At 43.7% G+C, this 57,671-nt stretch carries 53 protein-coding genes, 2 pseudogenes, 1 riboswitch and 2 other annotated features (1 of these 58 running past the window's edge); of the genes and pseudogenes, 13 read left to right on the top strand and 42 right to left on the bottom strand.

The genetic code is table 11. The annotated features are described in order from the left end of the window. From ABU165_RS20505 to ABU165_RS20480, 6 genes and pseudogenes are all read right to left on the bottom strand, one after another. Positions 1 to 384 carry the start of a glycoside hydrolase family 32 protein gene (locus tag ABU165_RS20505; RefSeq protein WP_318060858.1) on the bottom strand. Its footprint begins 1,185 nt before the window's first position, so only the first 384 of its 1,569 coding nucleotides appear in the window; it begins with the start codon at positions 382 to 384; its stop codon lies beyond the left edge, outside the window. A gap of 81 nt (positions 385 to 465) precedes the next feature. After that, positions 466 to 1,932 (bottom strand): glycoside hydrolase family 68 protein, encoded by a 1,467-nt coding sequence (locus ABU165_RS20500; RefSeq protein ID WP_318060859.1) that lies wholly within the window; start codon positions 1,930 to 1,932, stop codon positions 466 to 468. 251 nt (positions 1,933 to 2,183) lie between these two features. Continuing rightward, positions 2,184 to 3,293 (bottom strand): annotated as a pseudogene (locus ABU165_RS20495) (ABC transporter substrate-binding protein). Between the two features lie 160 nt (positions 3,294 to 3,453). After that, complete coding sequence (locus tag ABU165_RS20490) at positions 3,454 to 4,620, bottom strand: response regulator transcription factor (protein WP_318060860.1); 1,167 nt, start codon at positions 4,618 to 4,620, stop codon at positions 3,454 to 3,456. Continuing rightward, positions 4,617 to 6,362 (bottom strand): sensor histidine kinase, encoded by a 1,746-nt coding sequence (locus ABU165_RS20485; RefSeq protein ID WP_318060861.1) that lies wholly within the window; start codon positions 6,360 to 6,362, stop codon positions 4,617 to 4,619. The genes ABU165_RS20490 and ABU165_RS20485 overlap by 4 nt, the downstream gene beginning before the upstream one ends. Before the next feature lie 210 nt (positions 6,363 to 6,572). Next, positions 6,573 to 7,016, bottom strand: coding sequence for an NUDIX hydrolase (locus ABU165_RS20480; protein WP_318060862.1), 444 nt, complete (start codon positions 7,014 to 7,016; stop codon positions 6,573 to 6,575). 208 nt (positions 7,017 to 7,224) lie between these two features. Between ABU165_RS20480 and ABU165_RS20475 the strand changes: the two genes are divergently transcribed. Then, a complete protein-coding gene (locus ABU165_RS20475) occupies positions 7,225 to 7,992 on the top strand; it encodes an SDR family NAD(P)-dependent oxidoreductase (protein WP_318060863.1) in 768 nt (255 codons plus the stop codon). A gap of 511 nt (positions 7,993 to 8,503) precedes the next feature. Then, on the top strand, positions 8,504 to 9,523 hold the full coding sequence (locus ABU165_RS20470; protein WP_318060864.1) for an aminoglycoside phosphotransferase family protein: 1,020 nt from the start codon (positions 8,504 to 8,506) through the stop codon (positions 9,521 to 9,523). Between the two features lie 408 nt (positions 9,524 to 9,931). On the opposite strand, the gene ABU165_RS20465 is transcribed toward ABU165_RS20470, so the two are convergent. The 8 genes and pseudogenes from ABU165_RS20465 to ABU165_RS20430 all read right to left on the bottom strand — a co-directional run bounded on the left by ABU165_RS20465 (position 9,932) and on the right by ABU165_RS20430 (position 15,406). Further along, positions 9,932 to 10,195, bottom strand: coding sequence for a DUF4440 domain-containing protein (locus ABU165_RS20465; RefSeq protein WP_318060865.1), 264 nt, complete (start codon positions 10,193 to 10,195; stop codon positions 9,932 to 9,934). A 332-nt stretch (positions 10,196 to 10,527) separates the two neighbouring features. Continuing rightward, a complete protein-coding gene (locus tag ABU165_RS20460) occupies positions 10,528 to 10,923 on the bottom strand; it encodes a GNAT family N-acetyltransferase (protein ID WP_318060866.1) in 396 nt (131 codons plus the stop codon). Positions 10,924 to 11,139: 216 nt separating this feature from the next. Then, positions 11,140 to 11,664, bottom strand: a complete 525-nt coding sequence (locus ABU165_RS20455) for a hypothetical protein (RefSeq protein ID WP_318060867.1) — start codon at positions 11,662 to 11,664, stop codon at positions 11,140 to 11,142. Positions 11,665 to 11,885: 221 nt separating this feature from the next. Continuing rightward, on the bottom strand, positions 11,886 to 12,692 hold the full coding sequence (locus ABU165_RS20450; protein ID WP_094768754.1) for an aldo/keto reductase: 807 nt from the start codon (positions 12,690 to 12,692) through the stop codon (positions 11,886 to 11,888). Positions 12,693 to 12,857: 165 nt separating this feature from the next. Continuing rightward, positions 12,858 to 13,223, bottom strand: coding sequence for a hypothetical protein (locus ABU165_RS20445; RefSeq protein WP_101551468.1), 366 nt, complete (start codon positions 13,221 to 13,223; stop codon positions 12,858 to 12,860). Between the two features lie 87 nt (positions 13,224 to 13,310). After that, positions 13,311 to 13,796, bottom strand: a pseudogene (locus tag ABU165_RS20440) (GNAT family N-acetyltransferase). Between the two features lie 113 nt (positions 13,797 to 13,909). Next, entirely contained in the window at positions 13,910 to 14,362 is a 453-nt protein-coding gene (locus ABU165_RS20435; protein ID WP_318060868.1) for a DUF6843 domain-containing protein, read from the bottom strand. 621 nt (positions 14,363 to 14,983) lie between these two features. Continuing rightward, positions 14,984 to 15,406: a hypothetical protein gene (locus ABU165_RS20430; RefSeq protein ID WP_253616401.1), complete on the bottom strand. Its 423-nt coding sequence runs from the start codon at positions 15,404 to 15,406 to the stop codon at positions 14,984 to 14,986. Positions 15,407 to 15,703: 297 nt separating this feature from the next. Between ABU165_RS20430 and ABU165_RS20425 the strand changes: the two genes are divergently transcribed. Then, positions 15,704 to 15,853: a hypothetical protein gene (locus ABU165_RS20425; RefSeq protein WP_318060869.1), complete on the top strand. Its 150-nt coding sequence runs from the start codon at positions 15,704 to 15,706 to the stop codon at positions 15,851 to 15,853. A gap of 162 nt (positions 15,854 to 16,015) precedes the next feature. Here the strand turns inward: ABU165_RS20425 and ABU165_RS20420 are convergent, their stop codons facing one another. The 9 genes from ABU165_RS20420 to ABU165_RS20380 form a co-directional block, all read right to left on the bottom strand. Next, positions 16,016 to 16,573 carry a DUF5412 family protein gene (locus tag ABU165_RS20420; RefSeq protein ID WP_101551458.1) on the bottom strand — a complete coding sequence of 186 codons (558 nt, stop codon included), beginning with the start codon at positions 16,571 to 16,573 and terminating at the stop codon, positions 16,016 to 16,018. Between the two features lie 185 nt (positions 16,574 to 16,758). Beyond that, the gene (locus tag ABU165_RS20415; RefSeq protein WP_094768748.1) at positions 16,759 to 17,103 is read right to left on the bottom strand and encodes a DUF3139 domain-containing protein; all 345 of its coding nucleotides are present in this window, start codon (positions 17,101 to 17,103) and stop codon (positions 16,759 to 16,761) included. Positions 17,104 to 17,149: 46 nt separating this feature from the next. Then, the gene (locus tag ABU165_RS20410; protein ID WP_165352667.1) at positions 17,150 to 17,326 is read right to left on the bottom strand and encodes a hypothetical protein; all 177 of its coding nucleotides are present in this window, start codon (positions 17,324 to 17,326) and stop codon (positions 17,150 to 17,152) included. A gap of 81 nt (positions 17,327 to 17,407) precedes the next feature. Beyond that, complete coding sequence (locus ABU165_RS20405; RefSeq protein WP_318060888.1) at positions 17,408 to 17,941, bottom strand: dihydrofolate reductase family protein; 534 nt, start codon at positions 17,939 to 17,941, stop codon at positions 17,408 to 17,410. Between the two features lie 229 nt (positions 17,942 to 18,170). Next, positions 18,171 to 18,860: a hypothetical protein gene (locus ABU165_RS20400; protein ID WP_318060870.1), complete on the bottom strand. Its 690-nt coding sequence runs from the start codon at positions 18,858 to 18,860 to the stop codon at positions 18,171 to 18,173. Positions 18,861 to 18,963: 103 nt separating this feature from the next. Then, positions 18,964 to 19,437 (bottom strand): 8-oxo-dGTP diphosphatase, encoded by a 474-nt coding sequence (locus tag ABU165_RS20395; RefSeq protein ID WP_180827397.1) that lies wholly within the window; start codon positions 19,435 to 19,437, stop codon positions 18,964 to 18,966. A 375-nt stretch (positions 19,438 to 19,812) separates the two neighbouring features. Further along, entirely contained in the window at positions 19,813 to 20,811 is a 999-nt protein-coding gene (locus ABU165_RS20390) for a tryptophan--tRNA ligase (protein ID WP_318060871.1), read from the bottom strand. A gap of 53 nt (positions 20,812 to 20,864) precedes the next feature. Continuing rightward, positions 20,865 to 21,109, bottom strand: a binding site (T-box leader). Positions 21,110 to 21,234: 125 nt separating this feature from the next. After that, positions 21,235 to 21,693, bottom strand: a complete 459-nt coding sequence (locus ABU165_RS20385) for a DinB family protein (RefSeq protein ID WP_318060872.1) — start codon at positions 21,691 to 21,693, stop codon at positions 21,235 to 21,237. A 177-nt stretch (positions 21,694 to 21,870) separates the two neighbouring features. Then, entirely contained in the window at positions 21,871 to 22,641 is a 771-nt protein-coding gene (locus tag ABU165_RS20380) for a TerC family protein (RefSeq protein WP_022543436.1), read from the bottom strand. A gap of 303 nt (positions 22,642 to 22,944) precedes the next feature. Here ABU165_RS20380 and ABU165_RS20375 point away from each other — a divergent pair, with 303 nt between their 5' ends. Continuing rightward, complete coding sequence (locus ABU165_RS20375; RefSeq protein ID WP_224951215.1) at positions 22,945 to 23,721, top strand: metal-binding protein ZinT; 777 nt, start codon at positions 22,945 to 22,947, stop codon at positions 23,719 to 23,721. Between the two features lie 189 nt (positions 23,722 to 23,910). Here ABU165_RS20375 and ABU165_RS20370 read toward each other — a convergent pair whose 3' ends face one another. From ABU165_RS20370 to ABU165_RS20350, 5 genes are all read right to left on the bottom strand, one after another. Beyond that, complete coding sequence (locus ABU165_RS20370) at positions 23,911 to 24,828, bottom strand: peptidase MA family metallohydrolase (protein WP_224951213.1); 918 nt, start codon at positions 24,826 to 24,828, stop codon at positions 23,911 to 23,913. 103 nt (positions 24,829 to 24,931) lie between these two features. Then, positions 24,932 to 25,189 carry a hypothetical protein gene (locus ABU165_RS20365; protein ID WP_318060873.1) on the bottom strand — a complete coding sequence of 86 codons (258 nt, stop codon included), beginning with the start codon at positions 25,187 to 25,189 and terminating at the stop codon, positions 24,932 to 24,934. 26 nt (positions 25,190 to 25,215) lie between these two features. Beyond that, positions 25,216 to 25,416 carry a hypothetical protein gene (locus ABU165_RS20360; protein WP_318060874.1) on the bottom strand — a complete coding sequence of 67 codons (201 nt, stop codon included), beginning with the start codon at positions 25,414 to 25,416 and terminating at the stop codon, positions 25,216 to 25,218. Positions 25,417 to 25,742: 326 nt separating this feature from the next. After that, positions 25,743 to 26,138: a VOC family protein gene (locus ABU165_RS20355; RefSeq protein WP_148950400.1), complete on the bottom strand. Its 396-nt coding sequence runs from the start codon at positions 26,136 to 26,138 to the stop codon at positions 25,743 to 25,745. Positions 26,139 to 26,250: 112 nt separating this feature from the next. Further along, on the bottom strand, positions 26,251 to 27,123 hold the full coding sequence (locus ABU165_RS20350) for a YitT family protein (protein WP_022543433.1): 873 nt from the start codon (positions 27,121 to 27,123) through the stop codon (positions 26,251 to 26,253). 168 nt (positions 27,124 to 27,291) lie between these two features. Here ABU165_RS20350 and ABU165_RS20345 point away from each other — a divergent pair, with 168 nt between their 5' ends. Beyond that, complete coding sequence (locus tag ABU165_RS20345; protein WP_318060875.1) at positions 27,292 to 28,227, top strand: AraC family transcriptional regulator; 936 nt, start codon at positions 27,292 to 27,294, stop codon at positions 28,225 to 28,227. A gap of 12 nt (positions 28,228 to 28,239) precedes the next feature. After that, positions 28,240 to 28,641: a DUF1761 domain-containing protein gene (locus tag ABU165_RS20340; protein ID WP_009791970.1), complete on the top strand. Its 402-nt coding sequence runs from the start codon at positions 28,240 to 28,242 to the stop codon at positions 28,639 to 28,641. Between the two features lie 89 nt (positions 28,642 to 28,730). Here the strand turns inward: ABU165_RS20340 and ABU165_RS20335 are convergent, their stop codons facing one another. The 5 genes from ABU165_RS20335 to asnS form a co-directional block, all read right to left on the bottom strand. After that, entirely contained in the window at positions 28,731 to 29,735 is a 1,005-nt protein-coding gene (locus ABU165_RS20335) for a GGDEF domain-containing protein (RefSeq protein ID WP_009791971.1), read from the bottom strand. A gap of 26 nt (positions 29,736 to 29,761) precedes the next feature. Continuing rightward, positions 29,762 to 30,490: an EAL domain-containing protein gene (locus ABU165_RS20330; RefSeq protein WP_022543432.1), complete on the bottom strand. Its 729-nt coding sequence runs from the start codon at positions 30,488 to 30,490 to the stop codon at positions 29,762 to 29,764. Positions 30,491 to 30,713: 223 nt separating this feature from the next. Next, complete coding sequence (locus tag ABU165_RS20325; RefSeq protein ID WP_009791973.1) at positions 30,714 to 30,989, bottom strand: hypothetical protein; 276 nt, start codon at positions 30,987 to 30,989, stop codon at positions 30,714 to 30,716. Next, positions 30,986 to 31,882, bottom strand: a complete 897-nt coding sequence (locus tag ABU165_RS20320) for a DMT family transporter (protein ID WP_318060876.1) — start codon at positions 31,880 to 31,882, stop codon at positions 30,986 to 30,988. The genes ABU165_RS20325 and ABU165_RS20320 overlap by 4 nt, the downstream gene beginning before the upstream one ends. 166 nt (positions 31,883 to 32,048) lie before the next feature. Then, on the bottom strand, positions 32,049 to 33,440 hold the full coding sequence (gene asnS, locus ABU165_RS20315) for an asparagine--tRNA ligase (protein ID WP_009791976.1): 1,392 nt from the start codon (positions 33,438 to 33,440) through the stop codon (positions 32,049 to 32,051). 52 nt (positions 33,441 to 33,492) lie between these two features. Continuing rightward, positions 33,493 to 33,721, bottom strand: a binding site (T-box leader). 595 nt (positions 33,722 to 34,316) lie between these two features. Here asnS and ABU165_RS20310 point away from each other — a divergent pair. Beyond that, positions 34,317 to 34,748, top strand: coding sequence for a hypothetical protein (locus ABU165_RS20310; protein WP_318060877.1), 432 nt, complete (start codon positions 34,317 to 34,319; stop codon positions 34,746 to 34,748). Positions 34,749 to 34,803: 55 nt separating this feature from the next. Beyond that, on the top strand, positions 34,804 to 36,006 hold the full coding sequence (locus ABU165_RS20305) for a DUF4085 domain-containing protein (protein WP_318060878.1): 1,203 nt from the start codon (positions 34,804 to 34,806) through the stop codon (positions 36,004 to 36,006). Positions 36,007 to 36,042: 36 nt separating this feature from the next. Here the strand turns inward: ABU165_RS20305 and ABU165_RS20300 are convergent, their stop codons facing one another. The 4 genes from ABU165_RS20300 to ABU165_RS20285 form a co-directional block, all read right to left on the bottom strand. Beyond that, positions 36,043 to 37,104 carry a DmpA family aminopeptidase gene (locus ABU165_RS20300; protein ID WP_187445468.1) on the bottom strand — a complete coding sequence of 354 codons (1,062 nt, stop codon included), beginning with the start codon at positions 37,102 to 37,104 and terminating at the stop codon, positions 36,043 to 36,045. A 56-nt stretch (positions 37,105 to 37,160) separates the two neighbouring features. Then, positions 37,161 to 38,120: a sensor domain-containing diguanylate cyclase gene (locus ABU165_RS20295; RefSeq protein ID WP_318060879.1), complete on the bottom strand. Its 960-nt coding sequence runs from the start codon at positions 38,118 to 38,120 to the stop codon at positions 37,161 to 37,163. Between the two features lie 84 nt (positions 38,121 to 38,204). After that, positions 38,205 to 38,289: riboswitch (cyclic di-GMP riboswitch) on the bottom strand. A 118-nt stretch (positions 38,290 to 38,407) separates the two neighbouring features. Next, entirely contained in the window at positions 38,408 to 40,234 is a 1,827-nt protein-coding gene (locus ABU165_RS20290) for a YhgE/Pip domain-containing protein (protein ID WP_353762685.1), read from the bottom strand. 2 nt (positions 40,235 to 40,236) lie between these two features. Beyond that, a complete protein-coding gene (locus tag ABU165_RS20285; protein WP_318060881.1) occupies positions 40,237 to 42,180 on the bottom strand; it encodes an efflux RND transporter permease subunit in 1,944 nt (647 codons plus the stop codon). A 264-nt stretch (positions 42,181 to 42,444) separates the two neighbouring features. On the opposite strand from ABU165_RS20285, the gene ABU165_RS20280 reads away from it, so the two are divergent. Beyond that, positions 42,445 to 43,014 carry a TetR/AcrR family transcriptional regulator gene (locus tag ABU165_RS20280; protein ID WP_262383049.1) on the top strand — a complete coding sequence of 190 codons (570 nt, stop codon included), beginning with the start codon at positions 42,445 to 42,447 and terminating at the stop codon, positions 43,012 to 43,014. A 95-nt stretch (positions 43,015 to 43,109) separates the two neighbouring features. On the opposite strand, the gene ABU165_RS20275 is transcribed toward ABU165_RS20280, so the two are convergent. From ABU165_RS20275 to ABU165_RS20265, 3 genes are all read right to left on the bottom strand, one after another. Further along, entirely contained in the window at positions 43,110 to 43,970 is an 861-nt protein-coding gene (locus ABU165_RS20275; RefSeq protein ID WP_094768819.1) for a carbohydrate ABC transporter permease, read from the bottom strand. Between the two features lie 23 nt (positions 43,971 to 43,993). Beyond that, the gene (locus tag ABU165_RS20270; protein ID WP_094768716.1) at positions 43,994 to 44,881 is read right to left on the bottom strand and encodes a carbohydrate ABC transporter permease; all 888 of its coding nucleotides are present in this window, start codon (positions 44,879 to 44,881) and stop codon (positions 43,994 to 43,996) included. 87 nt (positions 44,882 to 44,968) lie between these two features. Next, positions 44,969 to 46,237 carry a sugar ABC transporter substrate-binding protein gene (locus ABU165_RS20265; protein WP_170939522.1) on the bottom strand — a complete coding sequence of 423 codons (1,269 nt, stop codon included), beginning with the start codon at positions 46,235 to 46,237 and terminating at the stop codon, positions 44,969 to 44,971. A gap of 458 nt (positions 46,238 to 46,695) precedes the next feature. Here ABU165_RS20265 and ABU165_RS20260 point away from each other — a divergent pair, with 458 nt between their 5' ends. The 4 genes from ABU165_RS20260 to ABU165_RS20245 all read left to right on the top strand — a co-directional run bounded on the left by ABU165_RS20260 (position 46,696) and on the right by ABU165_RS20245 (position 54,961). After that, positions 46,696 to 48,867: a glycoside hydrolase family 3 N-terminal domain-containing protein gene (locus ABU165_RS20260; protein WP_318060882.1), complete on the top strand. Its 2,172-nt coding sequence runs from the start codon at positions 46,696 to 46,698 to the stop codon at positions 48,865 to 48,867. Positions 48,868 to 48,934: 67 nt separating this feature from the next. Further along, positions 48,935 to 52,264 (top strand): GH36-type glycosyl hydrolase domain-containing protein, encoded by a 3,330-nt coding sequence (locus tag ABU165_RS20255; RefSeq protein ID WP_318060883.1) that lies wholly within the window; start codon positions 48,935 to 48,937, stop codon positions 52,262 to 52,264. Positions 52,265 to 52,317: 53 nt separating this feature from the next. After that, entirely contained in the window at positions 52,318 to 53,934 is a 1,617-nt protein-coding gene (locus ABU165_RS20250; RefSeq protein ID WP_318060884.1) for a glycoside hydrolase family 13 protein, read from the top strand. A gap of 67 nt (positions 53,935 to 54,001) precedes the next feature. Next, positions 54,002 to 54,961 (top strand): LacI family DNA-binding transcriptional regulator, encoded by a 960-nt coding sequence (locus ABU165_RS20245; protein ID WP_094768713.1) that lies wholly within the window; start codon positions 54,002 to 54,004, stop codon positions 54,959 to 54,961. Positions 54,962 to 55,000: 39 nt separating this feature from the next. Here the strand turns inward: ABU165_RS20245 and ABU165_RS20240 are convergent, their stop codons facing one another. Continuing rightward, positions 55,001 to 55,471 carry an NUDIX domain-containing protein gene (locus ABU165_RS20240; protein ID WP_318060885.1) on the bottom strand — a complete coding sequence of 157 codons (471 nt, stop codon included), beginning with the start codon at positions 55,469 to 55,471 and terminating at the stop codon, positions 55,001 to 55,003. Positions 55,472 to 55,556: 85 nt separating this feature from the next. After that, the gene (locus tag ABU165_RS20235; protein WP_318060886.1) at positions 55,557 to 57,599 is read right to left on the bottom strand and encodes a DUF4179 domain-containing protein; all 2,043 of its coding nucleotides are present in this window, start codon (positions 57,597 to 57,599) and stop codon (positions 55,557 to 55,559) included. Between the last annotated feature and the right edge of the window lie 72 nt (positions 57,600 to 57,671).

Below are 57,671 nucleotides of genomic sequence, written 5' to 3'. Positions count from 1 at the left end.
GATGACAACCGTTCCGGACCAGGGGTCACCGTTTTCATCTGAATACTTGGGAATCGCCACCCCTGCATCCTTCCAGTGAAGTAAATCTTTAGATACACTGTGCCGCCATTCTGTACCATTACCAGAAGGATAGTCTTTGTTGTACAAATAATAGTAATGATACTCGCCCTTATAATAAACAGGCTTTTGAGGATCATTTTTCCAGCCGTCCGGCACTGAGAAATGATAGACTGGACGATAGGTTGGAGACTGGCCTGGGTTCATGCCTCCTCCAGAATCCTTACTGTTTCCGACTTTATTATTTTCCAGCAGCATCATTGCGCCTATCGCGGATAAGATAAGAATCGCGGTAAGTGCGAGCATCACTTTTCCCTTCGGTATCATATGATCTCCTCCATATGGAAAAAAGGAAAACGCCATTTGGGCATCTTCCTTTTTCTCTTGCTATCATAAAAAGCAGTAGTATTAACGGTACGTGATCTGTCCTTGCTCAAGGATTCCATTTTTGACAACAGAAGACTTTTGGTTCTTAATGTCAAGCAGGAAAGATGGTGCAAAGGTTGACTTATGATCTTCAAAGAATCCGCGGTTTGTCATATAGCTTGTGACAACAAAGCTGTCAGTCGTTTTTTGCGGAATCACATAGTGTGCATATGTCCAAGTGATATCATTAGGGTTTAAATCATGATGCAGTACAATGCCTGTTTTATTCATTGGCTTATATGGTCCGGTGAGCTTGTCTGACACATAGCCAAGCATATAGATGTCTTCGCCGTCAATCCCGTCGATTGTCATCTTAGATCCGCGTGTGCTTGTGAACAGATAGAATTTGCCATCCTTCTTAAAGATGTTCGGACGCTCGATTTCATCTGTCACGGTGTTGGAAACAAGAAGCGGCTTCATTTCTTTCTTGATGGTATAATCATCATTGATTTCGATAATGCCCATTGCTCCGTTTGCCAGCTCTGCAATATCCTTTTTCGGGCTGTTCTGCAGCTTTTGGTACTCATCGCGGAAGAATTTCATTCCATTGCCATAATAAGCACGGTTTAATAGAGACTCTTCTCCTGCATAACCGTATTCAGTACCTGTGTTGGCTTCGAATACAAGATACTTCCGGCCTTTATCTTCGATATAATGCGGGTCGCGGAATGTATGGTTGTTCATGAAATTGCGGTTTTCGAAAGCTTTATCAACCGTTTCGTACGTTTTGCTGTCTCCGCCTTCATAAATGGACTTGTGGTCTTCTACACCGTCAATCCCAAGTGTTCCACCGTCTTTTTCAGAAACATTCACCTGTGCGGTTGTGAGGGTCTGTTTCCCGAAAAGCCCTTTGCTTTCATTAAAGTCGCCGCGGTTTGTATAGAATAAACGGATCTCTCCTTCTTCAGTAAATAAAGCCGATCCTGACCATTCTTCCACCTGGCCGGCTAAATGCTTGTCATTTGCCTTGAATTTATCATCGTCCTTGAAAACCCGTCCTGCATTCTTCCAGGAATCAATTGACGTTTCTCCGGCTTTTTTATAAAACATATAAACAAATGTGTCATTGGCATATTCAGGATCTCCGGCAAGCCCGAAAAGGATATGATAGCCGTTATATTCTGCTACTGTACCGTCTGCATTTTGCAGGGGCCATGTATCCCAGACGTCCATGAGTATTTCATTTCCGTTTCCGTCTGTCTTTACAGCTGATTTAACATTTTTAATTTCTGAAGCATTGAAAGAAGGAACCGTATAACGCTGGTCTTTATGCTGTTGAATCATGTCTTTCATATCCTGGCGGGTGATTTGTGAAGTTCCGTATGTTTCTTTGTAGACCTTCCCGCCTTCTGTACTTTTGGCAGATGCTGAAGGCATATTTCCTCCAAGCAGGATCGCTGCGCTTAAAGAAACGATGGATGCCTTTGCAGCAAATTGACGAATGTTCATCTAGTATTCCTCCCAGTGATTGTTGTGTACGGGGTGTTTTCACATCCCTACACATAGAGTATATAAAGCTGAACATATGCTGGATATGGCATGATTTGATTCCCTTTTCGTCTTATATTGATAATTAGACACTTTGCACTAAACCGTATGTAAATTCCCGGCTCTTAGGTAACGTATTTGAACTATAATAGGGAGGCATTTTGGCTGCCTAAAGGCTTCCCTATTCTGGTGAATCCAGCACAAAGGACCCCTCATTGACGAAGGGGCCCTGAGCAGTTTCCCTGTTTCCAGGCCTGGTCAAAAGCCTGCAGGGCTTCTGCCTGTGTTTTCTCTTTAACGATATAGCTTTTCATGATTTCGCCGAGTTCCTGCTTTATGCAGGGAGGATAGGATGGCCAATTCATGGCACCCTCTTCCCTGGTCAACCTCAATACTTCTTGGCCGATCGGCCCCGACTGTGCCGGAATTTGCTTAAAAGCAGGAATGAATTGAAAGGATTCTGTAAGGAACTTCCTGCCGGTTTCCGAGGAAACCATCCAATTTAGAAACTTTTTCGCTTCCTTCTTTTCAGAAGAAGCAGCCTGTTTGTTGATCACCCAGTAATTCGTGACCCCGGCCAGAATTTTGGTTTTTCCTTTGTCATTCAGCGGGACGGGGAAAATCCCTGCTGGTACCCCCTTCTGGTCCAGCAGGGGCTGAATCCAATTCCCCTGCAGGATCATAGCTGCATTTCCGCTTGTAAATAGTTCGACCTCTGTATAGTAGTCTGTCGCAGCAGGCCGGCTATTGCCGTATTGCACCGTCAAATCCAGTAAGGAAAATAAATCATGGAACGCAGGATTTTCTTTAAAATCAGCTTTGTCTTCCTTCAGATCCCCGATAAACTTTTCAGGATCCCCCTACTGCAGGAAAGCAAGGCTGGCCATATGATGGCCAAGCTTCCAATCTTCATAATATCCGTTTGCAAATGGGGTAATGCCTGCACTCTTCAGCTTCACCGCTGCAGCCTTGAGCTCTGTAAATGTATCGGGAACAGTGGTAATCCCGGCCTTTTTAAAAAGATCACGGTTATAAATCACCCCGAATCCTTCTATACTGACCGGCATCCCATACACATTTCCGCCAAGGGTGATAGAATCAAGCGTGTGAGGAAATGCCTCATTGACCCAAGGCTCCCCGGACAAATCTTCTAAATAGCTGATCCACTCTTTAACAGAGCTGCTTCCCACATTGGTGAAAATATCCGGCCCTTCACCAGCAGCAATCTTTGCCCTGATATCTGAAAAATCATCAGAAGCCCCGCCCACTGTCTCCAGGTTTATTTCGACCTTGGGGTTTTCATTCTCATAAACAGAGATCATCCTCTCAAATTCGCCGGCTATTTCCACCTTGGGATTACGGATGGTCAGGCTCAGTCTGCCTGTGTCAGGATTCTTCACCTTTTCATCTTCTGAAGAACAGCCGGAAACCGCCATCAAGCAGCAGGCAAAGCTTGTGAGGACAAGCAGCTTTTTTCTCCATTTATTCACGTGCTTCCGCTTCCTTTCTGCTGGTTCTGTACTCAAACGGGGTCAAACCGGTCTCCTTTTTGAACAGCTTTGAAAAGTATTTCTCGTCCTGATAGCCAAGCATCGTTGCAATCGAAAAGATTGATTCCTCCGACTCGATAAGCCATGATTTTGCCTGCCGTATCCGAAGATCCGCTACAAACCTGGACAGCGTCACCCCAGTCTCTTTCTTGAACTTTCTGGATATATGCTCTCTTGTTAAAAAAAACAATTTGGACAGCTTCTCCAGACTGATATCTTCCATATAATACTGCTCTACATAACTGATTATCTCCTGAATCCGGTTTTCAGCCGCCAATTCATCCAGACGCCGGATATTTCTGTACTCTTTTTTATCCAGCTGGCTGTACAGCCTTTGAAACGTTTCCGCGAGGGAATCGACTCCGTCCAGGGTTTCCTGAACAAGCCTGATGGGAAGAGGAATATGTTCACTGATCCATCCTTCCGCCTCCTGCCAATGCCCTTTTACGGTAACCGCTATACACAGATTCTCTTCACCTAGGAAAGTAAAGGCGCTGCCAATCTTCCTTGACTCCAGCTCTTTGGCCAGAGCTGGAATATAGGAGGCAGGGGCATGCATCTGGTAGAAAGATAACAGTGTCAGATCTGCCTCCTCAGCAGGCAAAAAAGGCAGAAGAAGTTCAGCGTTTTGTTCTCTGCCTGTACAGATCTCTGTTATCCATTGATCTGCGCGGAGACGCCTGGCTTCTTCCAGGAATTCATCACTTTCCGCTTCTTTTACCCTTTCCTTTTTCAGGGCGTCAGCTGCCCTTTGCATAACAGACTCCAGTGCATCTGCATCTACCGGCTTGAGAAGATAGTCAAAGCTGTTCAATTGAATGGCTTTTCTCATATATGCATAATCGTTATAGCCTGTGACAAGGATAATTTTCCCTAAAAAAGAAATTCTGTTGATTTGTTCAATAAGCTCGATTCCGCTCATACGAGGCATTTTAATGTCTGTAAAGATAATATCAGGCTCTTCGTCCTTCAGAATCCGGAGGGCTTCTTTTCCGTTTGATGCTTCAAGAATAGATGTCACGCCAAATTGCTCCCAGCGCCCGAGCTTGCGCAAAACAGCCCGGACATGCCTTTCATCATCAACAATCAATACTTTCATCGTTCCTCCTCCCTCTGGCTTTGAAGGAACGGGATCAGCATCGTGACCCGAAAGCCTTCCCCATTCATTGTGTCTATTGTAAAAGAAGCTTTACCCTCGTAGTTCAGCTTCAGCCGGTCATGGATATTCTTTAAACCAATACCATCGCTTTCTTTCTCTGTATGTAAATCAGGAATCTCACTGCCTGATATAGCCTTCCTTAACTGCCGCAGCTTCTCCTGGCTGATAGATGCACCTGTATTCTGCACAGTCAACTGAATGGCGCTTCCTTTGCTTTCCCCTTTAACCAAAAGGGCTCCCCTTTGGCAACCTTCCTCATAGCTGTGCTTGAAGTAGTTTTCTACCAGGGGCTGCAGAATCATACTAGGGATCCTGGCAGACAGAATCTCCTCATCTGCCTCTATGCTGGCATGCAGATCATCGCCAAATCGTTCTTTTTGAAGTGTAAGGTAATCCTCAATATAATTCATTTCCTCCCTCAGATACACCCACTGGCCCGCTCCAAGCGAATATCTCATCATTTTTGACAGCGAAATGATCAGCTTGTAGACTTGGCCGGCATCAGACTGCAGCGCAACAGCCCCTATCATTTGAAGGGCATTAAATAGAAAGTGGGGATTCACTTGTGATTTTAAGGCCTGGAATTGATTCTTGCGGCTTTCTATTTCAAGCTTGTATTCCCGATTGATATGTGTCTGTATACGGCTGAGCATTTCGTTTATATGAACTTCCAAATGCCCGATCTCGTCCTTTCTGGGAGTGAGAAGATTGACATAGATCCCCCCTCCTTCAATGGCGGAAACTTTCTCGCTTAGCCTGATAATCGGCTTAGTAATAATGTGGGAGATAACAAGAATCATCACAATACCCAGCATACCGACTCCAAGCCCCAGCCAGATATTCGTCAAAGCTGTTTTCTTTGCGTCCATAAACAGAACTTCTTTTGAGAGAGATTTGGAAAGCCTCCAGCCGGCGAGCGGTTCGCCCAGGCTTTCTGACAGCACCATCTTTCCGTCATCCTCCGATGCCTGACGGGTGCCGAAATTAGAGGCATACATCATGCGTCCTTCCTGATCGGATAATGTGACTGTAGCCCCTGATGTATTAGACAGGCTGCTGATAAGCGGAGAATATGAAGATACATCTATATCCATGGAAAGGAAACCAAGAAACTCCCCGGAAAGTACATTGGAAACCTTATGGTGGACTGTTATAACCTCCGTATGATCAGACTCAGGTATAATGGCAGCATTATTATAATTTCTGATAGGTCCAGGCTGTTCAATGAGATAGTTTTCACGAGAGAGGTAAAGCCTTTGAAACGGTCCTTCTTCCAGATACGATGTCCGGACCTTCGGAGCGCTAAGCTTTGAACGGTAAACCGTTAATGCCTCCCGGCTCTGGTGAAAATAAAACCGAAGCTGTCTGACTTCGGGGCGGGCAGCCGAAATCAGCTTCAAGCTTTCCTGAAAAGAATGGAAAGCTTGGCGGTCCTGGCTTCCCTGCTCAAATACCCGCAGAACCTCCGGCTCACTGTATAAGGAATAAGGCCAATTGATGATTTCAGTAAAATACTGTTCCAGATTCAATCTGGTTTTCTCAAGTTCCTCCCTGCTCTTGCCGATTTCATAGTCCTCCACACTGCTCCTGGTGTTGGTGTATATGATGATAACCAGCAAAAAATACGGGAAAATAATAAAGCCAAGCAGCATCAAAAACAGCCGGCTCCTTATGCTCTTCATACACAACCCCCTTTCTCGCTGCAGGATAATACAATCTATACCAGAAGAAACGGCTAAGTCAATGAACCATAAGTTATAGGACAAACAGACTGAAAGGAGCTTTCATTTTACTATGTGCCTAAAAAAGGGCTTTTATGAGAAGGCCGGATGGACAGGGCCGTGGCTCAAAAAGAGCCAAGGGGTCAGGTCCCTTGGCTCTAAATTCATTTTTCACAAGCTGTGTATGGTTTCAATGAACCCTCTATACTCATCAGTTAAGTCGTCAGGTAAGTGATTTATGGGAAAGTACTGCATTTTTTCTGACTCGCTATAATCAATTTTCATTTCTCCGCTTACATCTCTGGTATAATAAACAGCTGTTATCGAATAAATTTCATCACCATTTTGAGTCTTTATGTGATAGTCAGAACCAGAGAATACATTTAGTAATTTTAAGTTTTCAACCACCAGCCTTGATTCTTCGAATACCTCTCTTTTTGCCACCTCTTCAAAACTTTCTCCAAGATCCATTAAACCGCCGGGCAGCCCCCAATAACCCTCGCGTCTTTTTTGCAGCAGCACCTCATCCTGGTCATTCAAGATGATGACAACAGAACCAGGCAGAATAATTGGTCTTTCCCCTACAAACTGCCGTAAATATTTATAGTATTCCATCTTAATGCCTCTCCTCTTCGTTCGATTCTATTACTTTAACTAACGCTTTATCATTTCCTTCATTGAGATATACCCCTTTTATGGAAATGAAAAGCGGCCTGGTTTCGGTAAGGCCACAGGGACAGGTCTCCTACGTTCATTTGCATTTTGGTTAATGTTAACAGTAAGATAAGTATGAATTGTGAAATATTTCGAAGGGGGAGTTCTCATGAAGTATACGGTGATTACAGGCGCCAGTTCAGGAATTGGATACGAAGCGGCACTTGCATTTGCTTCACGCAATAAAAATGTCATTGTGACTGCAAGGCGGGAAGATCAGCTGCATAAGCTAAAAGCAGAAATCCACAACATAAACGCCGATCTGGATGTGGTAATTCTGCCGGCAGATCTTTCTGAAAGCGAAAATGTTCATTCTTTATATGAGAGTTTAAAAGAATACGATATTGAAACCTGGATCAATAACGCCGGTTTCGGAAACAGTGCCCCCGTTGCCGAACAGAATGTACAAAAGATTGAAAAGATGCTCAGAGTCAATATTGAAGCACTCACAACCCTTTCCACTTTATACACACATGATTATTCTCAAAAGGCAGGCACCCAATTAATCAACGTGGCTTCTGATGTAGGCTATAGAATGGTACCAAACGGGGTAACGTACGCTGCTACTAAGTTTTATGTGAGTGCATTTACAGAAGGGCTCGCCCAGGAACTTCAGGATCAGGGAGCTGCCATGAAAGTAAAAGTGCTTGCGCCGGCTATGACAGAAACTGAATTTGTTATAAACGCTCGCGAAGTAGAAGAATTCAGCTACCGTGACAACGTGCAAAAATACCATACCGCCAGGGAAATGGCCGGATTCATGCTGGATCTTTATGATAGTGAGAAAATTGTTGGAAAAGTAAATAGCGAGAGTTATGAATTTGAACTGCTGGATCCTATTTATCCATATACTTCACGCCGGCCGGCTTCGGATTGAGAATGCCGCAGGGACAGGTCCTATGGGCAAGTCTAGAAAAGAGCCAGGGGGCCTGTCCCCTTCGCCTAATTTCTTGTTGTTTGCTGCTTTAGTAAATAAAGTGACAGGTCTGCAAACGGAATGACCTGCCAATTAATGTTTCAAGTCAACCAGCGATAAGCAAATTCCTTAACTGAAGGGAGATGTGTTTTTAATGGCAACTACTTTTATGGTGATTTGGCCTTAAAACTGAATAGCAGGCATGCGCGAAAAAAAGCGGGATTCTCCCGTATTATTTGGTATGCCATTTAAAGTAACCTTTCGTGAATATTGCTGTTGCAGGATACGATGAAGGTCGTATCTTTTTTACGTCCTGATGCCGCGCGACAGCAGCTTCTTTAGAGGCTGCTGGTCCGTGGCATTTTTGCGTCCGCAAACAGCCAGCAAGGACCGAGTTGTCCAAGACATAACGAAAAGAGATCTTGAAGCCAAATTCTCTCCATTCAGAGGGAGCAAACGGAGGAAGGAAGAAATGATTATTAATTCTAAGACGCTGAACCATATCTTAAGCCAACGGTTCAAAGAGGATATTGTCTCTGCCGACTGCCAAACCATGCCTTTACAGGGCGGAACTGTGGGAAGTGTGTACTTGGTAACAGGAATTGCCGAAACCGCTGATGACAAGAAATTACCATATCGTATTGTGCTTAAAGTCCAGAAGAAATGGGAGCGTTATGGAGATCCCGATTCATGGCGCCGGGAATATGATCTCTATACATCCGGATTGGGAGCGGTCTTCTCAGAAGCATTACGCTGGCCGGCATGTTATCACGCTGAGTTGAATGCCGAAGAAAATGAATTCCAGCTGTGGCTGGAATATATCGATGGTGTAACTGGTTTAGACTTGACCGGTAATATGTATGAGCAGGCCGCGCTGGAGTTAGGACGCTTTCAAGGCAAACTGTATAAGGAGCGGCCGGCAGTGCTGCAGAACCTGAGTAATCTTAGCCATGCAGATCTCATGAAGAATACGTATCTGCATTACCGTTCATGGCCGGTCGTATACAATTATATACGCTCGGAAGATTGCGAATTGCCGCAGCACATACGGCAAATGCTCATAGAAATCGATAATCAAGCTGATGAGATACTTGCCCATATTGAAAGACTGCCCCTTGTCCTATGCCACCGGGACTTCTGGGTGGCCAACCTGATTTATGCGGATGGAAAAATTGCACTCATTGATTGGGACACATGCGGCTGGGGTTATTTGGGGGAAGATCTCGCAAGCCTTATTGCGGATGAAGCGGATACCGATCACATGGTCGAATATTACCAAAGATGCGTTCCCGCTTATTATAAAGGCTTTTCGGAATATGCGGGTGGAGTATCTCATAGTGCTGATCATTGCATCTACGAGATGATACTTCTTCTATTCGGGTACAGGCTTGTGGAGTGGTATCTCCACACAGAAGACGATGACGAGAAGACAAAGCATATCCTTACGCTCCAAAAAATCTTTGAAATGAAGACCGCTCCGGTACAGGGATAACGCTTAAAAGAAACTCCAAAAGCTTTGGATTGTTTTTGGAGTTTCTATCAATTTTTTGCCTGTTGCCAATTAACCTTCCATTTCTCCTGATTTTTCAAGACATATTTCATAATATTTTTTCTCAAAGGTAGCTGAATCATACTTTATTAAGTCCTTCTGCATTTCTTCAAGATACTTAAAAATGCCCAAATGGTATGCCCTTTCTTCTCAAATTCTTCTGCCCTTTAGTTGGGGAAGCAAACAAATTAGAGCTTTATGGTAGCACAGTCCAGGAACGACCAACGCAATGTTTCAACAAACAATCTGCTCGATTTCTATTTTAAAGTTGGTGTGCCCTGATGAAACACCATTTGCCAATTTCCATCGTTTAATTTCCAAATAGAACTTCGTAATGCTTTTTTATTCTCTTCATGCTGATAGGTTTGATATGGTGGCCAGGATTATGTCATCGCTTAAAAATTTTATATTGAAATCTGATATTGTGAGTCGTATGTGATTATTGGTTTTTGTTTCACTAACAGCGTCCAACTGAGCTTTTTTATCATATTTATTTCCAGAACTTCCGTATTCCACAAAGTCACTAGCCAGCAACTCGTCTAATTCTTTAGCTTGATATGTCATTAATCGCTTTTCAAGATGAAGAACATGTTCTTCAAGAAATGAGTGTTCCATTAATTCTCCCCCGTATACAGCTCTATTTCTTATCAAATTCGATAGAAGGTGAAAAAATCCTTCTTCAACTAAACTGCATGAGACAAATCTGCCCCGTAAATTATATAAGTTAAGCTGCCTGGTTTTACAGCTGATTAGAACGTAGACCTGGGTAGTTCAATAACTCTATTTCAATTTAAAATAAATAATTTCTGGGTCTCCATCTTGCTTATTGGAAACAAAAAGAATGCAACCCTTTAGTAACATTGTATTCAACAAAAAGAACGTCAATCCTTTTTGGATTAACGCTCATATTGAAAATGCTATTAAACCAATCTTTTCAGCAGAAAATATTATTGGAGTTCTTTTGCTGGGTGTTCTTCAACTATCCCAACCACTTCATAACCATACTTTTGATAAAATTTTGGTGCCTGGAAACTAAACGTATCCAGTTGAATTAATCTGCATTTATTAGTCACGGCAATTTCCTCTATGCTTTCTAATAACTTCTCTCCATAACCTTTTCCCCTTAGAGTTTCATCCACCCATAAGAAATCTATATGTAGATGGTACCAAAATATTGTGCCTGTTATTCCGCCTAAGATATTATCTACTTCATCTCTAAGTATGAAACTTACTTTTTTCACTGGATGTTTTACTGTGTCAGGAACATTTCTTAAATTATGCTCGATTACTTTCTTTCTTATATATTCACTATCCTGTTGGCTCCACTGCTGGCATATCTTCATGCTTTCCACTCCCCAACTTAGCAGTTAAAAATTCTAGCCAGTACTAATCAATGACTCCCGATCACATTCATATTTCTTGAATACTATGTAATTCTTATAGGTTACTTTTATTTTGTGCTATGCAGCTCTTCTTTCACCATCCTGCCCAGTTTGTTAATCAAAAAAAAGACCTGACCAACTTACATTCAGATCTTAAGCCTTCCCGCATTTAGCTTATTATTCTATATTCATAACAATTTCAAGCCCTGTTGGCTTTTCCTTAAAGGTGTCGCTATACTCTTTAAAGACTATCTTTGTATTGGAAATATCGTCAGGCAATGGCGGAGAAACAATGAAGCTGTATGTAAAATGCCCTGTTGAGCCACCACCACGAGACTGCCAGCAATCGTATTGCTCTCCTAAAAACAATTCAAAACTATTATGATGATGCCGGCCGATTGGCGGATCATCCGGCTCATCCCAATCAATATGCAGCTGTATAACGCTGGCATTCTCATACTGCCGAATAACGGTTATGGAATATATCCGATCATCTTTTTCAACCGATTTTAAAACCGATAGGTGTTTTCTGAATCCAGCCGGTTCAATACGCGGTTTAAAGAAATCGTATATTCTCATTCCCCCGAATAACGCCTTCAAATACTCTTCATAGAGATCATATTTTATAGCCCAGTTAGAGATAAAATGATCAGACGGAATCCCTGGGTTATCGTTTGAAATATCCCTCCGCTGTTTCAGCAAAGAACAGATTTGCTCATCAACTTTGCTTAACCGTTCATCGTAAAAATCGGTTGGTGGCTCAAATGGCGTTCGTTTAATTTCAATCGCCTCCTCATTAACTTATTTTACCATATATTAACAATAAGGTAATTGCATTTTTTTTGAAATGGCAGCTGAATTGCTCAAAAAAAATTAAAATCCCAGCAATATTATTCATATTACCAGGATAAAGGACTAAGCATTTATAGGTTTTCTATCTTTTCTATATCCTCCGCAGTCAATTCAAAATTGAAAAGGTCTAGATTAGACGCTTGATTTTCTCGGTTGTGAGATTTAGGGATAACAATCACACCGCGTTGGATTTGGTATTTTAATAAGACTTGTGCACCGGATTTATGATAGATCTTACCGATTTCATCCAAAGCTTCTTTTTGGCGGGCTTCGGCTTTCATAGGTCCCCAGGCAACAGGGGTAATTTCCTCGTCTTTTAATACGGCAAGGAGATTTTTGTTGGGTTCTTTTAAGTTGATTTGTATCTGATTAACAGCCGGCTTCACTTTGGCGAATTTTTTCAATTCATCCAGATGATTTTTTTCAAAGTTTGAAACACCGATTGCTTTTAATTTGCCCGCTTCATAATATTCTTCAAAGACTTCCCAAGTGTTTTTAAGCTGTACTTTGTCCTCGATAGGGAAGTGAATAAGAAGCAGGTCAAGATAGTCTGTCTGGAAGTTTTTCAGACTATTATCAATAGCTGCCCGGGTAGCTTCCTTGGAAGAAATATATTCTTCACTGGCTGGAATTTTGGTTGTAATGAAAAACTCTTCCCGAGGCACTTTGCTTTCTGCTAACACACTTCCGACAAGCTTTTCGTTTCGATACATGATGGCTGCGTCTATGGAACGGTAACCCAGCTCAATTGCTGATGCCAGTTCAGGAATTTCATTTGTTAACGCCCCGTTATAATCGTTGTTTTCTTTTCCATACGTATTTGTACCTGTACCTACTATAGGCATTTCCAGCCCATTATTAAGTGTTATGTATTCCATATTTAAGCACTCCCTCTGTCTAATTACTTTACTTATATCATATCAAATTATGGAATTTTCAAAAAGTAATATGAAAGAAGGTATCATTCCTCTGGCTATCATTTTCCTTGATCGGAACAAGCTTCAGCAGCATCGGTTAGGCAGCGATCTGAACCATAGTAACGATTAACCTTCAATCTGTTTTAAATATGGTATTTCCTCTCCATCAACATTTGCAATATATGCTGGAGTATCTGTTTCATATATTTTAGTTCCAACAGGTAATATATTTGCCGTACCGTTTTTAAAACTGCCGGCCTTATCTGTTATTTTAGTTATTTCTCCAATTTGTTCACCCAATTGATATTCCAGATCAGAAACCCAATCAACATCTTGGGCATTAGAATACACAATTCCACCCAGAAGAAATATATCAGCACTATCATCGCTAAGAAAGTCCTTTGGAGCCGGATTGTCAATAAGACCTTTATTGCATCCCACTAAGAAAATACACAACATACTTATAGGTAATAAGATTTTTGTGAATTTCATGTGATGCCTCCTTTTTGAATAAACAGATGAAGTAACTTTAAAAGCGTGATATGGCAGCTAGTCTGCATCATAATCACCCGTTAGCAATTAAACTTTTTTTACCATCCGTACTTGTTTTAAGATATGTCCATCGAACTCTTTTTCATATTCTTTAACTGTTTCAAAACCTTTCGCTTCATAAAAGTACATGCCAATCTTATTATCTTTTTCGACGTTGATATAAATTTCTTTTATACCTTTTAAATCTTTAACCGCTTGTTGTATCAAAGCAGTGCCAATCCCTCTGCCCTGGAATTATGGATAAAGATAAATAGCCGCCAATTCGACCTTTCCGCCATCCCTCACTGTAGAATAGTTTGCAAAACCGACAACTTCTCCCTCAACTTCTGCAACATAAACTATAGAACGTTCTATACGTTGTTTCATACTTTCATCACTATAATTTAACTTTATTAAATTATTTTGTACTTCTAAGGGGATTATGCCCTCATATGTGGCATTCCAAGTTGTTTTCGCTATGCTTTGAACTTGTTTTGTATCTTGGTAGTGCATCTTGCGGATGGTGATATTCATCTTAAGTCCCCTTTGAATAAGAAGTAAAAATTCCTTCTTCGACTGCCACTTATGTGGAAAAAAAACTGCCTGGTTTGGAACGTGAGCATCCATTAGTGCAATAGAAGCAGTTTCTATCTATCAAGTGCTGGACAACCTTTGTTTTCAATGTCTTCTGAACCAAAAATCTGATAGGAATATTGTCTTTCTGGCTTTCCCTCCTCTTGAGCTGCTCCGTTCGCTCCTAACCTTATTTTTTCTTGATGTAATTCTTTAATTTTATTTCCTTTGCCGTCAACATAAAACGCACGTAATTGGTATCCTCCAGAATGCTGTTCATTGACCCAGCCAAAATCAGATGGGGAAGAAGTGTTTAAAACCCCACTCTTAGGAACCTTATAAACAATTTCATTGTTATCTATTTTTAGTGGCCTTGCACCCTTCACATTGTAATTAATTACTACACATCCCTCAAAACCCATCGGTAATAAATAGGTTTGGTCAACTCCCTCTTGAATGGCTATCAACCTATAAACTGTTACTAAGATTATTAGAGCTAACGCAGCTAATCCAATTCTGGTAAACAAATAAACTTTACCTCCGATCTGAGCCATAAATACCTAATAATGGAACAACAGTATTTCTTTCCCCTCTATATTCGCAAAATAAGCTGGAGTATCTGTTTTATATATCCTACTTCCAACAATATATTTGCTGTCCCGTTTTTAAAACTCCATGCCTTATCTATTTGTTTAGTTATTTCTCCAATTGTTCACCTAATTGTTATTCAAAATCAGAAACCCATTTAACGTCTGGGCATTAGAATAAACAATTTTATCCAGCAATTATGCCGGCATTTTTTTTAAAGAAAATCTCTTGGATTCGGAATGCTTTTGCGGGGTTGTTAATAAAACCGTTATCGCACATTAACTCAGATCATAAACAAAATACTTATAAAAGATATTATTTTCGTCAATTTTATATGATGCCGCCTTGTGTAAATAAACAGACGAACTAACTTTTAAATAGTTACATGTCAGTCAAAATTTTGTTATACATTACACCCCGTTTGTTATACAAAAGAAAGGCCGCCTGATTGGCAGCCGATTTAGCATAAGCATCTGCAGTTTAATTGTATTTCTTTTACAACTGTTATCAAAAATTGATTTAAAACGCCGCTGTTCAAACAAAGTATTATTTAGAACTTATCATGACAAATGGCTGTACTCTACTATTTCTACTTTAAATCCATGACTGCAACCAATTTTAGGACTATCACAAGATGGTGATACCCTAACTTTAACAAGGTCATGTGCATAGTTGCCGAGTGTGCTACTTCCTTCTGGAACTTGAATATTTATGGAAATATCATAAGAATGATTATTATTGTAAACAATACCGACGATTCTTTGGAACTGCCACCCAAAGATCGCTTCATCATTGCCTGAATACTCCTGCGTCACTTTTTTATCAATTGAGGGAAATACAATATCCTTAATAATATCTTCTGGAGTGACATACCAATCTTCTGCATAAGGTTTAATTACCTTGGGTTCGGAAGGTTTAGCATTAACAAAATCACCACTTGTAAGTATAAATAAAATGGTGAAAAGAACGATCACTTTCCTCATGAAAGTCACTCCCATATTTTTCAATAGATTTCCCATCGCAATTAGATGCTATGCACTAATACCCGCCTTTGGCCGGCATATGTTATCTCATATACTTAACTTCATTACAGAAGGCTGCCCCCTTTTGTGAGATAAGAAAGGTATCTGGCTTACCAGCCATCCAAAACATAAGCAGCTGTTATCTGGAAAAAGTGAATTGAGTATCAACAGCCAACTGCTCCGATTCCTTGATTTTTTGAATAAAAATAAGCATCAAGAGCAATATATTATTGCAACTAAAAGAAGGTGGTGGTATTGATGCATCGTGATAATAATTTGTTGGGCATAGGAATTATTGCAATTCTTTTAACAACTATTTACACAGCAATTTTATCTTCAATGCTTATGAAAACCAAAGAACGGGTTGATTATATTTATCATAAGGAACGTTCAAGAAAAGATGCTTAAATTGGCGATGATTTCATCGCCTTTTTTCAACAGAATAAGCATCTTATCTCTATTACGTAATACAACCGTAAAGAGAACGATCCAGAACGTCATTTCTGCCTAATAAGTTATATAAGAAAAGCTGCCTGGTTTGGCAGCAGCTGAACCGGAACATAGAAGATATTAGTTTTGGTAGCAAGTCTCAAATTCGTCTTTCATTAGCAGACTTTTACAAGCCAATCCATTTTCGTGATAAATTTCTCTGCCGATTTTTAACTTGATGCTTCTGTTTAAATTTGGATAGTCGGGGTCGTCATTGAGGATATACAGGGTGTCTTCATCCATCCATTTCATTGAAAAGTCACTTTTTGCATCAGCATAATAAACAGTTTGAACATTATTCTTCTTATGATTGTTTGTGACTTCAACCCAGACGTTAACACCGCCTGCCGCGCCGCCATATGGTTCATAAAAAGCAGCAGCAGTAAGTTCTTTATTGGGTGATGTGACAGATCCAGGTCCCGTTTGGACATTGTCTCTGTCAATTTTACTAAAGGTAAAAAAGTACGTTTCATACACATATATTGAAGAAACCAAAATAACCCCAGCCAATACTGCTATCAGTAATTTATTAGGGAAACGTTTCTTTTTGACAAAAACATTTATGATTTTGGCACATAGAATCACCAATAATATAGTAGCAGCGACACATGCTAAGAAACCAGATAACATTAAATTCATAATCCCCCTGCTTTAATTACTATACTCTCCAAGCAAACTAAAAATAAAGAAATCCTCCCTATTATGCCAGCTGATCTTGAGCATAGCCTTTGTTAGTTAAATAGCACTTCACTTTACAAATTCAGTTTTTATCAGGTAAATGACCAGAAGTGAATTGATGTTCCCATGGTTTTATCAGGAATCTATCAATAATTATCCAAGCTGTCATGTTTACCTTCTTGCACTCCGCCCTCCATACCTTGATTAGATTTAATAATATTATAGACCCGAACCTTTTTATTTTCCTTATCATAAATATAGCTGTATCGTACATCCAACTCATCTTCATATCTAACATCTGCCATATATCTGCCCATTTTCCAATCATAAACCAACTCGGCCGAACTAATTAATGGAGCATCTTCTCTAGCATTTAAATAGCTTAATACTTGATCCCTAGTTTGATTTTTCGGTAATTGAAACACACCCAAAAATACTCCTAAAAGTGTTATTAAAACCAATGAGAGTGAAATAATAATGTTTATTTTCAATTTGTCCCCTCAGTTTCAATGAGGCCAGGGGGACAGGTCCCGTGGCTCATTCTTTCTTTTTAATTATAATCAGTTTTGACATCACAAAATGACCGACTGCAATAGTTAATAATAGGTCTCTGTACGGCTCATTTACACCACCCATCAAATAGGCAGCAATATTGAAAAACATAAATGATATTGTGAGTAGCCCGAGAACATAATACTCCATTCTCACTTCCATTATTTTTCCCCCTTAAACATGCCAGGGGGACAGGTCCCGTGGCCCAGTCTCAAAATGAGCCAAGGTACCTGTCCCCTTGGCTCACTTTTTTACTGTGTAATGTATTTCAACAAATTGGTTAAAAGTTCGGGTCCCTTTAAGTTTTAAGTCCAGCTGATAATCGCCGGATTTAAATAATGGGATTCCATCTCCGATGATGGAAGGAGCAATTGTGATAAACAATTCATCGAGTAATTCTTCTTTCAAAAACGTGTGTAACAATTCTCCGCCGCCAACTACCCAAATATTTTTTCCTTCTTCTTTTTTAAGACTATTGGCGAAATCTACAATATCTTCGTTCACAAACTTAACATCAGCTGTATCTTCTAATTGAGACCTGGAAAAGACGTAACAGTCTTTATTTTTATATGGGAATTGACCTTTTTCGTGTTTCATTATCCAGTCATATGTTCTTTTGCCCATAATGATTGTGTCAATTTCTTCATAAAATTCCGAGTAGCCATTATCACCTTCACCCTCTACTTTAAATAACCATTCTAATGAGTCTTCTTTTGTTGCGATGTATCCATCCAAGCTTTGAGCAATAAAGAGTACTATGTTCCGCGGATTCTTCATCATACACCGTCCTAACTACGGGGAAATTTGGCCCATTTTTATTTTAACAACAAGAACTTGATTTAAACTGCACTTTTATAGAATAAGGATTCAATAAAAAAGGCGGTTATCCTTCCTGGATCAACCCGCCTGTTACATTAAAATATATTTCTGCCCTTAGGTCTTTTTATTATTATCAGTTTTGACATCACAAAATGACTTGCCACAGGGACGACCCCCTGGCCCAGTTTTAAAAAGAGCCATGGGACCTGTCCCCCTGGCTCACAAAAATTATTGATTTTGCCTGATACATACGATCCCGGTATTCATATCCAATGACAATGCTGCCTGCAAAAGCACCTGGAGACAGCTGGGGATACAATACAGCATAAAGTTTATTATCTCTTATTTCGTACTTAATGATGCTGCCAAAGTTAATCTCTGGAAATATGGTATCAGGTAAAAGCTTCAACTTTTTAACATCAATTTGATAAGACTTCTGTCCAATCGTTATCACTGCTTTGTTTTTTGTTAAGCTTGATTTTATATTCTTATTTACAATTGCCATTGGGTTGTCAACCAGTACTTCTCTCAACGGCTGGCCATTTACATGAAAGACAGCCACTTCTTGCTCTAAGACGCCTGTACCATAACCTTTGGTCAGGATAATAATCAGTTCTTTCTTTTTATCACCATTAATATCCTCGTTATGGATTTCAGGGGCGTAAGTGGGATTGGATGCATTTATCCAGAAGGGCCTGGAATACTCACTTCCCTGAAAATTCAATTTAAAGTCGTAAAAAAGACCATTCCTCTCTATGGCATGCAAAGTGATGCTGTCTGATTTGGCGACTATTTTATGTTTTGGTTCTGCAGCTCCAGCTTCATTTGATAAACTCACTAAGAGTATAGACAATAAGAAAAATACTACTCTCTTCAATAGCCCTCACCTCGTTTTTAGCATTCCCAAATTGTGAGCCAAGGGGACAGACCCCGTGGCCCAGCTTCAAAAAAAAAGCCAAGGGACCTGTCCCCTTGGCTCTTCATGTTCTCTTAATCATAATGGCCCCCGACCCATTCCTCTCCTCATCCCAAACCGTCTGAATCTCAAATGTCCCCGGCTCGAAAAACAAATCAAATCTCATTTTGATATCTTCCTGCATCGGCAAATTTTTTGCATCTTTTATGCTGATCCAATGCAGCTCCCCTTCCGGCGGATTCTCCAGCAGTTCGCCCTCAAAGTCCTTCGTCCAATAATTCATCATCATATACCGCTCATTTTTCACCGGATTCACAAACTCCGAAATCCCCTTAAATACAAGATTGCTCACTTCAAGGCCGGTTTCTTCCCTGACCTCCCGGATTGCTCCATCAGTAAAGCTCTCCGGGAATTCCACTCGCCCGCCCGGCGGAAGAAAGCCCTTAAAGTGGTCATGCTGCCTGTCCAGCAGCAGCACTTTATCTCCATCCTGAATCATCACCACTGTCCAGATCTTATAGGTTATTTGATTCTCCAAAATATCTCCTCATTTCGTGCCAGGGGGTCAGGTCCCCTGGCCCAGCCTCAAAATGGGCCAAGGGACCTGACCCCCTGGTTCATTTTCTGCAAATTAACATGTACACTAAGGTTCCCCCCGCTAGAAATAGACCTGTGCCCAAGAGAACTTTTACATAAGATACTCCAACTACAGCTGTATCATAGCTGGTCTCTCTGCTTTCAAGCACAGACCACCAATCATTCTCTGTAGAAAAATAGATGGCCATGAACAGCCATGTAAGAAAGGTGAAAAGAGTAAGTAGGAATACGATTATTTTTGCCCTCAAAATATCCCCCAATCAGATTCATATGGCATTTATAAAGCAGGGAAGTTAGAATCCTGCTGGTTAAACAGTTATACAGTGAACCCTATTTTCCTCTTTACTTCTTTTAAAAACGGTGCACTGACAGCCCTGGCTTTTTCTGCTCCCTCCTGCAAAATCTTATCAATTGCTGCCGGCGAGGACATCAGCTCCTTATATTTTTCCCGCGGCTCCTCCATGAATCTATTCATTGTATGGAAGAGCTCCTTTTTCACTTCTCCCCAGCCGATGCCTTTCTGATATTCTGCTCTCATCTTTTCAACTTCAAAAGCTGAAGCGAATTCTTTATACAGCATAAATAATACGGAAGACTGCGGATCCTTCGGCGCCTCTGGCGGCAGTGAATCTGTTTTGATTTTGTTGATAAGTTTCTGCAGATTGCCTGGTTCTTCAAAAAGAGGGATCGTATTGTTGTAGCTTTTGCTCATTTTCCGGCCATCCAAGCCTGGCAGCACTGCTGTATCTTCTTGAATTTTATACTCTGGCAGCAGAAATGTTTCGCCATAATGATGATTAAAGCTTTCTGCAATATCCCTGGCAATCTCAATATGCTGGATCTGATCCTTCCCGACAGGAACAACCTCCGTCTTGAACATCAAAATATCGGCGGCCATCAGCACTGGGTAGTTGAACAAACCCATGTTCACACCGAAGTCGGCATCTTTCCCAGCAATCTTATTGGCTTCAACAGCGGCTTTATAGGCGTGGGCACGGTTCATAAGCCCTTTGGATGCAAAACAGCTTAATATCCAGTTCAGCTCAAAGATTTCAGGAATGTCTGATTGCCTGTAAAAAATCACCTTGTCAGGATCAAGTCCCAATGCCAGCCATGTTGCAGCAATCCCATATGATAACTCGTTAACTTCGGCCCCATCATGGATTTTGGTCAGTCCATGATAATCGGCGACAAAGTAAGCCGCACTGTATTCCCCTGAATCAGCCAGCTCCAATGCAGGCTTGATCGCCCCGATATAATTCCCTAAATGAATGCGCCCAGTAGGCTTTATCCCCGTTAAAATCGTTTTCCCCATAATGCCTCCCCCTAGTTTAAAGTTGGATGAAATACAAAAAGGGCTACCCCTCCAAAAAGGACGAGTAACCCGTGGTGCCACCTTCATTCGTTCACAATAAGTAAACGCACTTATCCATACTGAAACCAAAGGTTCCAATACTTAGCCTCTTGTAACGGTAAGGCGCTCCGCCGGACCTACTGCAAGTTCAGCCCGGAAGCTCAGAAGCCCATTCAGCATTAATCCTGTACTGATTCCCACCCAACATCAGCTCTCTGCCACACTCTTAATGCCTACTATTCTTCATCATCGCTCTCCAATAATTAAAATCAATTCTAAAATATGGATATCAAGAGGTCAAGAGTTATTTCGAGCCGGGGGGACAGACCCCATGGCCCATTCCCAAAAAGAGCCAAGGGACCTGTCCCCTTGGCTCCCCTTGGCTCAAAGCCACTTCCGAATATCCATGATAGCCTGCAGATGCATGCCTTCATGAAAAATCGTCCGGATCAGCACTTGTTCGATTGTCTGCATTCCCATTTCTGTTGGCGGATATTCTTCTTCAAGGCGGTGGCCATAGGCTTTCCTCAGGCTTGTTGGCTGCTGTCTAAGCAGGTCCTTAAGTTCATTAAATGAGGGTGTTTCTTCAGTAAAATCAGCAGGTGTTGAGCCATAGCCAAACCAGGTGCGGAATGCTTCCGGCACCGGTGATTTTTCCTTCGTTACCGCTTCAATCCATAAATATTGGTCCAGATAAATATGCCCCATATTCCATCTGATGTTATTACGGAATTTATCGGGAACAATCTCTGCCTGACCGGCGGTAATTCCTTCTAACACAAGCAGAATATCTTCCCTATAAGCTTGCAGCTGGGTGAAAAGATTTTCGTGGCGGTCATTCATTTTTTGAACTCCTTCTTATAATGACTTCCACCATAAGTTCCACAAAACATGGCGCCAATCCTTCTTGAAAAAAGAGCCAGGGGGACAGACCCCATGGCCCAGCCACAAAAGGAGCCAGGGGGACAGACCCCGTGGCCCAGCCGCAAAAAGAGCCAGGGGACCTGTCCCCTTGGCTCTTTATAATGTTTCGGTATTCGATTTTTTCTGCGGTGCAAACCATCCGAGGAGGGCTATTGCGATCAGTATTCCGTAGAAGACCAGTGTCCAGCCTGTGCTGTGCGGAAAGTGGTGGTCTAGGACACCGATATCTTCGTGCGCAAGGGTGATGACAGCAAGCTTGACTCCGACCCACGCTACAATGGCATAGGCGGTTGTTTCAAGTGCCGGTCGTTTCGCAAGCAGCTGCACAAACCAGGTTGCAGCGAATTTGATAAGGACCAAGCCCGCGATTCCGCCAAGGACCACGACAATGAACTGTCCGCCGTCCATGCCGCCGAAATCATCGAGCGGTGAATCCGGCAGTCCCAAAGCAAGTGCAACCGCAGCAAGGATTGAGTCAATTGCAAATGCCAAATCGGCTAATGCAATTTTCCCTACCGTCGGCCAAAATCCCTTGCCGCGGGACTCTTCTTTCAGATCCTCGCGGTTATGTTCGTTGTCTTTCCCAAACTTCGCTTTAATCACATGCTTCAATCCCAGGTAAAGCAGGTAAGCCGCCCCGATTGCCTGTATCTGCCACACGTTGGCAATGAAGGAAATGGCAAAAAGCGCGATAAATCGAAAGGCAAATGCCATAATAATTCCGTAGTTGATAGCTCTTTTCTTCTCTTCCTCAGGCAGATGCTTCGCGATGACAGCCAGTACAAGCGCATTGTCAGCAGAAAGCAAGCCCTCCAATCCAATTAAAATCAGTAATGCCCATGCATATTCAAGCCATATGCCCTCCATAAAAACACTCCTCTCAACAACAATACATTTTTTGTAGATTTCCCTGATAAAGCAGTTTATAACCATTTAATTAAGCATTAATCATTTTCTTTTTTAAATGATCCCCTCAATGTATACAATAACTCCATTTTATAACACATGATGTTGTCTGCAATATTATTTTTTCAAATAGTTTTCTTAATCATAAATCAAAATAATTACGTTTTACATTGACACATTTTTTCGCACATAGTATATTCAGTAAAGTATAAATAGTAACAATTACGATTTATACAATACATAATGATCGGAGCGATATTATTTATGAGCAAAAAGCTTACCAGTTCTATTTTTTTCCTTTTCTTATTAGGCATCATCCTTGCAGGCTGCCAGGAAAAGAGCGATGCACCGGCTAAAGAGGCAGCCCCTGAGGAATCCGCTGAAAATGCCGAGGAATCCACTGAGAGTGCCGAAGAAAGCCATGATCATGAACATGACCATGATGACGAGGAAGATCATGAACACGAGCATGACCACAGCCACGGCTCAGAGGAAGAACAACAAATCTATTCAGGGATATTTGAAGATGACCAAGTCGAAGACCGTCCTTTATCTGACTGGGAAGGCGACTGGCAGTCTGTTTATCCTTATCTGCTGGACGGAACGCTGGATGAGGTTTTTGAACACAAAGCTGAAACAAAAAAGGATAGATCCGCTGAGGAGTACAAAGCTTATTATAAAACTGGTTATGAGACAGACGTTGAACGAATTGTTATCAAGGATAACGAGATGACATTTTACAGAAATGGTGAAGCAAAAACAGGAGAATATGAATATCACGGCTACGAAATCCTGAACTATGAAGCCGGAAACCGGGGCGTCCGTTTTCTATTTGATCTGGCAGGAGAAGAAACAGACGGGCTGCCAAAGCATGTCCAATTCAGCGATCACAGCATCTACCCGACAAAAGCCCATCATTACCACATTTATTTCGGGGATGAAGAACATGCAGAACTTCTGAAAGAACTGGAGCACTGGCCAACCTATTATTTCTCTGATTTAAGCGGAGACGAAATAGTGCATGAAATGACTGCTCATTAATAAATTTGAGCTGAGAGAGATATTGCCCTTTTGCAGGTGATATTTGTCTCTCAGCTTTTTTAATCTACATCATTTTTTGGGTAAATTGCTCAGTGTTTAAATCGTTTCACTGCTTTTTTTAACCAAGCCCCTTTTATCCTGACAACTGGCCTGAAGGAAGAGCTTCTGTCCTTATAAAAATCTCCCCTATCACCCGTCCAATAAACGCTCTTTATTCTCTTCCAAATGCTTCATAATTCCTTGAATGCCAGACTCATAGCTTCTCACCGCTTCTTCATTTGGTTCAGAACCACTCTGCAAAAATTGCTTCCATTCTCCTTCTAACTGCTCCAGTGACTTTCCATAGACTGCCTGAATAATTGCTGCCAGGTTCGCTTCACCATGAATTTCCAGGAATTTTTCCATTCCATATTCATTGATAAGATACCTTGTAAACGAAGCGGATTCGATGTAAGCCAGCCATCTGAGGGAGGATGAGTCTTTATCCAGGTTTGTATAGGAGAAGAATCTGTCATCCAACAGCAGGGTTTCAAGAGGCAGTATGATGTCTTTAGAGATTAAATCCTTCATGATTTCATGTGTATCTTCCTTATAATTAGGATTCACACTTCTTTCCGAATAGGTTTCCTGCATAAAAATCGCCAAGCCTTCTTGTGTAACTTGTCCTTTTTCATCATTAAAAAGTGCATGGGTCATTTCATGAATGAGCGGATCATTTCCTTCTGAAATATAATAAAGATTGATGGTGCCGCCGTTATGGGAGCTGACCTTTTGCTCATTATGCAGATTCAAATAAATCCTGGAGGGTGGAGAAAGAGGAATCTTTTCTTTTTGCAGTGCCGCATAAAAGCCGAGGATTTCTTCTTTGATCTGCTTTAGCGTATCCGCAGAAAACTCCCCTTTATTTTGCATAACAATATCAATTTTCCCATCTTCTGTTTTAAAATTTGTCAATTCATTTTTTGGAGGCTCAGCTCTTTTGGTGACCTCGGCATCCTTGTCAGTATTGGTACAGCCGATAAGAATCCCCATTAGCAAAATGGCAGCAGAGGCAGCCTTTATCCTTCTGCCCGCCTTCCACTTCCTATTTTTAATGTACATCTCCATCAAATACCCCTCTCATCTCTCTCAGGCACAATCATCACATCCTGTATTTCATACCGATCATCAGGCGTTAAATGAAGCAGCACCATTTCGCCATTTTCAAATTTTAACAGCTCATAGGTTTTGAAGCTTTACCTGAACTCATCCTTACCTTAATTTGCTGCAGCAGCTCATCAGAGATTTTCGCCTTTCTTCCCTCGGCCATGAGTGTCCTGGCCTGCTGATCATTTTCTGTCCTGACCGCTTCCTTGAATATCAGACCAACTTCACCAGCATCTGGCTTGCTCAACTCTTTATAGACAACCAGCCCTAATCCTATGTTCAGAAAAATAGATGCAGCAATAAGTATATTCTTGACTCGCATCGCTTCACTCCTTACTTAGCCGGATATTAGTAGCCAAATTGGTTCCATATAAACTTCAGCACCGGCAGCAGGATTAGAATCAAAACGCTTTGATAAAAAGAAGTCAAAATATCCTTTTTCCACGTATTCCTTTCAGGATAGCGATTGGCCAAGCGCTGAAACAGAAGCAGCACAAGCCACCAGAAAAATAAGGCCGTCAGGACCGTTTGTATATCACTATAAAACATCCTTGCTCCCCTTTGCCGACAATTTACTTAAGCACATATACGGTTTATAAGGAAAAAAGTTCCTTTTTATTGGTACAAAAAAAGCATTTCCCCATCAAAAGGAAATGCCCATTGCTTCTTTATTCTTTTTTCCGTTCTTTTCCGAAAAAGCCCCAATCCAGGAAGGCATATACGGCAATATATACGGCAGCCTGGATACAATTAGAAAGGAGGTGGACTTCCTTTTCTGTTAGAAAGTCATACAAGCTAAACCAGGCTATCAGGATGATAAGCAATAGGATATAAAAATTCTTCCTGGATTTTCGCAGAAATTTCAGCACTTGCCGCTATTTCGCACCCTCATCAGGCTGATGGATTCCAAAGATATTGCCTTCTGTATCCACATAATATCCCTGCCACGCCATCCCCGGCAGAGCGTATTTCGGCAATGCGACCTTTCCGCCGTATTCAATGATTTTGGCTTCGGTGCTGTCATAATCTTTAACACCTAAAGTACAGGAATAGCCGTTCACTGGCTGACCGGGTTCGGGCGGCGGGCTTTGGCGTTTGATCAAGGCCCCATTGATGCCCATTTCACTGTCATCACCCGTCACTGCGCCGAAGTATGGCATCCCGGCATATTCGCTCCAGTCCTGAAACGACCAGCCAAACACGTCCCCATAAAACTTTTTCGCACGCTCCATGTCATCCACATGAATTTCGAAATGAATAAGTCTTCCCATGATTACCTCCCGATTTCCAATTAATTTCTAATACTAACTTCGAGTTATCTTTAGGAATCCCTTCTACAAAAAAACGCCTGCCCCAAAGTTTTTGGAGCAGGCATCTTTTCTATTAGTGGATATCCTTCTTCCTGAAATTTCCGCCCTTTACTTCCGAAACATCATAAACAGTGACAAAGCAATCGGGGTCAATTTCATTGATGATTTCTTTCAGCTTGGTTTCTTCCATGCGGTTGATGACACAGGTGATCTCCCTGAATTTTTCATGGGAAAAGCCTCCGTAGACTTCTTTATAAGTCGCACTTCGGCCCAGACGGTCGCGAATGGTCTCTACCATCAATGCAGGCTGAGTGGTGATAATCTGAAAAGTTTTGGAACCGCTCAGTCCCACCTCAACAATGTGAATGACCTTGGATGCGATAAAGTAAGCAATTGCTGACAGGATTGCCCCCTGCAGCCCAAACACGGTTGAAACGAAGATAAATACAAAAATGTTCAAGAAGAGAATGATATCGCTCGTCCCAAACGGCAATTTCCGGGACAGCAGCACGGCCAGCATATCGATGCCATCCAAAGCACCGCCATTCCGCAGCGCCAGCCCCATGCCAAACCCGAGGATGATCCCCCCAACCACTGTGACCAGCAAGGTATCGCCTTCAATGATTGCCGGGGTATGATGCATCATGCTTGTCCCTATAGCCAGGGAAGCAATTCCGATGATGGAAAGGATCGCAAAGGTTTTTCCGATCTGCTTATATCCCAGCCAGATAAACGGGATGTTCAGGACCGCGATCAAAATCCCTAATGGAAAATCAAATAATTGCGCCCCAACGATACTGAGGCCTGTGACACCACCATCTGAGACATCGTTCGGAATCAGAACGGTTTCGAGGCCATATGCAGCTATCACTCCCCCGAGGATGACCAGCAGCACCCTCATAGCAAATTTCAGTTTATTCGACTTATGCTTTCTCTTTTCAGTCATAAAATTTCCTGCCTTTACTCTATTTTCATTTTTACAGTGTATCATATTTTAGCCAATCCCCAACACTACTTCACACTTGCCAGGGGAAAGAGCCTTGACCGCCCTTGTCCCTGAACAGCATATCCTGTTTAATATAAGTTAGGAAATTTACACTAAGGAGTACAAAAGATGTCTGGGAAAGAACAGTTTATACAAATTACTAAAGTACTTGAATATATAGATCAGCATTTGCAGGATACTTTGCCGCTTGAAAAATTGGCCAAGGTATCGACTTACTCCCCTTTTCATTTTCAGCGCATCTTCAAATCATTCATGGGAGAATCTCCGGCTGCATATATAAAAAGGCTCCGGCTCGAGAATGCCGCACACTTATTGATATATGAGCGTGAGATTCCAATTACCGAGGTAGCCCTCATGTGCGGATTCTCCTCCATCTCTTATTTTACCTATTCATTTAAAGAAAATTTCAGTACGAGCCCCAGAAAGTGGCGTGAAGGAGCCTATCTGGAATTATTTCCGAGAGTCTATCAGGATAGCAAGAAATCTAAACTTTTCAGCAATATAAAGAAAGAGGAACAGCAGCAGAATCCCTATAATGAGTTTAGATGGCTGGACCTGGATAAAGTCAGGACCATTGAGCTTCCAGTTTGCGCAACTGTGAATAGACAAAGCGTCGGCCCTTACACGGAAGGAATCCCGGATGCCTGGGAAGACCTCTACCATTGGACAACATCAAGGGAGCTAATGAAACCGGATCCGTTCACCTTTGGTGTGCCGAGAAATAATCCATATATAACACCTCCGGAAAAAACCAGATATGACTGCCGCATAGCAATTGATCAGGATAAGATTCCGGAGGGCGAACCCGCCTTTCTATTTAAAGGGGGAAAGCATGTTGTATATGAGTTTGATGAACCTGTCGATTACAGTGAAAGAAGCAGACTGATTGAATGCTATTCTGAACTGTACAGCTTCTGGCTGCCGAGAAGCGGATACAGGTATCTGGATAATCCCGTGGAATTGGTTGATGTAAAGCCGCTCAAAGGGTCGCTGTCAGTAGAGTGTAAAATCAGGGCAATATGCCTGGCCATCGAACCCAAATAAAGGAGCAATCTTATGTCAATTGATTGGAGCAGCATCTCCCTCCTTCCGGTAATTGCCGGAGGAATGGTATACATCCTTTACGGAGGAATCTATTATTCAATCGCCTTATCGAAAAAGTATACAAGCAATCATGAAATCATCAATAAACAAAGCCAGGGCCCATTCAAATATATCTACTCAGTTATTATTGCATTCATGATTTCATATTTAATGGCTGCCGTCCTTCAGGCGACCGGCTCTGACAGCCTGCTGGATGGCGCAGTGCTGGGATTTTCCGCCGGATTATTGATCTCCATCGTTTATGTAAAAAATGCTTTATTCGGACTTGTCACAAAGAAATCATTGGTTATTGCTGTTGGAGACCATATAATTGCATTTACTATGGTGGGGATGGTTGTGGGGTTATTTTTATAAGTATTGAAGAAAGGTGCCTGTCCAGTATTCTATTACAAGGGCAGGCACCTTTTTATGCAGCGAGAAGAGAGCTGTGTGATGTTTCCTCATTAGACCAATGACCCGCTCGTGTACTCCTCTAAGGCCTGGCAGCATTTTTCATCTTCCAAAGTAAGATAAACACTTTTGCGGAAAGATTTGCAGTGTTTCTTAAGCCGGGCGGCTTCTCTGCTCAATTCTTCAATCGTTTGAAAGTCAGTATTCGTGTTGAGGACAACAGCAATGGATAGACCAAGGATCGGGACACTGTCCGGGATTCCCATCCGGTTTACTGCCTGGATGCACCCTTCCTTAAGCTCTTCTTCCGAGTAAAATGAACGGGCATAATCATCAAATCTTTCGAGAATCGCCGAGCAGATGTTTTGATAGTTATGATGAGGGAAAACCGCAATAAAATCATCCCCTCCAATGTGCCCGATAAAGGAATGGCTGCTCATGGGACTTGCAGCAATCACATCTTTCATTATTGCTGCTGTTGCCTGGATGACCTCATCGCCAGTTTTGAATCCAAATGTATCATTGAAGGTTTTAAATGAGTTGATGTCAATATAAAGCACGGTATATTGATCCGAGGACATTGCCTTCTTAAGGGCATTTTTAATCTCGAAATTGCCCGGGAGCCCTGTCAGCGGATTTGAATATCTTGCTATGCTGATCTGTTCCTCCGCCAGCTTCATCAGGAGATTCCGGATGCTCACTGTACCAATCAGCAGGTCTTCTTTCGTTACAATTACGTAATCATACAGCTGCTCCTGTGTCCGGTCCATAGCAAGGGCACTGGCTTCCGTAATTGGGACAGAATGGTCGATAACAAGAGGCTCCGGGATCATGACCAGCTCAACTTTCCGCTTCATGAACAGGTCAAAGCCGTACTGAGTGGACAACTTTTGATAAAATTTCGTTTTCGACACCAGCCCGACCGGCCGGCTGTCCATACAGACAACGACCCCTTCAATTTCCGGCGTTTCCTTAAAAATGGAATAAACATATTCACATTTTGTCGAAGGAGCAACAAACATGACTCTCTCGGCGATTTCTCCAATCGTCGCTTGCATAACGACACCTTCATTTCAGTACAAAGTTATAGATGAGTGCTGGGCCTTCCAAGGTAATATCCTTGTCCCAATTGAATGCCTGCCTGCCTGGCAATCATTAATTGCTCCGCAGTTTCAATCCCTTCAAGCGTAACGGCCACGCCTTCGCTGATAAAATAGGCAGCAATCCAATCAAGGAACTTTTGCTTTTTCACAGACTCAGCCAGGTTTTCACAAAAATAACGGTCAAGCTTGACGATATCCGGCTCAAGCTCCAGAGCAATCCGCAAGGAAGACTGTCCTTTTCCAAGATCGTCAAGTGCGATCCTGAAGCCAAGAGACTTCAAATATTGGACAATATCCTTCAGCCTGTTTAAAGAAACAACCGATTCAGCTTCATTCAACTCAAACGTAATCTGTTCCGGCTTCAGCAATGCTTTCTTCATTATATCATCGATTTTCCATAAAAAAGCCGGTTCCAGCATTGTAGATGGGAAAATATTCACAGATAAACGGAAAGATGCAGCAGCTGCAGCTTGATATTCAAATGTGCTGATGCTCCGGGCAATCGAAAAAACATCCAGCTCATACAGCTTTCCGTTCTGTTTGGCCATTGCAAACAGCACTTCGGGATTTTGGATCTCAAAGCTTCTGATCAGTCCTTCATAACCTGCAATACAATGCTCTGCCAAACTGAATATAGGCTGAAACGCATGGCAGAAATTGAACATATGGAAGTTTTGATCTTCTTTAGATTCAAACAGCATAGTTGTCATCAAAAATACCTTCCTAAACATAAAGTCGATAATCCAAATGTACTACTTCTCTGTTAAATTCGTGTAAGGTTCTTGTAAAAATCTTTCTAGGTATATAAGAATTTGACAAGCTTCCTACATGGCAGCCAAAGATAAAAAAAGGTAAAGCCCCTATGAGCTCCCCCCATCATTGCGCTTCCCACTGATCAAGGAAAGCCTGTTCATAACTGCGTTTTTTCCAAAGCTAAAAGTCGTCCATAATTTTTACTAGGCCGCCGGTACGGGCTGACTCCACAGCTGCCGCTGCAATTCCCTGGGTTCGGCAGGCATCCAAATAGTCCGTTTTAATCCCGGAGGCGTACCCTGTCTTAATCGCATGAATAAAAGCTCTTGCTTCAAGTATGTATGGGATTTCTTGATCCTTCCACTCTGTTATTATCCCATTCTCCCTTTTTGTCAGCCTTTCCTGATCAAGCTGGAGAATGCCCCAACCTGCACTGGCATCCGTTCTGGCTTTCACTGCCCAATAATAATAATCACCGTCCCCAAAAAGACAGCACAGGCTGTTGCAATCAGCCTCCAGTGGAATCTTTCTTCAGAGGCCAACAGCATCCTGGCCAGGAAAATCGTAATGATCGGCTCAATAGCCGCTATGGTACTGACATACGATACATGAGTATAAAGAAGGGACACGAAAAAAGAGACTTGGGCAAACCCTGTCACAATGCCGGCTGCCACAAAATAGAGATTGATATTTTTAAAGTTCCATGCCAATGTCAGCTTCAGCTGCTTTCTGCCAATTTCCATCAAAATAAACACGAGCAGGGCGAATACGGAGCCAATCAATGATCCTAAGACTGCATCAGAATCATACAGAATTCCTAATTTTCTCAGCCCCTGGCCAATGCCAAAGCAGATGGCCGCAGCAATCGCCAGCATGAACCCCGATTTATCCTCTCGTTCCGCATGGTCCCCTGCTGAGCGGAAGTCAAATCGTGCCTGCAGAAAGAGGAAGGTCAGGATGACGAGGATTCCAGTCCCGGCAAGAAGAGAAATGGTTTCTCCTAAAAAAAGAACGGCCATGATAATGGTGAATACCGGGGCAGCATTTTTCAGCGCGGCCGCCCTGGAAGAGCCTATTTTTCGAATACCGGCAAACAGAAGAGTCCTGCCTAAAAATACCGTACAAAATCCTGCCAGCATATAAAAAAAGACACCAATCCAGCTAACAGGCGCCATCTCTTTTTCCCCAAAAAGAAACATCGATCCGTATATCCCCGTCACGGTCAGCACACAAATGAACAGAGACAGGAAACTGCCATTATCCTGCGGGGATTTTCTCATCCCAAGCTGGATGAATATATAGTTGAAAGAATAAGCTATGGCACAGAAAATGGCTAAAATAACCCCCACGCTGTCACTTCCCCCTTCCCGCATTTAGGCTCTCAATGCTTCCATTGTATTTCGGTTCCCTAAAATGGTTCTGGATTTCTGCTGCCGGCTTACTGGAATCCCCAATGAAAAAGCCTGTCCGCTAAAGGAATAGCAGACAGGCTTTTTAAAATGATTTAGAGGTAAATTAAAATTCAGCATTCCCCGGAGTACGCGGGAATGGGATAACATCACGGATGTTCTTCATGCCTGTGAGGTACATGATCAGGCGCTCAAAGCCGATTCCGTAGCCGGAGTGCTTGGTTTCTCCATACTTGCGGAGCTCAAGATACCACCAGTAGTCCTTCAGGTCCATGCCCATCTCAGTGATTCTTTCTTTAAGGAGCTCTTCCCTCTCCTCACGCTGGCTTCCGCCGATCAGCTCGCCGATTTCAGGAACAAGCAGGTCTGCAGCGGCAACGGTTTTGCCATCATCATTCGCTCTCATATAGAAAGCCTTGATATCTTTTGGATAGTCTGTGACAAAGACAGGACGCTTATAAATGACTTCACTCAGGTAGCGCTCATGCTCTGTCTGCAGGTCTGCACCCCATTCAGGCTGATATTCGAACTTCTCGCCTGACTCTTTAAGCTGCTCGATTGCATCCGTGTAAGTCACGCGTGCATAGTCAGTATTCAGCGCTGTGTTCAGCCTTTCGATAAGAGTCTTATCGATAAAGCTGTTGAAGAATGTAATTTCCTCAGGAGCTTCGTTCAGCACATACTGAATGACATGCTTAATCATCGCTTCTGCCAGGTCAAGGATATCCGGCAGCTCAGCGAATGCCACTTCCGGTTCAACCATCCAGAACTCAGCCGCATGGCGGGTTGTGTTAGAGTTTTCTGCACGGAAAGTCGGCCCGAATGTATACACCTTCTGGAAAGCAAGAGCGAATGCTTCTGCTGATAGCTGCCCGCTGACTGTCAGATTGGCTTCTCCATTGAAGAAGTCCTTGCTGAAATCCACGTCGCCTTCATCCGTTTTAGGAACATTATTCATGTCCATCGTTGTCACACGGAACATCTCGCCGGCACCCTCCGTATCACTGCCTGTGATGACTGGAGTTTGAGCGTAAATAAAGCCTTTTTCCTGGAAGAAGTTATGGATGGCATAAGAAGCCAGAGACCTGATCCGGAAAACAGCTGAATACGTATTCGTGCGCGGACGCAGATGGGCAATCGTCCTCAGGTATTCAAAAGAGTGCTTCTTCTTTTGCAGCGGATAGTCTGAATTTGATTTACCCTCAATCGTAATCTGCTCGGCTTTCATTTCAAATGGCTGCTTCATGTCAGGCGTCAGAACGATGGAACCTTCTATAGAAACAGTAGAGCTGATGGCCGCTTTTGTAATATCTTTAAAATTCGGCAGCTCGTCTCCGTAAACGACCTGTACATTTTTAAGAAAAGTGCCGTCATTGACTTCAAGGAAGCCGAAAGTCTTTGAATCGCGGGACGTACGGACCCAGCCGGTTATACGCACCTTCTCATTCAAATGGGCTTCAGGATCTCTGTACAGCTCTTTAACAGTTGCTTTAATCATGATTGATCCTCCTAAAAAAATAGTGTTCATAAAAAAAAGCCTACGTCCCCCTAAAAGGGACGAAAGGCTTTGCTTCCGCGGTACCACCCACATTGCCGCAAAATGCGGCCAGCTTATCAATTCCGGCAGATAACGTCCCGGACACGTCTAAGCCTACTCAGTGAGCCTTTTCGGTTAGAACTCAGAGGTGTTCTTCGCTCATGCATCCTCATCAGGCTCACACCATCCCTGACTCGCTTTAGATTACAGCACCAGCTACTCTTCCTCATCATCGATTTCGTTTGTTTAGTTCAACACCATATATATTAATCGAAGAGCGGGATAGTTTCAACTGGGATATTGGCTGCAGGGCAGATTAATCTCTTCATTAAGCATTATTGCCGAAAGTTTGAGGGGATAAACAGCTTGAGGAGCGGGCTTCTTGGGTTGGTTGGTGGGCCAGAGGGTCAGGTCCCTTGGCTCGGTTTTGGGCCAGGGGTCTGTCCCCTTGGCTCCGTTTTGGGCCAGGGGGTCTGTCCCCTTGGCTCGGTTTTGGGCCAGGGGGTCTGTCCCTTGGCTCGGTTGGTGGGCCAGGGGGTCAGGTCCCTTGGCTCGGTTTTGGGCCAGGGGTCTGTCCTTGGCTCCGTTTTGGGCCAGGGGGTCTGTCCCCCCGGCTCCGTTTTGGGCCAGGGGGTCTGTCCCTTGGCTCGGTTGGTGGGCCAGGGGGTCTGTCCCCTTGGCTCGGTTTTGGGCCAGGGGGTCTGTCCCTTGGCTCGGTTGGTGGGCCAGGGGGTCTGTCCCCTTGGCTCCCTTACTCGCGGTAATGGCATGAATGAGCAGGGGCACATAAATTTCCAGAATGCTATAATAATAGAAAAAGCCAAAAGGATGCTCACATTGAAATCTTTAAAAATGAAGGCCTTCACCTGGATTGAATCCCTTAATGACCAATACTCAATTAACAGTTTTACTGGTAATCATGCCGCTTATTTTAAGCTTGATGGATTTGCCGATGAACCAGAGGTTTATATCCGTTTTACCGATGCAGGTCTGGACTTTGGATATGAAGCTGTACAATGGAATGGACCTATTCCGGCTCCGGTGCCTGGCATCCATACAAAACATTCGTTATCCTGGAAGGAAGTTCAATCCTTGAACAAAGAAGAGCAGCAGGCCGTCTTGCTTGAACTGCTGCTTAAGACTATTAACACCAGAAAAAGGCAATATCGAAAGTGTCAGTTTTGCGGTGAAAAGGTTGCCAAGGAGCATCAGTTTGACAATGATACATGCCATGGCTGCGCATCGCGGGAATTTGGGGTTGTTTACTAGATTCAATGGAGATGTACAATATACTACTTTTACCAAAATGATCTGAGGTGCCTCAATGTGGAATCTAACAATTCAAGCAAAAGAAGCATTCTTAAAGCATAACCTCCTCCCCATTCCTGAAACAGACTCTGACTGGGAAAGCACCTTGAGAGAAGCCAAGGAAGAAGGAGAAGATCTCCCTGCCCGCCTGAAAGAGGAACTGGAGGATATAAAAGCTGAGCTGCTGACTGTGCTCCCGAGCCGCTTTGTTCCTTATCTTGAAAATGGAACGCTCAATCAGCCTTCCCTGCCAAAATCGGTCCGGGAGGAATATATTCAATGGATGCGTAATAGTGACAGGGAGTTTGAACAGGTTCTGGATGCAGCACATGAGCAGACAACACAGGCTGCTGCCCATTTATCACCTGCTGTCCAGGAGGTGTTTGCAGAAAGCCTCCATGATGCGATTATTGAGCGGATTGAGCGGGAGAATGGCAATCTTCATCTTTATATCAATACAGAGAGCAGTTTTTCCACAAAGCCTTATATCCACTTTACTTTCCATCATATTACTGAGGAAGAAGCAGCTGAGCAGCTGCAGACCGGCCAATGGCTGATATACTATGAGCTCCAGATAACCGCTGCAGGCTTTGCCTTCCGCGTTCTGTTTGAATGCCCGGATGCCCAGTGGACCATTTATATGAAGGATTTGACTGTGCAGTATTTTTATAGGCCGGTGCTTTTTACGAGATTAAAAGATGAAGGAAAATTAGAGGATATGCCGCTTGGGAAATATATCGCACAGCTGCCGCAGGGTCAGCGCTATTGGCTGGCTGTGCCTGACTTTATAAGCGAGATTAGCAGCTTGGAGGAATCCGTTCTTCTAGCAGATGGAAAGCTGGAAGTAAACCAACTAAACGCAGTGGTAACAACCTCAAGCGGGCAATACACCTACCCTTTGGAGGAATATAATCCGATCGGCTTCATCTACACTGACATTGATGAAGACCCCTACGCACACTTAAAGGAGCCGGTCCCGCCGGAAGAGCTGGAAGCTGCCATTTTCAGCGGGATCCCTGAACAGCAGGTCAGCGCCTGGAATACGATGTATACCAGTCCTGAAGAGCATGCGGAGACGATCAATCTCATCATGGAGAAGCTGGAGTTCACAGAAGAAAATGAAATGATGCTGTTTGTATATGCAAACTATTTTTATAAAGCTGGGGTTTTGAGTGAAGATAATATGAAAAAGTACGGAGAATTGATTGATCATGAATAGGAGCCATGCCCCGTATTATTTGGGGCAAGGTCTTTTTTACACCAGCCGGATACCATGCTCCCGCAGCAAATCACTCAAAGCCGGCCGCACATTCCCATTCCGGCCCACCACCCGTGTTGCCGCTGCCAAAGAATTCAGGACAGCTTCTTCCGTTGCATCGCCTGCCGCCCTGAAGGCCAGATCAATATCTTCTTCATGTATCATAGAAAAGGTCAGGCAATCTGCCGGTTTTTCATGAGGAATTTTCACAGCAGTCGAAAACCCAATGACAACCTCGCCGCTTCCCGTCCCGATGATTGACCCCGTCCGGGACAATCCTGTAACCGTCCTTTTAATAATTCGATTTAGCTGCCTCTCTGACACAGGCAGATCTGTAGCCACAATGATGATAACTGAACCTTTATCCTGCTCCTCCTTAGCTTGGATAGCCTCACTCAGCTCCTCCCCGACTGCTTTCCCATTCACCCGCAAATCCTTTAAACCGCCGAAATTCGTCAGCACAAGGACACCGATCGTATAAGTGCCATGGTCCATTTCCATCAGCCTCGAGCTGGTCCCGATGCCGCCCTTCAGCGAATAGCAAAGCATGCCGGTCCCTGCTCCAGCAGTGCCTTCTTCCACGTCCGCCGAGACATTCTGCAGTGCCTGGAAAACATGCTCCCGCTCTATAAACCCAGCCCTGATATCATTCAAAAACATATCATTGCATTCACACACAATCGGATTCACCGTTCCAGTCGTCCGGCCGATTTCGGGATTAGACTCCAGCATATACTGAATCAAAGCATCTGCCGCTGTACCGATGCCGAGCGTGTTGGTCAGGATGATCGGGGATTCAAGCGTACCCAGCTCATTGATCTGAATTGTTCCCATACTCTTCCCAAACCCGTTGATCACATGGGTTGCGGCGATCAGCTTTTCTTTAAATAGATTTCCGGGATGCGGCACAATTGCCGTAACCCCGGTTTGTTTGTCAGCTTCGCTCAGCGTGGTATGCCCCACAGTTACGCCTTCCACATCTGTGATGCTATTGCGCGGACCTGTCTGAAGGGTTCCTATTTTTACTCCATAGTCTCTGATTCTTTTTTTGGCAGGCATTTTTATCCTCCATTTTTGCGAAGAAAGGCATCTCTCTCCCATCTGTTAGGATAGATTCAGGCACCTTTTTTCGTTCTTTTTTGCTGATACATATGGTTATCTGCTTCAACAAATAAGCGTTCCATTACGCCTCGGGAATTTTCACTGAACGCAAAGCCTATTGATAGGTTGATTTTGACTTCCTGGCTATTTTCATTATATCTGCTAATCTCTTCAGCTAGCTTTTCGGCCAGTAACTCCACCTGTTCTTTTTCCTTTTTTAAAAGAATGACGGCAAATTCATCTCCTCCAATCCTGGAAACATAAGCATCCTCTGTAAAAAAGCGTTCTAATAGATGTGCTGTTTCTTTAATTAGAAAATCCCCTGTTTTGTGTCCATGGTTGTCATTTAAACATTTCAATCCGTCCAAATCACACAAAATGATGGCTGCAGCTATATCCTCACGTTCATTATATTTCTCCATCATTTGCTCGAAGAATTCACGGTTATATATGTCTGTCAACGCATCATGGGCGATTCGATATGTCAATGTCTCCTCCAGCTTTTTTCTCTCATCAATATTCCGCACCACCCCTTGAAGAGCAACCAGCACGCCATTTTCATATATGGGAGTCGCATACTCTTCAAACCATCGATAGTTGCCGTCTTTATCCTTCCAGCGCTGAACGATTGCTTGATTGAAATCTACCTGTCCATGGACTTTTTTTTGGAGAATATCCATATCCTCCGGGTGAATATCCCTGAAGGCAACACCAGCGTCGGAATAGGCATCTGCATTAGAACCTTCACCGAAAAAGCATTCAGCTGAAGGACCAAGATATTTGAATTGCAGCTCCGGATAGACTTGGCAATAATAAAGGAAATCCTTGGTGTTTTCGATCACATGCATATAACTTTCATGATTTTTAAAAGAGTCCGTTTCTTTCTTTTTCCAACTTCTGAAAACATAAATCACAACCAATACAACAGTCAGTGCCCCTAATCCAAAACCTTGTGCAAATTGTATGTTCATCATTGCTGTCCCTCTTCGTTTTCCTCAATCCTTCAGCATAAAAAATAGACCAACCGAAACCGATTAGCCTATCGTCCATAAAGTTGAATCGGTAACCGGCAGACATAGCCTCTTGGCTTTAGCCCCTATAGTCTTGCGCCCTCACCTTTCGATGAATTTGCCTGTATATTTATCTATTTAATTTTAAAGGATAAGCGGCAAGACTTCCAATTTAAACCATGGAGCCACGGGGACAGACCCCGTGGCCCAATATCAAAAAGAGCCAAGGGACCTGTCCCCTTGGCTCACTCCTATGAAAACAGCGCCTTCAGACGAGCCCAAAACCCTTTCGGCTCTTCTTTAGGCTTTTCATTTTCTTTCGTTTCTTCCTGCTTAATGCTTTCTGTCTTTAGCACAAACTGAACAGAGTTGACCTTTTCGTTTTGCGATGATACGAAGGATACCGGTTTGAAGTCACTCTTGTCATATTCTTCGAGCATGCCTTCAACTTCTTCTTTCATTTGTTCAGGCAGATCCCTGGTTGCTTCATAAAGTTCAGTGGTACCGGTATGAAGGCTCGCTGCGCCGTTGGCGATTTCTCCTGTTCCGTCGGCCACGCCAGCAATGCCGTTATGCAGTTCAGAATAGGAACCTGCCAGCCTGCTCACTCCGCCGGTGTACTCCTCCAATCCCGAGTGGAAGGATTGGTAGTTGACGGCAAGGGCATTAACGCCTGCCTGCAGCTGGGCCATCGCATCGGCAGCATCTGAGCTGTTCAGAGCATGCGAAAGTCCCGCTGACATAGAATCCAGATTCTTGGCCATTCCTGTCAGAGAACCACTGACCTGTTGCAATGTCCCGCTGACAGCGGCAAAGCTGCCTTTTCCAGCAGCAAAGACTCCTTTGGCATTTTTAGCCGCGGCATAAGTCTCAAGCAATTGCGCGACAACATTCGGGTCAGCTCCGCTCTGTTTCAGCTGCTCGATTTGTGCCTGGGAAATCTCAGCGTTCGGAATGCCTTCCATTGCTTCATTCAAGCTATTGTAAGAGGCGCTAAAGGCCTGCTGCAATGCTGCCAGATTCCTGGACACTTCCCGCAGGCCGGCTGCCGATTGTGACAGTCCATCCTGCATCTTTTTCAAATCGCCGAGGCCCATGTCTCCAGAGCCAGCGCTCAGACTGCTATTCAGCTTTTGCAGAGCCTGCTCGATGCTCTTTGAGCCGCTGACCAGCTTGGAAGAGGAACCATCGAGAGCCGCTATGCCATTACGGTACTCCCTGGAGCCATTGCTGAGCTTAGCTGCGCCATTATGCAATTCCGAAGCGCCGTTCTGCAGCTGCCCCACTCCATCATTGACCTCTTTGATCGCCTTTGTCAGTGTATCCATCTCACCTGTCATGTCATCGATGTCAGGTGCATCAATCGGGAGTGAAGACGGAATGGCTGTAATATCAATGCCTTCGAGCTCGAAATCTGCCACATCTGCTTCAAGTGTCAGATTTCCCTCTTTTTCCGGCATCACAGTGAATGTGGCCTGCTTATTTTTCCCCGCGTTGGCAAGCATCCCGTCCGGAGCCTCGATATTGCTGAATTTCTCCCCATTCAGCGGGAAGGAAATCTGCAGCAGATAGTTTTCGAAAAAGGAAGCTTCTGCACTTTCATTTCTGGAGGTTTGAATCCCAATCTCCACATGGCCGCTTTTTCCAGCCAATTCTTCCGGTGCGGTTTCCTGCCCATCCAATGTATACGTAATGGAAACATTCCATGGCAGGGCTGACTCATTCAAATCACCCTGATAATAAAACTTTCCTTCTTCTTCAGCCGTCACATTCACCGCTGCGTCTGATTTCTCAATCGGCGAGAGATCCGTCAGGTTTTTCAGGTTCGTATAGGGGCCATAATCAGTCACTTCCCCAGGTTCTTCAATATTTAAAATGTTGACCACATAAACTTCCTGATTTTCACCGGCTGGGCTGAGCTTTGCATACACCACTTCATCCTTTGAGGAAAGCTCTCCTGTTTCCTGGGAGACTTTTTCCCCTGACTTGCTGCCCGCTGTATCAGCCGAAACGAGCAGGGCGGGCATCATCATTAGGATGCTGGCAAAGACAGCCAAGAATTTTCTCATTCTCCTCATCATCACTTCTCCTTATAAAAGTTTGCTTTCCATGTTGTTTTCATGATCAGTTTATCGAAGATCAGCAGGCACGCCGGAAGGAAGAACACAACCATGATCAAGGCCAGCAGCGCTCCCCTTCCAAGCAGCAGTCCGATTGAAGCTACGATTGGGTTCGATGACGTAATCCATAAGATAAAGCCTACACTTGATAAAATTGAGGCCGAAATGCCGATCGAGAATATTTTTTCATCCATTGTCTTCTTGACTGCTTCCAGCGCAGACATTTCCTGCCGGTCCTCTTTATAAGCATCTGTCAGCAGGATCGCATAGTCGACAGTCGCGGCCAGCTGGATGATGCTGACGAGCAGATAGCCGACATATACTAATGAAGAATCTGTAAAATAAGGGACCGACAGATTGATCCAGACGGCTGTCTGAATGGTCAGCAGCAGGATCAGCGGAATCGAGATCGACCTGAAGGTTACGAAAAGGACGAATGCGACGGTCAGGAGAGTCAGCAGATTGACCAGCGTGTTGTCTTTTTTGACCGTGTTTTTGATATCATACAATGTCACGCTTTCCCCGACTGAATAAACCTTGTCTCCATACAGTTTTTCAGCAGTATCCTGGACCCGCTCGATTAGCTTGAATGCCTCGTCTCCCTCAGTTTTTGTATCTGTCTGAAGGATGATCCGGCTGTAATTTTCCGAGTAGAACTGTTCGGTGATGCTGGGGTCGAGATACTCTGGAGGGATTGCCGCACTGACAGTGTTGACATATGCCATGACACTCGTCACATGGTCAAGCTTTTCCAGATCGCCGGCGAGCTCTTCTTCCTTGGCCATATCCCCCTTCGGTACAAGCAGGACCATCGGCGTGCTTTTCCCGAACTCTTCTTTAATTTTCGCAAAATCGCTCCCCGCCCTTGTCGACTCCGGCAATTCGCCAACTCCATAAGTGAAATTGGTCTTGCTTTGCGCAAGAAAGGCCGGGACAACCAGGATGGCAACAAGCAAAAGAACCGGCACCCGGAACTTCAGCACAAAATTCCCCTTGCCGCGGATGTATGGCAGCAATGGCTTATGCTGCGTCTTGTCGATCCATTTATAACAAAGCAATGTCAATGCCGGCAGGAACACCATGACACTGATGAAGCTCAGTAAAATCCCTTTAACCAGGTTGATGCCAAGATCAGACCCGATTTCAAACTCCATGAATGATAAGGCAATGAAACCGAAGAAGGTTGTGGACGCGCTGGCTGCGATTGCCGAAAATGATTTCTTCATCGCCAGCTCCATCGCTTCCCGCGGGTCTCCCACCTTTTTCCGGTAATCGTTAAAGCTGTGCAGGAGGAAAATTGCATAATCCAGCGAGACTGCAAGCTGCAGGATCGGGGCGACCGACTGAGTGACAAAGGAAACCTCACCGAGAAAAATATTCGTCCCCATGTTGATCAGAACCGATACACCGATGGCGGTGAGGAACAGCAGCGGCTCCACCCACGAGGTCGTTGAAACGACTAAAATAATGATGATGATCGGCACCAAAAAGGCGGCCGCATACATCGATTCTGTGCCGGCCATTTTCTGCTGGGTGGCCGTGTTCAGCGATTCCCCGGCCATCGCATTGTCTTTGCCGATGAGATCATAAATGCGATCAGTAATCTGGACTTCCTCTCCTTCACGGATGCTGAAAGAGAATAAGGCATAGTCATCTTTGTAATAGTCATCTACCGTATTCGGGTCCGCCATCTCAAGCGGAGCCTTGATGTCGATCACATCATCCAGCCACATGACATCAGATACACCGTCAATCGCGGCCAGCTTTTCTTTGAAATCAAGAGCTTCCTGTATGGTCATGTCCCGCATCATCACCCGGTTCGTCGGGACATTTCCTTCAAATTCCCGCTCCATCACTTCCATGGCTTTCGTCGACTGAGCGTCCTCCGGCAGATATTCCTTCATATCATAGTTCACCGACACAGTGAACTGCGCCAGGGCGCAAAGCACAGTCAAAACCGCGAAAATAATGGCAACGGCTTTTTTATGTTTAAGTATTCGTGCAGCAATATTGATGCGTGTTCACCCTCTCTTGCCCTTTTTTTCTATACACTTTATCATTATATAAACACGGTGTTGCCTATTCAACGAACAGTTCTCTAACTTCCGTGGTATTCCCGACACAATGATCAAAAGTGTTGGAAAACGCAAAAAGAAAGGAAACTGGTTATGACCTCTCCCAAAATGGACAGACGCAAAAAATATACAATCATGGTATTGAAAGACAGCCTCATGAAGCTATTGAAGGACAAGCAAATCTCCTATATCACCGTCAAAGAAATCTGCAGTCTCGCCGACATCAACCGCTCCACATTTTATTCCCACTACACCGACCAATATGACCTCCTGGACACCATCGAAGACGAAATCATCCAGGACATGCAGGGCTATATGAGCCAGTACAACTTCGAAAAAGAAGACCAGGCCCTCCAAATGATCGAAAAACTGCTCGAATACTTCGCCTCAAAGCACGAAGTATGCACCACCCTCCTCAACGAAAAAACAAACACAACCTTCGAAACAAAAGTCATCAACTTCGCCCACCAGGTCTTCATGACCAGCTGGCTCGCCGACACAGCGTACGATGAAAACCTTTCTGAATACCTCAGTACCTTCATCATCAGCGGCAGCATTCATGCGATAAAGAAATGGCTTAATAATGGGATGGATCACAGTCCTAGGGAGATGGCGGAGATTATTAATGGGGTGATTAATCGGGGGTTGTTGGGGGTGCGGTGAGGTGGGGGATTGGGTTCCCTGGGCTGGTTTGGGCCAGGGGGTCAGGTTCCTTGGCCCGGTCACAAAAAGAGCCAGGGGGTCTGTCCCCTTGGCTCTCACTTAATCCCCGATATCGTGTACCCATCAATAATGTACCGCTGAAAAAGAATGAAGATGATGATAATCGGAACGACCATAAAGGTGGACCCGGCCATCTGCAGGGCGAAGTTGCCTCCGTATTGGCCTTTCAATAACTGCAGTCCGACCGACAGTGTATAGAGGCTCTCATCATTCGCAATGATCAGCGGCCACAGGAAGCTGTTCCAGCCAGCGATAAAGGTGAGAATTCCCTGGACAGCGAGTATCGGTTTGGTCATTGGCAGGACGATCTGCCAGAACACCCTTAGTTCACTGGCTCCATCCAGTCTGGCTGCCTCGAGCAGTTCATCGGGAATAGTTGTCATGAACTGACGGAAAAGGAAGATACCGAATGCTCCCACCAGTCCAGGCAGAACGATTCCCGCCATAGTATTCGTTAGGTGCATTTGATTCAGTATCAAGTAGACCGGAATCATGGTAACCTGGCCAGGAATCATCATTGTAGCAAGAACGAGAAAGAATAATTTATTGCGTCCTTTAAATTCAAATTTGGCAAAAGCATATCCGGCCATCGCATTTAAAATTAAGCCGAAAAAAGACCAGAAAACAACGACCAGTGTATTTTTCAAATAAAGAGCGAAGTTCATATTTACAAAGAGATTATAGAAATTTTCCAATGTGAACTCTTGCGGCAGCAGGGTTGGCGTCAGCTGCATTACTTCACTTTCCGGCTTGAAGGCAGAAAGGATCATCCATATAAAGGGAATAGTAACCAGCACCCCCCCAATCGCAAGAATAATGCCAACAAACCATTGCTGAGCTTTTTCAGCATTTTTACTGCTGCTTAATGACTGTTTTTGAACTGCATTGGTTTTCATTTTGTATTCCACCTCAGTTTTCATCAATAATCCTGCCCTTTCTTCTGCAGCTTAAATTGAAGCATCGTAATGATAATGATGGCAATGAACAATATGAAAGATCCTGCAGCGGCATAGCCAAAGTTGCTTAATTGGAATCCATTCCGGTAAATAAATAGCGCAACAGAAGTCGTGCTGTCTAATGGACCGCCGTCTGTCATGACAAAAGGCTCTTCGAAAAATTGGAGCCAGCCGATCATTGTTGTGATTGACACAAAGAAGATGGCGTATCTTAACAGGGGAATGGTGATCTTAAACAGCTGCTGCCAATTGTTTGCGCCGTCCAGCTGGGCCGCTTCATAGTAAGTTTTTGGTATCCCCTGAAGCGCAGCAAGAAAGATAATCATATTAAGGCCGATGGCTCTCCAGAGAGCAAGAACGATTAACGAGATCTTTGCCACTGTGGGATCCTGCAGCCACGGTACAGGCGGCAAGTGGAAAAATTCCAGTACATGGTTGAATAAGCCTAACTGAGGGTTATAGAGAAAGCTCCACACAACCGCTACTGCAACAACATTTGTTATGGAAGGCATATAGAAGACAACCCGGAAAGCTTTGAAAATGCGTGCTTTTCCAAAATTGATCAGGAGCGCGATCCCCAGGGAGCAAACGATGACAAGCGGTACACCTATTACCACATAGAATAGTGTATTAAAAATGGATTTTAAGAATATCTCATCACTTACAACCTCTTTATAATTCTCAAATCCAATAAAACTGATGGATGACCAATCAGCAATACCGGCTAGATCCAAATCCGTAAAACTGATGATAAAGGCCACAAATATAGGCAGAATTGAGAATATTAACAGCAAAATAAGTGCAGGAGCTATAAAAAAGTATGGAGTTTTGTTTGCCACAAAGCTTCTCATTGCAAGTCCCTTCCTTCTAAACCCAGCTTTGCCGGACTATTGAAGGCAACTGGCAGACAATTGCCTGCCAGTTGCCTGTTTTACAATTTATTTAGACAATATTTCTTCAGACTCTTTATCAAATGAATCCATTTCTTCCTGTATATCCGCTCCGCCGCGATAAATCTTTTCAAATCTCTTTAAGAAATCCTGTGCGATTTTTTCAAAAGGTTTGATGACAGGCATCGGCTGTGCATTTTCTAACTGTTCTCCAAATACTTTATAATACTCATTCTGCTGAAGCTGGTCATCATTCCAAGCCTCTTTGCTCGCCGGCAGAGAGTTTGTCATTTCAAGCCATTTAACCTGAGTTTCAGGCTTGCTCATATATGCAAGGAACTTCAAAGCTTCATCTTTATTTTTCGTGTGCTCGAAAACGGATAAGTTGGATCCGCCCAATGTAGAGGTATTCGTTTCCTTTGCAGGAAGGACAGCTGTTGCCCACTTGCCTTCAAGTTCCGGTGCCTGGTCATTGATCAGCTTTACCATCCATGGACCGCTGATGAACATTGGAAGGATCCCGTCACCCCTAAAGGCCTGAACGATATCAAGGCCAAGATCAACAGGAGCAGATCCATCCTTGAAGAATCCATTTAAATACTCAACTGCTTCCACAAATTCCGGCTCATTAAAGTGTGCCTGATTGCCTTCTATCAATGGGGATCCGTTTTGGCGGGCCAGCATAAATGATAAGCTTTGCTCATTGGTGTCAATGCTGATTCCGTATTTATCATCTCCGCGCTCAGACAGCTTTTTTGCCGCATCCTTTAACTCATCCCAAGTCTTTGGAGCTTCTTTAAAGCCTGCTTCTTCCAGTAAATCTGTGCGGTAAAATAATACTCGTGTATCGACATACCAAGGTACTCCAACCACTTTATCTTCATATTTTGTCGTTTCCACTGATCCTTCGAAGAAGTTATCAGCACCCAGCTCAGGGAATTTTTCAGCATCCTCAGTTAGATCAAGCAGTGCATTAGCAGAAGCGAATTCCGGAATCCAAGTTGTCCCCATTTGGACCACATCCGGACCTTTTTTAGAAGCAACGGCAGTTAACAGCTTATCATGTGCCTGATCCCATGGCAGGGCTTGAACTTTCACATTGATTTCAGGATTCTCTTTTTCAAATTCATCTGCAATTTTCGGGAGGGCCTTTGCCTCTTCCCCCATGCCCCAGACGGTAATGGTCTTTTGCCCTTCCTCCGAAGAAGACCCGCTCTCAGAAGAACAGCCGGCCAGTGCTCCAGAAACAACTAGTGAACCTATCATAGCAGCTGCTGCAAACTTTTTGCTGAATACATTTAACAACTTTTGGCTCATTCGTAAAACCTCCAATAATTTAATAGGCTTTGCTTTAAAATTCCCCTATTGCTGCATCCCTACTTCTTAAACAACTGACGTAAAGCAGTGCCATCCAGGTGAACGGCTGACATATTCCCCCTTCTAGTGAAACGTTTCGATTGTAAGCAAAAAAATATAAACCTACCATTATTGAAACGTTTCTAACTACTGCAATTCCAAGCTGAATATTCACCTACATCGGGTTGAAACGTTTCGATAGGGCTATTATATTTCAATGTGTAATCGTTTTCAAGTAAAATTTCATGGTTATTTTTCAAATCACCCTCCTAATATCTCGCAAAGACATATTCACCTATAGAAACGTTTCGATTTTCCGTTGACTCGTAAAAAGAAAGCGCTTATAATGCAGTTGTATCTTCATTCGAAACGTTTCTATTGATTTGTTAAAATAATACTTTTTTGGAGAGGTCGCCCATATGATGAACGCAAACTTACAATCTTTACTGCAAGAGATGACACTTGATGAAAAAATAGCTCAATTAATGCAGCTGGCTACGCCTTTTTTTGAAGGCTCAAAGGATGAAGGGCAAATTACCGGCCCCCTTGCTTCCATGAAAGTGTCCGAAGCGAATATACAGAATACGGGATCCGTTCTCGGAGCATCTGGTGGAGCAAAAGAAGCAATCAGCATACAGGCGGCCCATTTAAAAAAGAACCGATTGAGAATTCCTTTGTTATTCATGGCGGATGTGATCCATGGATATAAAACCATATTCCCAGTCCCCCTTGCCATTGGCTGTTCATGGGATCTGGATGGTGCACAGGAAAGTGCTGAAATTGCCGCGAAAGAAGCGGCTGCATCCGGGGTACATGTAACCTTTGCTCCAATGGTTGACCTTGTCCGCGACCCGCGCTGGGGAAGGGTAATGGAATCAACTGGCGAAGACCCATTCCTGAACAGTGAGTTTGCAAGGGCCTTTGTCCGCGGGTTTCAGGGGAATGATTTAAAAAATAATAAAGAAGCTGTAGCAGCATGTGTAAAGCACTTTGCGGCATACGGGGCGGCGGAAGGCGGCCGTGATTATAACACCGTGAATATGTCAGAGCGGCAGCTGAGGGAATCCTATCTCCCTGCTTATCAAGCCGCCCTTGATGAAGGCTGTGAAATGGTTATGACTGCATTCAATACGGTTGATGGCATCCCTGCCACAGGCAATCAGGCACTGATGCGCGGGCTGCTTAGAGGAGAATGGCAGTTTGATGGGGTTCTCATTTCTGACTGGGGTGCTGTGAAGGAATTGATTCCGCACGGTGTTGCCGAGGATGAAAAAGAAGCTGCGCTAAAAGCCATCCAGGCTGGTGTGGATATTGAAATGATGACCTCCTGCTATATTGATCATTTAAAGGAACTTGTCTTGAGCGGAAAAGTAGATGAAGCACTTATAGATGAAGCAGTGCTGAGAATCCTGAACCTAAAAGACAAATTAGGATTATTTGAAAATCCATACAGGGGTGCCGATGAAGCGCTGGAAAAGGAACTTGTCCTAAGCGATGGACACCGGAAAGCATCCAGAGAGCTTGCAGCAAAGTCCTCTGTATTATTAAAAAACAATGGCGTCCTTCCCATTCAAAAAGATAAGAAGCTGGCAGTGATTGGTCCATTTGCCCAAAGCGGAGACATCCTGGGCCCATGGTCTTTTCTAGGATCAAAGGAAAAAGCCGTTCAGCTGTATGACGGCTTAAAAGCAAAAACTGACCCATCCTTACTAACGACTGCTTTAGGCTGTAGCATTGAATCTGGCACAGAAGAGCAGATAAATGAAGCTCTTCGAACAGCAGAGGACGCGGACTTAATCATTCTGGCACTTGGAGAAGCTTCGGAAATGAGCGGTGAGGCAGGCTGCCGTGCAGACATCCGCCTCCCTGAAGTGCAGCTTGAACTGGCAGCCAAAGTGAAGCTGCTTGGCAAACCGGTAGTCGCGGTTTTATTCAATGGCCGCCCTCTTGATCTTCATGGAATCTGGGATGAAGCCGATGCCATCCTGGAGGCATGGTATCCGGGCACAGAAGGCGGAACTGCGATCGCCGATCTGTTGTTCGGGGATAAGAACCCTTCCGGAAAACTGACTATGTCTTTCCCTTATTCCGCAGGCCAGGTCCCTGTTTATTACAATCACTTTAATACAGGACGTCCTAAAGGAGCCCCGGATGCACAGGAAAGATACGTTTCCCAATACTTAGATATTCCAAATGAGCCTTTGCTTCCTTTTGGATACGGCTTAAGCTATACAACCTTTGATTATGCTGAAGCCAAGCTGTCAGATGCAGTCCTCACTCCTTCCAAACCGATTTCGCTTTCTGTACAGATTTCCAACACAGGAAGCTATCCGGGAGAAGAGGTTGTCCAGCTCTATATACGCGATGTTTCAGGCGAAATCGTCCGTCCTTTGAAGGAACTGAAAGGCTTCAAAAAAATTGCGCTGAATCCAGGTGAAAAAGCAGCGGTAACCTTTGATATTACTGAAGAGCAATTGCGCTATTATCATTCCGATCTATCATTTAAGAGTGATGCCGGAAAATTTATAGCATATGTTGGCACAAACAGCCATGATTGTTCAGCACTGCCTTTTGAATTAACAACTGATTAATTAGGTATTATTAATGCCCCTTAGACTAGAAGAGGGCTTAATTAAACTAGAGGAAAGAGTTGACACGATGACCCAGTCAAAGTTCACCATCCAGGCAAACGACTTATCATTCACATTCTTGAATAGCGGTGATTTGTATGAAATCGCCCATAAATCCACCATGATTAATCAATGGCTCTCCAATGCCATAGATGGTTCTTTAAATAATTTATTCCTGCGTGTTCACAGCGGGGCTCGCATTAAAGCATTTCCCCTGCTTGGAGTCAAATCCAACAGCACGGTCCGGACGGCAGGGAAGCAGGTTTTCTGGGGAGGGGAAGCAGGCGGCATTTCATACAAGATTACTTTCACCTTGACTGAAAACGCAGTTTGGTTCTGGGATATAGAATTAAGCGGCGATGGACAATTAGCTGACGTCATCTACGGGCAGGATTTAGGGCTTGCCGACAAAGGCGCTGTCCGCACAAATGAGGCATACATGTCTCAATATATCGATCATAAAGTTTTCAACAGCAGCAAAGGGTATGCGATATGCTCGAGACAGAATCAGCCAATGAGCGGCGGCAGCTTCCCGTATATCCAGCAGGGATCACTAACGAAAGCTGCCGGATACTCTACAGATGGCTTCCAGTTCTTCGGTCTTTCCTATAAAGAAACAGACGTCCCGGAAGCTCTCGGAAAAGAATCACTGGCCAATGAAATTTATCAATATGAATTCGCTTATACTGCCCTGCAGTCGGAAAAAATCAAACTTGCCGGCAAGGCACAGATTATCTTTTATGGTATTTTCAAAGAAAATCATGAAGAAGCAATCATAGATCTGGAATTTAAAAAGGAAATTCAGGATGCGTGGAATGGTATGCCGGCCGGGGAAGAGCCTTCAATCAAGCTGGATGCAGTCCGACTCTCCCCTACTTTCGGGAAGCCGCTTGAGTCGCTTTCAATGACTAAAGAGGAAATAGATGAAATGTACCCGCACCGTCATCAGGTGGAGCAATCAGGTGATACACTGTTATCCTTTTTTACCGGACAGCATGAGCATATCGTTTTAAAGGAAAAAGAGCTGCTGGTTGAACGGCCGCACGGTCATATCATTATGACCGGAGGAAATGTTGAGAACATCAAAAATGTACTAACGTCTACTTTATATATGTACGGAATCTTCAACTCTCACATTGTCGTAGGCAATACTTCCTTTAATAAGATGCTGACCAACTCAAGGAATGCTTTGAATATAATCAAAACCTCCGGCCAGAGAATTTATGTACAAATAGACGGAGAATTCCGCCTGCTTACAATGCCTTCCATGTTTGAGATGGGCTTCAATTATGGCCGATGGTACTACAAAACGGAAGATGACTTGATTGTGATCACGTCCTATACCGCATCGGATGCTCCACAATTAGAGCTGCATGTCCGCTCGGCTAAAGGGAGAGCATACCGTTATCTAGTAACAAACCAGGTATCAATGAATAATAACGAATATGCCCAGCCGTTTAAGATGGAGCAAGACGGAAATATTCTAATCTTTACAGCTGGAGAGAACTCCGACAGTTCCACAGTTTTTCCTGAGCTTTCCTACAGGATGAAGATACACGGGGCAGACTTCGATCTGCGTAATTCCAGTCTATTCGGAGAGAACATAGATTCTGATGCTGCCTCCCTTGCCATGGTAGAAGTGGCTTCATCATCTGAATGGAATATTGTCATACAAGGATTGCTTCAGGAGCAGAACCTTCCGTTTAAGCAAACAGATTATGAGACTGAGAAGGAATTGTACCGTGAGTTTTTTGCTTCAACCATGAACGGATTCAAACTTACCAATAATGGAACTGCAACGGAAGAATTAAATAAGGTGAATGCACTTTCCTGGTGGTATACACATAATATGCTTGTTCACTACTCTGTTCCGCACGGACTTGAGCAGTACGGCGGTGCAGCATGGGGTACACGTGATGTCTGCCAGGGACCAGCTGAGTATTTCATGGCCACTCAAAATTATGATTCTATAAAAAATATCATTTTGACTGTCTACTCTCATCAGTACGCAGAAGATGGAAATTGGCCGCAATGGTTCATGTTTGATGACTATTTCAGATTTCAGCAGGAAGAAAGCCATGGTGATATCATCGTCTGGCCGCTGAAAGTGATTGCTGACTATCTTAAAGCAACTGATGATTTTTCAATATTGAATGAATCACTTCCTTATACTGAAAAAGGAAGCTTTGAATTTACGAAAAGCACAGCCTCCCTTTTGAATCATGTTAAGAAGCAGATTCAATATATGAAGGATCATTTTTTACACGGTACCTATTTATCTTCATATGGGGACGGCGACTGGGATGATACTCTGCAGCCGGCCAATGCGCAATTAAAACAATATATGGCGAGCAGCTGGACAGTGGCGCTGACTTACCAGGTAATCAGTCAGTTTTCTTCCCTATTGAAGGACACCGATGAAAAGATGTCTTTAGAAATGAACGAGATCGCTGAGGGGATAAAGAGAGACTTCAACACTTATATGCTTTCCTCCGGAACAATTCCCGGGTTTGTTTACATGGAAAACCCAGAACATCCTGAGTTAATGGTGCATCCAACTGATACGAAAACCGGGATTCAATACCGCCTGCTTCCCATGACGAGAAGCATGATCGGCGAGCTTCTTACTCCGGAACAGGCAGAAGAGCACTATAAGATCATCAGGGAAAAGCTCTATCATCCGGACGGGGTCCGTTTAATGGACCGCCCTGCGACTTATACGGGCGGGATCAGCACAAACTTCAAGCGGGCAGAGCAGGCAGCCAACTTTGGCCGCGAAATCGGTCTGCAATATGTACATGCCCATATCCGTTTCGTAGAAGCGATGGCGAAGCTGGGAAAGTCAGATGAAGTTTGGTCCGGCCTGCAGAAAATCAATCCAATCGGGATTCAAAAAGTGGTGCCTAATGCAGAACTCCGCCAAAGCAACGCCTACTTCAGCAGCTCGGACGGCAAATTCAATACCCGCTATGAAGCTGCAGAACAGTTTGATAAACTCCGCGACGGCAAAGCTCCTGTAAAAGGCGGATGGAGAATCTACTCCAGCGGACCCGGGATATATATTAACCAGCTGATTTCGAATGCCCTGGGTATAAGGCGCAGCGGGCAGAATCTGATTATTGACCCAGTCCTGCCTGAAGAACACGACGGTCTGGAATTCCAGTTCACCATTGATGGAAAAAAAGTCACCTTCATCTATCATCTGGTCCATGAAAAAACAGGAGTTGAGATAAACAGCATAACAGTTGATGCAGAACCATTGTCCAACCCCTACCGCTCAGGAGGATATCAAATCAATAGAGCAGAGCTGGAAAAGCATCTGACAGATAGCAGGAATAGAATAGATATTTATTTGTAATGAAAACAGCGGCCATATTTGGCCGCTTCCTTTCATAATTGGAGGTCTGATTTTTGGAAAAGAAATGGTGGCATAAGAGTGTCGTGTATCAGGTGTATCCCCGCAGTTTCCAAGATTCGAATGGTGATGGCATTGGCGATTTAAATGGACTTATTTCCAGGCTCGATTATATCGCAGAATTAGGAGCCGATCTCATCTGGCTCTGTCCTGTCTATGCTTCGCCAAATGATGATAATGGGTATGACATCAGCGATTATTACAGCATTCATCCCGAATTCGGCTCGATGGATGATATGGATCGGCTGATATCAGAAGCTGCCAGGCGCGGTATTGGTATCATGATGGACATCGTCGCGAACCATACTTCCGATGAGCACCCCTGGTTCATAGAATCCCGAAAGAATAAAGATAATCCTTACCGGGACTTTTATGTTTGGAAAGATGGTGCGGAAGGCGGCCCGCCAAGCAGCCTTCAGTCGATATTCAGTGGAAGCGCGTGGAACTATGATCCTCTTACACAGCAATACTACCTGCATATGTTCAGCAGAAAACAGCCGGACTTGAATTGGCATCATCCCGCTGTACGCCTGGCATTATATGATGTCATGCGTTTCTGGATAAAAAAAGGCATCAAAGGATTCCGTTTTGATGTAATCGACCTGATCGCCAAAGATCTGAAAAAAGACATCATTGCCAACGGCCCCCTCCTTCACGAATATCTGCAGGAAATGCATCGGGAAGTACTGGAGGGAACTGAGGTTGTGACAGTCGGTGAAACCGGCGGGGCAGATTTAGATCAGGCCATTCTCTATACAGATCCTTCCCGTAAGGAACTGGACATGGTATTTGCCTTTCAGCATATCGCATTGGATGAAATCCCCGGCAAGCAAAAGTGGGATCTGAAAACCCTCGAATCCAGTGATCTGAAGCGTGTGTTGTCGGCCTGGCAAACAGGACTATCAGAAAAGGGATGGAATAGTCTGTTCTGGAGCAATCACGATCAGCCGCGTATTGTCTCGAGATGGGGAAATGATGGCAAGTTCCGATATGAAAGCGCCACTATGTTTGCTGTCCTTTTACACCTCATGAAAGGCACTCCATACATTTATCAGGGTGAAGAAATCGGTATGACCAATGTGAAATTCCCTGAACTTAACTATTACCGGGATATTGAAACATTCAATATGTATAAAGAACGCAGTGTAGAAGGCCGCTCTCATGAAGACATCATGAATTCCATTTATGTAAAGGGCCGGGACAATGCCAGAACTCCCATGCAATGGAATACAGAGAATAATGCCGGATTTACAGAAGGTGTGCCCTGGATTGACGTCAATTCAAATTTCGCTGTAATTAATGCTGCTTCTGATTCAGAGTCAAATCAATCTATTTTCCGCTTTTATCAAAAGCTGATTCAGCTGCGAAAATCAAATGATATTGTCATATACGGTGATTACCAGCTGCTTGACAGCGAGCCCGAAGTCTTTGCCTATGAAAGAATCTTTAAGGATGAGAAATGGGTGATCATCTGCAATCTATCAGATAAAACAGTACAGTGTTCCCTGCCAGGGAGTTTGAATGGGGAGCTGCTTATCCACAATTATTCTGTCCCTTATCAGAGCCAAACACTTCACCCTTATGAAGCACTTGTTTATAAGTTGCAAAATTGACTATAGCTGGAAGCGCTCACAAGGTATAATAAAAGGAGAGCCTATTGCAGAGACTGGAGAGAGTATCGTGACAAGCATTAAAGATATAGCAAAAAAAGCAGGTGTCTCTATTTCAACTGTTTCCTACGCTCTGAACGGCAGCCCTAAGGTTACAGAGGAGACTGCTGCAAAAATCATGGCAATCGCCAAAGAACTTAACTACGTGCCTAATGCGGCAGCGCGTTCATTAAAAAAAAGAGAAACGAAAATAATCGGTGTCTTTCTCACCAATTTCGGTGGTGCGTTCTATGGACAGCTTCTGCAGGGTATTCAAGACGCCCTAAGCAGCAAAGGATACGAAATGATTGTATGCGGCGGAAAAGAATCCCATCGCTTCATTCCTGAACGAATGATTGATGGAGCCATTGTTCTCGACTATTCCTTCTCTAGTGAAGAACTGCTGAAGCATGCTGAAGCCGGACACAAGATCGTGGTTATGGACAGGGAATTATCTCATCCAAACATTAATCAAGTACTATTGCATAATACCTCTGGAGCAACCCTGGCAATCGATTATTTGATTGAAAAGGGCCACCGCAAAATTTATGCGGTGCAAGGCCCTGATGGCTCCTATGATGCTGAACAGCGGATAGAAGCCGCCAGGCAGGCAGTCAAAAGATATCAGCAAATCGACTATCACGAACTTCCTGGTGATTTCAATAAACTTGCCGGCGAGAGAGCAGCAGAGCAAATCGTAAAAGAATACACAGAGCCCGCCGCAGTCTTCTGTCTCAATGACGAAATGGCCATTGGCATGTACAATTATCTGGCAAAAACCCAGTACGAAATCGGGAAGCATATACACATCATCGGCTTCGACAACATCGAGCTCTCCCAATACACCAACCCAAGACTAGCAACCATTGACTACTCAGAAAGCAAATGGGGAGCCGTATCCGCCGAACACCTTCTAAAACTAATCGCCGGCGAACCAGCAGAAAACGAAAGGATTTACGTAACACTGATTCCCGGGGATTCAGTGCAATAGTACAAAGGGAGCCATAGGGACAGGTCCCTTGGCCCGGTTTCAAAAAGAGCCAAGGGACCTGTCCCCTTGGCTCCAATTCCAGAAAAACTCCTTACTCTCCCCATGCCCCAACCGCTCCAGCACCTCATCACTCTCTACAAATTCAACTCCATTAATCTCGCTGTCCTCTGCCTTCAAATCGGATCTATTTCCCACATACTCAACAACAAACATCACCGTTTCCTGCCGGATCCAGCCTGTTTTCTTTGCAAACTCTCTATCAAAATCAAAACAGATCTTTTCCTGTAGCTGCTTTATAATCCGATATTCAGCAGATCCTGATTCCTCTGCCAGCTCTCTTAATATCGCGTCCTTAAGACCTTTATCGCTCTCCTCGACCCCGCCCTTAGGGAAATCCCACTCCCCTTTCGTTTGTCCTTCCGAAGCTTTTAAAGCACTTCTTTTAACCTTATGAACCAAAAGGTATTCCTCTCCCTGAAATACGATGGCCCCAACAGCATTTCTAATCATTCGGCATTCTCCTTATTTGAGCCAGGGGGACAGACCCCCTGGCCCAGTTTCAAAAAAGAGCCAAGGGGTCTGTCCCCCTGGCTCTCTATTCCAAAGATATCCTCACAACATCTTCCAAATATTTAGTAGTACTGTACCCATAGATTTCAAGGGCTTGGGGAACTAAATTATCACCTTGTATTTTGACTCTTTCAACGGTAGAGAAATGGCGGAGGTACTCGAGCTTTTCGTATAGAGCAGGTGTGATTTGATGAACATCGTATTTTTTCCCGCTTTTATCGACGTAGACTCCTTCAGACTCCATTTCGATTGAAGTATTTTCGCTTTCCTCCGTTACAATGTTGAAGTGAAACGACTCGTAGGCGCGATCTTTAATGTCATGATTGCTTAAGACAACAGTGGTAGGCTTGCCAACCTCTACCTTATCAATGGAAATCCTGCTGCCAGCATAGTTAAAGGTTTGCGGGTACTGCTTGGATGGGTCCAATCTAATTGATTTATAATCATCAAAAGATAAATACAGCCTCTTGAATTTCACCTCAATCTTCCCTGCCTTTTTTTCAAAAAGAGGTTCGAATTGTGCTTGATAACCATGCCATGAACCTAAGGAGGCACCGCCATAAAGATCCGCTTTAAATATTTTATTGTTCACTTCTAAACTGGCAAAATCAATATTATCTATCCTCTTTTTTCCTGACTGTGCATAACCCATGCTATATTGCAGAAGGGTGGCTGTCGGAGTAAGAATCAGTTTTTCCATCCGGACTGGGAGACCCTCAACTTCTATGTCTTTTTCCAGTTCATACTCGGTGGAAGGCTGCTTGACCACAGGAATCTCAAATTCCCACTCACCTCTTGCCTCCTCTAAGCTTCCGCTAAAAGTATCCCGGACAGAGGAGCCGCGGGTTAATTTCATCATCTTTGTAATCTTCAGCTTGACAGTGCCGCTATCTTTTAGCAGCGGCCTGAGACTGATTTTTCCATGATAGATGTTCTGTTCTTCCTTGTTTATATCCGACTCCAGGTCAGGGGGATTATACGGAGGATACATTTGCTCATTCATGATGGACTGCTCATCCTCCACATAAACGCCATCATCAAAATTAATCATATACTGATTGTTTTTCTTCGTATCTTCGATTTCATAAAAAATCAGCGTCTGAACCTCATCAGCGATCACGCTCTTAATTTTAATCTTCACCCCATTATTTTCTGCTACCAAATTCAGCCTTTCACCCAGTTTCGCCTGCAGAAAAGGACGGAGCTCTGGATTTTCCTCCGATAAGGAATAATAGACTTTTGCGAAAGCCCCTGTAAAGAAACCAGTGCACATGAGTATAGCCAATACACTTGCAGCAATAAATCCGATTCTATTACGTTTGTTGTTCTTTTGCTGCCTCAGGTTTTCAGTCTGGGCAATTCTTTCTTTAATGCTCTCCATAAAGCCGGCCGGAATTTGAAACGCCTCCATGATCTTCGTCAAATGCAGCTGTGCTTCCTGAAAAGAAGCCAGATCCTCCTGACATTCCGGGCAATGATAAATATGCTTTTCGAAATCAATCTTAAGCGGCCTCTCCATGTTCCGCCCAAGATAATCTAAGTAAAACTTTTGGTACTCCGCACAGCCATTAAAATGCTCCCCATACCTAAGTCCATTTCTGAGCGACTGGATTCCAGAAACCAGCAGCTCCTTTACCTCTTTAACGGAAAGCTGGAGAAGGCTGGCTGTTTCCTCACTGGATAGTCCCTGCAGATAGGTAAAAACAAGCGCTTCCCTCTCTTCTCCTTTTAACTGTTCAAGCGCGTTGAACAGTTCCTCATGCGCATCACTTTCCTCTGAAGCTTCTATACTCCCGCTTGCAGCAAGCTCACGGCACTTATCTATAAAAACCCTTGTTACCCATATATCAAATGTTGTTTTGCTTTTTATTTTCGGAAAATCCTTCCGTGCTTTTAATATAGTCTGGTAGAAAAGCTCTTCCAGCTGCTGCTGATTCCTAAGATAAGACCAGCCTAATATATAAAAAGACCGCTGATGCTTTTCGAACCAACCAACAATCGACAGTAAATCGTTTCTACTAATATCCTCTGGTAAACCAGCATTCACTTTATTTGGGATGATCAACATGTTCCCCCCTCTATTTCCTAATTATACCTGTTAGTGAGCCAGGGGGACAGACCCCCTGGCTCAATCTCAAAA

Source organism: Cytobacillus sp. T106, assembly GCF_040492155.1.
Classification (GTDB): domain Bacteria; phylum Bacillota; class Bacilli; order Bacillales; family Cytobacillaceae; genus Bacillus_AB; species Bacillus_AB infantis.
The sequence above is the reverse complement of the archived record's forward strand: the minus strand, read 5'-3'. Positions and strand labels throughout refer to the sequence as shown.

Bases quoted from the DNA above. Each gene is read 5' to 3' on its own strand.
- ABU165_RS20235 (WP_318060886.1), bottom strand. From the start codon at position 57,599: ATGTTGATCATCCCAAATAAAGTGAATGCTGGTTTACCAGAGGATATT.
- ABU165_RS20265 (WP_170939522.1), bottom strand. From the start codon at position 46,237: ATGAGCCAAAAGTTGTTAAATGTATTCAGCAAAAAGTTTGCAGCAGCT.
- ABU165_RS20420 (WP_101551458.1), bottom strand. From the start codon at position 16,573: ATGAATTTAATGTTATCTGGTTTCTTAGCATGTGTCGCTGCTACTATA.
- ABU165_RS20375 (WP_224951215.1), top strand. From the start codon at position 22,945: ATGAGCAAAAAGCTTACCAGTTCTATTTTTTTCCTTTTCTTATTAGGC.
- ABU165_RS20465 (WP_318060865.1), bottom strand. From the start codon at position 10,195: ATGGAACACTCATTTCTTGAAGAACATGTTCTTCATCTTGAAAAGCGA.
- ABU165_RS20450 (WP_094768754.1), bottom strand. From the start codon at position 12,692: ATGGAATACATAACACTTAATAATGGGCTGGAAATGCCTATAGTAGGT.
- ABU165_RS20485 (WP_318060861.1), bottom strand. From the start codon at position 6,362: ATGAAGAGCATAAGGAGCCGGCTGTTTTTGATGCTGCTTGGCTTTATT.
- ABU165_RS20330 (WP_022543432.1), bottom strand. From the start codon at position 30,490: ATGACAACTATGCTGTTTGAATCTAAAGAAGATCAAAACTTCCATATG.
- ABU165_RS20405 (WP_318060888.1), bottom strand. From the start codon at position 17,941: ATGAAGAATCCGCGGAACATAGTACTCTTTATTGCTCAAAGCTTGGAT.
- ABU165_RS20460 (WP_318060866.1), bottom strand. From the start codon at position 10,923: ATGAAGATATGCCAGCAGTGGAGCCAACAGGATAGTGAATATATAAGA.
- ABU165_RS20280 (WP_262383049.1), top strand. From the start codon at position 42,445: ATGACCTCTCCCAAAATGGACAGACGCAAAAAATATACAATCATGGTA.
- ABU165_RS20475 (WP_318060863.1), top strand. From the start codon at position 7,225: ATGAAGTATACGGTGATTACAGGCGCCAGTTCAGGAATTGGATACGAA.
- ABU165_RS20470 (WP_318060864.1), top strand. From the start codon at position 8,504: ATGATTATTAATTCTAAGACGCTGAACCATATCTTAAGCCAACGGTTC.
- ABU165_RS20385 (WP_318060872.1), bottom strand. From the start codon at position 21,693: ATGAATGACCGCCACGAAAATCTTTTCACCCAGCTGCAAGCTTATAGG.
- ABU165_RS20275 (WP_094768819.1), bottom strand. From the start codon at position 43,970: ATGAAAACCAATGCAGTTCAAAAACAGTCATTAAGCAGCAGTAAAAAT.
- ABU165_RS20285 (WP_318060881.1), bottom strand. From the start codon at position 42,180: ATGAAGGAATATCTGCCGGAGGACGCTCAGTCGACGAAAGCCATGGAA.
- ABU165_RS20270 (WP_094768716.1), bottom strand. From the start codon at position 44,881: ATGAGAAGCTTTGTGGCAAACAAAACTCCATACTTTTTTATAGCTCCT.
- ABU165_RS20295 (WP_318060879.1), bottom strand. From the start codon at position 38,120: ATGATGAACATACAATTTGCACAAGGTTTTGGATTAGGGGCACTGACT.
- ABU165_RS20290 (WP_353762685.1), bottom strand. From the start codon at position 40,234: ATGAGGAGAATGAGAAAATTCTTGGCTGTCTTTGCCAGCATCCTAATG.
- ABU165_RS20240 (WP_318060885.1), bottom strand. From the start codon at position 55,471: ATGATTAGAAATGCTGTTGGGGCCATCGTATTTCAGGGAGAGGAATAC.
- ABU165_RS20305 (WP_318060878.1), top strand. From the start codon at position 34,804: ATGTGGAATCTAACAATTCAAGCAAAAGAAGCATTCTTAAAGCATAAC.
- ABU165_RS20500 (WP_318060859.1), bottom strand. From the start codon at position 1,932: ATGAACATTCGTCAATTTGCTGCAAAGGCATCCATCGTTTCTTTAAGC.
- ABU165_RS20260 (WP_318060882.1), top strand. From the start codon at position 46,696: ATGATGAACGCAAACTTACAATCTTTACTGCAAGAGATGACACTTGAT.
- ABU165_RS20445 (WP_101551468.1), bottom strand. From the start codon at position 13,223: ATGAAATTCACAAAAATCTTATTACCTATAAGTATGTTGTGTATTTTC.
- ABU165_RS20490 (WP_318060860.1), bottom strand. From the start codon at position 4,620: ATGAAAGTATTGATTGTTGATGATGAAAGGCATGTCCGGGCTGTTTTG.
- ABU165_RS20410 (WP_165352667.1), bottom strand. From the start codon at position 17,326: ATGGAAGTGAGAATGGAGTATTATGTTCTCGGGCTACTCACAATATCA.
- ABU165_RS20300 (WP_187445468.1), bottom strand. From the start codon at position 37,104: ATGCCTGCCAAAAAAAGAATCAGAGACTATGGAGTAAAAATAGGAACC.
- ABU165_RS20340 (WP_009791970.1), top strand. From the start codon at position 28,240: ATGTCAATTGATTGGAGCAGCATCTCCCTCCTTCCGGTAATTGCCGGA.
- ABU165_RS20390 (WP_318060871.1), bottom strand. From the start codon at position 20,811: ATGGGGAAAACGATTTTAACGGGGATAAAGCCTACTGGGCGCATTCAT.
- ABU165_RS20480 (WP_318060862.1), bottom strand. From the start codon at position 7,016: ATGGAATACTATAAATATTTACGGCAGTTTGTAGGGGAAAGACCAATT.
- ABU165_RS20335 (WP_009791971.1), bottom strand. From the start codon at position 29,735: ATGCAAGCGACGATTGGAGAAATCGCCGAGAGAGTCATGTTTGTTGCT.
- ABU165_RS20380 (WP_022543436.1), bottom strand. From the start codon at position 22,641: ATGGAGGGCATATGGCTTGAATATGCATGGGCATTACTGATTTTAATT.
- ABU165_RS20355 (WP_148950400.1), bottom strand. From the start codon at position 26,138: ATGGGAAGACTTATTCATTTCGAAATTCATGTGGATGACATGGAGCGT.
- ABU165_RS20425 (WP_318060869.1), top strand. From the start codon at position 15,704: ATGCATCGTGATAATAATTTGTTGGGCATAGGAATTATTGCAATTCTT.
- asnS (WP_009791976.1), bottom strand. From the start codon at position 33,440: ATGATTAAAGCAACTGTTAAAGAGCTGTACAGAGATCCTGAAGCCCAT.
- ABU165_RS20255 (WP_318060883.1), top strand. From the start codon at position 48,935: ATGACCCAGTCAAAGTTCACCATCCAGGCAAACGACTTATCATTCACA.
- ABU165_RS20360 (WP_318060874.1), bottom strand. From the start codon at position 25,416: ATGTTTTATAGTGATATACAAACGGTCCTGACGGCCTTATTTTTCTGG.
- ABU165_RS20430 (WP_253616401.1), bottom strand. From the start codon at position 15,406: ATGAGGAAAGTGATCGTTCTTTTCACCATTTTATTTATACTTACAAGT.
- ABU165_RS20370 (WP_224951213.1), bottom strand. From the start codon at position 24,828: ATGGAGATGTACATTAAAAATAGGAAGTGGAAGGCGGGCAGAAGGATA.
- ABU165_RS20365 (WP_318060873.1), bottom strand. From the start codon at position 25,189: ATGCGAGTCAAGAATATACTTATTGCTGCATCTATTTTTCTGAACATA.
- ABU165_RS20350 (WP_022543433.1), bottom strand. From the start codon at position 27,123: ATGACTGAAAAGAGAAAGCATAAGTCGAATAAACTGAAATTTGCTATG.
- ABU165_RS20345 (WP_318060875.1), top strand. From the start codon at position 27,292: ATGTCTGGGAAAGAACAGTTTATACAAATTACTAAAGTACTTGAATAT.